Here is a 53703-nt window from a genome sequence, read left to right on the forward strand (position 1 = left end):
GAATTCTTTGCCTTGATTGTGCATTTTATGATAAATGCCGTAGAGATGTTTGGGGCGACCCTGTAAATCAAGAACTTTTATGCCAATTTCTTGCAATTTTTCCCGCAATGTGTTAACAACTGTTTCGATGCGGGCCTCTCGATCGATACGTTTTTCCGATACCAATAACTGTACGGTGCGATAAGCATAGGGTTCGAGGTATTTAAAGCATAAATCCTCTAATTCCCATTTAAATCGCTCAATCCCTAAACAGTTAGCCAGAGGAGCAAAGATTTCTCTAGTTTCGAGGGCGATGCGTTGCTGTTGTTGCGGGTTAAGGTATTCGAGGGTTTGCATATTGTGCAGGCGTTCGGCTAATTTGACCACGATGACGCGGATATCTTTAGCCATCGCCAGGAACATTCGGCGAAAATTCTCCGCTTGCCGTTCAGTTTTGCTATAAAAGTTGAAAAAGTTGTATTTGGAGAGTTTTGTCACCGCTTCCACCAAATTACGCACCTCGAAACCGAATCTAGCCTCGATTTCTTCTGGAGTTACTTCTGTATCTTCCACCACATCGTGCAGGAATCCCGCCGCAATGATAGTGCTACTCCCACCTAAATCTCGCAACAGGCCAGCAACGGCGATGGGATGAGTGATGTAAGGTTTTCCTGACTTACAGTATTGACCTCTGTGCAATTGATAGGCAAAGTTGAAGGCACGACAGATTAGATCATTGTCTTCACTTTTATCTTGCCCAGAATCAGATTGATAAGCACTCAAGCATTCTTGAAGCCAAGCAGGCAATTCTAAAGAGAACAAATCTTTGAATTTTTCTTCTCTGCTTTCACGACTAATTCCCAATTGCCTAAGAACACTTGGGGCTAACTGTCTTAACTCTTCTTCCCTTATTTCTCCCTCGGCTTGCTCTTGCTGAATTTTTTCTTTGAGTTTCTGTTCATCTCCATAAAAAATTTCTGATAAAACTTTTGAGTTGTCAGTTAAGTATTGATATTCTTCGTGATAATTTGTTCTCTCAAGGGGTTCGGCTAATAGTTCTACTGTATTAGTAACTTGGATTTGCTCTGAAAGTCCTAAGATATGATTTTCTTCAGATAAACTTGACTCTAATAAGTGAGTCATTTCTTGAACAACTAAATCAGGATTTAGATAAGCCTGAGCGATCCACCGTTGGGTTTGAATGATTTGTGGGCGTAGCTTTAATCCAGACTTGCGAGCCAAATAAAACTCTAAAAATTTCGCCAAAGTGAACGGACGTTCCCAACCAAACTGATTCTCCAACTCCACCAACAAAACTTCCCGTATGGCTGGCTCAACCTCATACAAACCCTCATCAACCGGACGGCAAAGAGGCGACAGCAGCAAATCCACCTCAGCTACCCAAGGAATCCCTTCCCCTTCCAAAAAATTCAGGTGAATTAAATTGACCAACTCTGGAGATAAAATTAAAGGCAAAGCTGCATGGCAAGCTAACTTTAAATGCCTCAGACCAAACCGCCGTTCAAACGCCAAAACTTCCCGCACCGCCAACTCAGTGGGCAGCCAATTTTCCCGCACCAAACTAGGAGAAGTAATAATCTCTTCCAGCGTCTTACTCATTGAGTCCCACTCCTGCCGGAAAAGGATGTCCCCGCAAAATATTCACCGCATCCTCCAACCCCTCTCTTTCCAAGGGAAACATCGGCACCATGTTGGCAATATCTTCAGCAGTTGTCGTCAGCCAGCGATTTTGAGGCATAGGATTGAGCCAAGCGTAGAGGTAAGTGTAGGTGCTGAGGGTTTGGAGGAAAGTTTTAGTATCCGTCACCCGCATACCATCATAGTAACCACGCGCTGCCCCCCCATCGCTGATAATTAGCACACTATTTCCCTTGGCCTTCTCCTGCAAAACCTCCTCCAAAGGCCAAGCATTAGTCAAAGTAGAGCACTGGTAGAGAAACTGTTCGGGACAGTCATGGAAGTAATAGCAGTCAATTTTTCCCAGCAACCCTCCCCGTGAAATACTTTCGATAGCTGCCTCAATTAGCGGGACGAAGGGAACCATCGAACCCTGCTGGTCCATCAAAACCAACAAACGGGCGAGATTGCGGCGGCGGGGCTGCAATACTGGGCGCAACAACAGGCCAGTGCGACAGATGCTGTCAATCGTACCTTCAACATCCAATTCTTCGGGAACGCCCACTCGCTGGGGGCGGCGCAGTTGCCGCCACACTCCCGCCATATCCCGCCGATTCAGGGGCAATCGGGGCGTTAATTGGTAGTAATGGGGACTTTCAGTAAAATCAGTCTTCAAGACAAAGGACTGCTTGACCGCACTAGCAGGTAGTATTACTTTTTCCGGCTGCGGTTGCTGCACTTCCTGCGGTTGGAGTTGAGGCTGCGGTTCAGGGGAACTGGGGGGAGGCTGAGGGGCTGTGGTTGTCGGTTCGGGAGTTGTCGGTGGCGGCCCGATGCTGGTGGGAGTTCGGGGAATCGGCGTGGTAATAATTTTTAGGTGAGGTTCGACTAATTCGGCAAAGGCAGTATCGAATAATTCTTGGTCTTCCCGCGATTTCGCCCAGAATAAGCGCAACAGTTCCTTAAAACGGTCATTATCTTCTAATCCCATCCCCCCGCGAATGGTTTCAATGGCTTCTAGATAATCCGATACTCCCAACGGGATACCATTGCGGCGCAACCGCTCGAAGACTTGAAAGAGTGAGGTATCTAACTTGGCCATTCTGCACCCTGAGTTTGCGGCGAAATTAGTTCTATCTTATTCTCGATCTTATTAATGACATACTCAAAAAAAGATCTATCTTTTTCATCATAACTAGAGTCAGTTTTACTGAGCAACTCCAAAAAATCAAATAATCCTAGTCTTGTTGAAGAATTAGTTTGAGAATGAACCTTTGTAAGTTGAGCCAAAATACTAATAGAAAACTGATTCAAAGGTTTATCTAATTGAACTAGATTACTAGCATTTTCTAGCCCACAAAGGCTAAGGAAATTTTTGCGCTCCTCGGCAGTTTGAAGAAGTTCACTTCTGGTTAAAATTTGCTTTAGAATTACAATTTCATCAGCATCAAGAAATTTGGCTAAATTCGAGTAATTCTCATGGCTATCTGTAAACTCATTATTGATGAGTTGTTCTTTAGCTCTAGTGATTGAAGAAATTACTGGTTTCTTTCTAATTGCCTCAAAAATAGTTCTAACGATAAATTTTATCTGGCTTTGTTGAGAATCTTGCTCTAAGGGAATGTATTCGGTATTTCCTGAATTATCCCAAAAGAAAAGACCGGGCAATTGGGAATACTCAATAAATCTAGTTCTTTTTAAGACATTTAGGTTTTCTATATAATCATAAGCATCCTCTAAATTATGAAACTGCCCCAAGCTAGGATAAATATCACAATACTCTCCAGAGAGAGTATCTAATGCTCCCCAATTATGCAAAATGTAATTTTCGATATTATCATCTTCTGATGTGTACAAAAAAATCCCATGCAGAGGGACTTCTCTATATCTTTCAAATACGTCACGCCCTTGCCTATTATGATTTTTGAGGCTTGCTCCCATTGTTTTAAATTTTTGAAACAGACGATTAGAACGTATTTCAATTAAGTTAAGCTTGTTTCTTGCAAAAGCATATCCTTCCCAATCTTCACGACCTCTAAAAAGGAAATCAAAGCCATCCAGCCACTTGTTTGTCAGTCGCTGATTATTTTTTAACTTTCCACCTTCAAATTCATTGACCAACTCTAACAATTCATTGTCGTTGAGATGGCGTAAAGAAGTTAGATGTGGATAACGTTTTTCTAGCCAATCTAGAAAGTTAAGCATAGTATAGCCACGAATTGGATTCATAGTATTCCTTCTTCAGGGACTCTGGTTAATCAGTCTTGCTACTATTATCTCTATCTTAGTCATTCTGCGCCCTCAGTTGATTGAGCGCATCCAAATCGCTTTGGGTTTTCACCAGGGTTTCTAATCGGGGTAAATTCACCGGATGGGTGCTTGCCAATTCTTTGGCTGTCAGTTGTTTTACCCGTTCCTGTTCCTCCAATACTGCCACCCAATCCAAAAATTCGCTCGTCCCCGGTATTTTGCGCCAACTCCTCAACTGTCGAAGTTCCCAAAATTTCTTGACAGCAGCTTCAAATAGGGGCGTAAGCTGGGGTTGGAAGTGACTTTGGAGGATATTCCTCAGCGTCGCTTGTTCTGGAAACTCGATGTAGTAATACAAACAACGGCGCAAAAACGGTTTGGGCAGTTCCTTCTCGCGATTGCTGGTGACGATAATCAGGGGCAAAAATGGCCGCCTTTCCTTCCTCATCTTGCCTTTGAGAGCATCAAAGCGCATCTGAGGTACTTCTTTTACCTGAAATTGCAACCGATCTAACTCCAGCAGCAAGTCATTAGGAAAATCGATGTCCGCCTTGTCAATCTCATCAATCAGCACCACCGAGGGGATGTCCTTTTCTGACTGTTCAATCGCCCTTCCCAACTCTCCTAGAGTAACGTACTTTTGCCGCAAGGGAAATTGATTCAGTGAGGGGGATGGCTGGCGATCGCTACTTTTGACTTTCTGTTGCTTACTAAGCTCAGGTTCCGCTCGATTTTCCCATACTTTTTGCTCCTGAATGTCGTACAGCCGCCCCAAGGCATCATAGTCGTAGAGCAAATCCTGCGCCCGACTGGTGGAACGGATGTAGCAGGAATGGAGAGGATAACCTAGTTCATAAGCCACTGCATAGGCGAGTCGCGTCTTGCCACAGCCAGCGTCTCCTTCCAGCAACAGGGGACGGCGCAAATAAAGGGCAGTATTGACGGCATTGGTTAGGGTTTGGGAGGCAACGTAAGGTTCAGGTTCCCGCCAAGCATCAGTAAGCGGTTGGTAGGGACATTTGCCCTCACCCGTGTATTGTCGTTTTTCAAGGTCATCCATACAGTTTAGAACTACCTTGTAGTTCGCGGACGATTTGGTTCATTTCCTGGTAAGTTCCTATTAAATTACCATATTGGCTTTCCAATCGCTTTAGGTAGTTTTCAATTCCCTTCTCCTCAATTCCTAAAATTTGGAGTTGACCGCGAAACCAAGGCAAGAGGTCATCAGGCTCGAACCGTTTGGGAGTTGGTAAAGCAGGAAATCCCGTCAGGATCCGTTTTCCCTGAAGATTTGCCCAAAGAATCACGAAACAACGGCTCTTTCCTGTTAAGTAAGGATCAATAGAGGAATGGGTATCTGTCCAAAAATCTTGGGACAGGGACTTGATAATTTTGGGAGGAATGTCATAATTCCAAATGATCAGCACAAGGTCAGAATTATATTGAATTTTAAATAAATCAGTAAAACATTCAAGTTGATGTTTTTCCAAAAACTTACTTTTAATGTCGGCAGAAGTGGCTATACTATCTCGGTAGAGGCTGATTTCTAATCGTTCATTCTTCCGTCCAGTTTTCTGTTTCAATTCTCGCCGTATGCGTTCGATAATATATTGCTCTAGAATCACAAATTCACCCGCAACAGCAAAGACAAAAGCGCCTTCATATCCCACTTGTTGTCTAAAGTCTCCTATCATTTTGTCTAGATTATAGTTGATAATTAAACCTCTGTCAATTTTGATGCTTTGTTGTACTGAAGTAGTTGATTCTTCGCGTCCTTGAGTGAGTAGGCTAGAGATTTGGCTTCCTTGTGGTTTCTGAGTGCTGGCTTTCTGCTGTTGTTCCCATTTGGTAATGACATAGTTGATGAAATTTTTGTCGTCATTGGATAAGTTTAAATCGATTTGGCTGATATATTCTAATAAAACGACCAATCCTAATCTTTGTGAACTATCAACAGTAATGTAAACTTCTGAGAGTTTTTGGCACAGGATAATTACAAATTGAAAGGGAGGTTTATCTAACGGAATTAGACTACAGTATTTGCCTAGTCCGCAGTTGGTGAACAAGGCGCGGCGAAAGTCCTCATCAACGGTTTGCAGGACTGCATTACTGATGAGAAGTTTCTGAAGTTGGTTACTTTCTTTGTAGGTTAAAAATTTCACTTTTCGTTATTAGATTTGATTATGAAACGCCTTTTAATTAGCCTCACCAATTAGGGTAAATGCCGTCCAGTTTTTTGGTTCAGGGTATTGAGATTTTGTTGTTTGCATTGCTTTTCGGAGAGCCTTGGCTTTATCTGAATTATTCTCGTGATATTTTTCATAAAACTTATCCATTAATAATGGCGTAGCATTTTCATCTGGTACTTGCCATAAGGAGACAATAATACTAGGAACCCCAGCAGCCATCCAGGAACGGGATAAACCAATAACTCCATCCCCAGAAATTTTTCCTTGCCCTGTATCACAAGCACTCAAAACAACTAATTCTGCATTAATTTGGTAGCCTAAGTTTAGAATTTTTTCTGCCGTTAAAAGTCCATCGTATTCATTGCTAGGAGCTAGTGCAATCGCCCCTTGTAAAGGATTTCGGTCATCAAACTTGCCATGAGTAGCCAGATGAATCAACCGTGCTTGAGATAATTTCTGTCTAATGTTTTTCTCAGTTGCTTCTTGACCAATAATCGCCTGAGTTTTTAGCCGTTTGGCAACAGCTTTTGCTTCCTCTTCTGACCCCTTAATCGGTTTAAAGTCTCCGGGCATCGGACTAGGATTGCCCACCACAAGAACTTCTTGTGCCTTTCCTGGAACTTGCTGTCGTCGCTTATGAGTTGACTCCAAAACTTGAATTGCGGGAGATGTAAGGATAGTGTATTTGTCTATTAGATATTGCCCCTGCTGGTCTTGGAGCGCAGGAAACGGCAAGAGAAACAGTTCTTGGTGAGGAATGAAGATAATATGGGCTTCTGGGTTGGTAGGCAACAATTGAGCAATAGGCTTTATTAGGATCTCGTGAAGTTTTTGTAATCTGATGTTGATGGGAGAGGAAGCTCTTTCTAATTCACTAACTAGAAATTCACGAACCGGCGGATTTGCATTTGGCTTCTTATCAACAATTCTAACTGCGACGGAATTGCGTTCAGAATAGACGCTAACCACTTCTCGTAGATAATAAGGAGGATCTGTCTTGAGTCTAACTAAATCACCTGGTTTAAACTCTGGCTCAACAGTGTTCCCACGAGCTTTTCCCCCTACACCCATGAATTCACGAGCTTCAGTTACAATTTGGTTGAGAGAATTACCTGAAAATTTTAAATCAACTGAGCGAAACTCAATTTTACCGTTAGGCTGAACGACCCAGATATAAAGTTCTGATTCTTGGGTTGATTCTTGGGTTTGCAGTTTGTTTGGCTCTATTAACTCATCCCCAACAATCCAATATTCGACCAGTGTAGCGTTTTGTTCCCTGGCAATTTGCTGGATTTGTTTGATTGTTGGTGGATTAGCTGTAATTGGGCGAGTTGATTTGGGAGATACCTGGGTTGCTAGTAGATCGGCAAATGCCCTGGCTCTGGCAATTTCTGATGCTAGTAAAGCTTCTTCTTTAGCGTCCAACTCTACTAGATACGTAATTAGTTTTTGAAGAAAGGGTTGTGCTTTATCTAACGCAACAATCTTATCTGCATCCTTGGTTAATCTTTGTCTCCAATTTTCTACATAATTTGCCAATACTGACCGAATAAGATTTGCTTGCTGTGGGGTAGGAAGAGATAAATATTTTGTCTGATTCATTGCCTGTCGGATTTCCACCGCATTTTCCAAACTGGTTATTAAATCTTCATAATCTTGAAGTTGAAAATGGCAATGAGTAAGATTTCTAATAAGATTTGCTTCGTCTATGAGGTAACCATAAATTGTAGAAATATAGGTTTTCGTATTGCTTCTTTCTTGTTGGTAAAGTGTTAATGCTTCTTCTAAAGGTTTCAAAGCCTGTTCGCATCTACCTTGAAGAACTAAATCTGCTCCTAAATCTTTTAGATACCATTTATCTTCGGCAAGTTCTGTCGCAATAGGGTTTCTATAAGATTCTTTTGTTCGTTCAGCGAGAAAGCTTTTCTTCTCAATTGGGCTGATTTCAGTTTCCAAAATACCTGTTAAAGTTCTACCACCAGAAACTGCTCGAAAAAATCCTTCCCCTTCTTCTTTATCTGAACCTTTCCAAGTAAAATTTAATCTGTTTTGTTGAACTATTCCTTCTATTGTTCCCCCACCATGCCCTGTATAAGTTCCATAAACTTTTTCTCCATCTTGTTGTAGAGTAACTTCTCCGAAAGCTGCCAAAGATTTTTCCTGCCAAACACCTTGAAAACTAGGAGGGAGAGTTTCTATTTCACCTGTAAAGTTTGCTTGATAAGTGCTAGACTGCCATGCTGAACTATTCCCTGTAGCTTTAATTGTTCCTGAAATTTGGTTATTTTGAATTTTAAAAATTAAAGCTCCTTCAATACCAGTAACTACTAAAGGAGAGTTGTTTGATTCGTTTACACGACTAGAGGGAAAAGCCCACCAAGTTAAATCGGGAAATATTCCCGAACTTGGACTTGATTTAAGCTGTAAAGAAACCTGATTGTTATTTACGGTTATTTGGCTTTTCACCGAGGATAAAACCTCTTCGGATATCCAAGAAAGGCTACCATTTCTGTCTCGTGCATCTGTTTCTAAAGTTACTACAAAAGGATTAGGGTTTTTCGTCGAATGATTTGGCTTAATTTTGAGAATTCCAGAAAGAGTTCCAAAAGATTTATCATCTGTTTCTCCTTGAAGAGAAATTTTAAAAACTGAGGGAACTTTTATCCCTTCGATTTCTGTTTTGGGTGGACTATAAGTAGCTTGAACGTTTCCCTGGGATAGTGTTTGAGAAATCCTCGCAATCTTTTGAGAATCCATCGCTGAGACAGTATATATTGCATCTAAAACTGCTTTGTCCCCTTCTAGAAAGATTGTGCCATCTACGGAGGTACTAGAACCTCCCCATTGACGCTCCCCTTGAAATTTCCAGATGTTGTCAACTTTTGAATAGGTACCAAATATCGGATATAAATCGTCGCTGACATTAGCCATTGGAGGGGGAGCAAAAACAAAGGTATTATCGTCAGAAAATATCCAATTTGCGCCTAAAAACATCACTTGTAGCTGTTCTGTTCCCCACCATGCTCCTTGAAGATTCTGAAATTGAGGCTCTTTTGTCCCTGTTAGCGATAGTGTTACTTTCGCTTTTGATAAGTCAGCCTTTATCGTTTTGGTTATCCCCTTTTGTCTAGCAGATGGTACTGGTAACAAACGAGATTGAAAAATCGGCAAACTCTGCTTTTTGATTGGTTTAGTAACAATATTGTTCTCATTTGTTGGATTGGGAGCAGTCGTTTCTGATTTTTTCGTTACTATCTCGCCTGTAAACTTAGCCCGATAGGTGCTGGATTGACCTTCATCTGAAATTCCCGAAGCATTGATTGTTCCAGAAATTTGATTTCCTTGAATCGAAAAAGTAAGTATTCCACTTTTAGCTACAACTCTCAAACGATTAGGTCGATTGGGAATTTCGGTTGAATCTATTTCTATTCTAGGTTGACCAAGCTCTTCATTTCTTTGATTAATTTCTTCATTAATCTGGTTCAGTTCTTCGTCTAACTTTCTAAGCTGATCTACTAGCGAACCCCGTGTAAACCAAGTGAAATCGCTACGGAATCCCTCACTAGGATTGACTTCCATGCGTACCTGACCGTTAGTAACGGTAATTTGGCTATAGTGTTCTTGCCTCTGCGGATGATCTGGTAAATAGGATTGCCAAAATAAACTGCCGATTGTCAGTTCTTCAGGACTCGCCGCATTCATGTAGAGTGATACTAGAAAGGGATTGGGATCTCCAGAAGAAGAAGGTTGAATTTCCAGAGTTCCAGAAAGAGTGCCAAAGGATTGACCATCTGTTTCTCCTTGGAGAGAAATGTTAAAGGTAGAAGGAACTCTTATCCCTTCTATTTCTTTCGTGGGTTGGCTGTTCATCGTATCTATATCTAATTGTTGCGCTATTTTTCGGGCTTGCTGATAAAGTTCATTGGCTTGGGGTTTGTTTCCCGCATCTTCATAGGCTCCAGCTAGATTATTTAAAATGCCATATTGTCCTGGAAGGTTGTTAAGTTCTCGCGCCATAACCAACGCTTGTTGATAAAGATTAATGGCATTTGGCAAATCTTTCGAGTATTTGTAAGCATTTGCTAAGTTATAGCTAAGTAAGAATTCCAGTTCTCGGTTGGCAATTTTTTGAGCAATAACTAAACCTTCCTGATAAGAAGCAATGGCTGGAGGATAGTTTTTCTGCCAATAGTAAGCGAGTCCTTGATTGTTCAAAGCTCTGGCTTCTAAATCGCGGTCTTGAATTTCTTTTGCTACTTTTAAAGTCTGTTGCGCGTAGTCAAGAGCTTTAGAATAGTCTTCTCGTAAATAGTAAAAATTACCGAGATTTTTTAGCACTTGTCCCTCTCCTCTGTGGTCTTGGATTTCTCGGTAAATAGTGAGAGCTTGCTGGAAAAGATTTAAGGTTGCATCGGCTTGATTAGTGTCCATTTTTTCCTGTAGTCTTTCAATCCCTTCCCTCAGCAATTGATCGGCTTCTGTTTTCCGAGCAGCAGGTGTTTGAGCTAAAACTGGTGACATGGAAAAGGACACTACATCATTAATCAAGAAAGGGATCTCCACTGCAATCAGGAAGGTGATAAGTGCGATGAGGCATAGTTTGAAGATTCGCATAGCTATTACTTTATCAACGAGCTTGACTTAAGATCACGCTACGGGAATCACTAAGCCTCGCCGATTAGCGTAATGTTGAATACAATGAGTATAACTTAACAATGTTAGATTTGATTAAGAGACGCGAACCGCTACGCGGTGGCGAAGCCTCCCGCCAGTAGATTGTTTAAGGCGAGAGCATTTTTCCTGAATTTTTGAGTATTTATACTTACTGCAAAAGTGGGATGCTCCCACTTTTGCATTCAATTTTGAGATTCGTCAAGATTATTTAGATGTACAACAGGAAACAATGGGTTCTGAGATTAATTCAGACAAGTTGATTTCCTGTTGACTTAATAAAGCTTCCCAATCAGCAGTAACCTTTTGATCATGAGGTTTATCTTGACGGAGTTCAGCTAATTCAGTTAAAGCTTCATACCACAGGCTATTAGCAGCATAGAAAACATATCTCTCTCTTGGTGTTGTTGCGGCTTTTAACTGATTAACTAAGTTAGCATCTAGACTAACTCTCTTGATCCAACTTTTGACAATTGGTTTGCTACCTGGGGCGTTGCTATTTCCACCATTACAGGTCACAGAGAAGTCTATCCTATATCTTTTGCCAATCTCTAATGCCTTTTTGGGCAGGCGAACACTAACAATCCCTGGCGTATTTGTAACTGAAAAAGTTACCTCATCAATCTTATTTTGCTGTTCATCCCACAGTACCAACTCTGCTGATTTGATGGCATTGGAACCATAAGGAATGTAAAACCAAAAAGTTGGAAATTCTGCTGCGGTTAATCCTAAATAATACTCAGGAACTAAGGCTGTAAGAGGTTTATCTACACTTGGACAATCATCACGGCCTGCTGTCGGTTTTCTACCGCTAGGCGCATCATCGACTGGCGGATTATATTTTAGTGGCACTCCGATTGGACTCGAGTTAGACGAGGCTTGCTTGAGAGTACCTGCTGTGGTTGACTCAGTTCGCAGTGGTAAGGAGTTGCTATTCATGCTATAACCTGTCAAAATAAGCAGAAAGAAAAGTTTTATTGATGAGTTAAGACATGTTATCCAAGTCATGATTAAAATCTGGTTATCTAATGTTATTGCTTATCCAAACTTACTAAGAAACAAAAGTACACCTCCACTTGTAATTATCAATGCCAAAAATGGTCGCACTAATGGAACCCAATAACCATATATCAGCAGCCCCCAACAGGATACTACTAAAATAATAATTGCAATACTGTCACTGAGCAATAACCAAGACCACTTTCCATAAAAAATCCAACCAATTAAGGCTCCTACTAAAATCCAACTCCAAATCCAGATGATTTCTCCCCATTTAGGTAAAAATGACAGAAGAGGACGATTAGCTAGAACTGCACTAATAATCTGACTAACCATTTGTGCTTGAAGTTCTACTGCTGGTATTTCTTTGTATGAATCTTCACTATAGGGTGTATAAGAGTCAAATCTATTATGAGCTTTAGAAGTATAGCCAATGATAATAATTTTGTTTTTAATCGCATCAGATACAACTTTTTCTTCTAACACCGATTCAAAAGTAACTCTTTGAGCAATTCTTTTTTCTTGGGTATAACGGTAGTTTAGTAATAATTGATATCCTCCTAAATCCTCATTTCCGTAAACACCTGTACTACTATTCAACGGTGTGGTGACAAATTCTAATACATTAGTCCACGTTAAGAGTTTTGATTTCCAGGTATTAGCAGTTAACTTTTTCAAGATCGTTTTATCTAATTTCGTGTAACCTTCTAGAGTTGTCTCAGGTTCAATTCCTTGGGTATTTAAATAATAAGCTGCTAGTTGAAAACTGAAAGATAATGGTGTTTGACAAGGAGATGTTGCTTCTGGTTTCATAAATAAAAGATGACGACGAACAACACCATCTGAATCTTCTATTACATCGCTAAAGCCTATGTACTCTTTAGGAACTCCTTGTGGTGGAGGATTCCCTGGGCTATTGGGGTCATTTCCTAATCGATGGTTGCAGGTATAAATTAGATTATGGCGATTCTTTAACTCTTGTTCGCGGAGGATGTTTACCCCAATAACTTTTGGCTGATATTGCTCTAGTTTTTCGATTAACTCAGTCAGTTTATCGTTTGATATTGGATAGCCATATTTTTGCAAGTCATTTTCTGTCGCTTCAACAATCAATAAACGCTGGTCTGGCTTTTCTGGTGGTCTTAGCCGCATTAACCCATCAATCGCTTTTAGCTCCCATTTTTGCAGCAGCCTTACGGGTAATATTGCTTCCAGTATTACTGCTAGAGGGACTACAACCAATAGAAGGACTGTAGTGAGGATATGCACCTTTTTTTTCGTAATCTGGCTCACTGACGAGCACCAAGTCAGTGAGCCGTCTGAGGGTTTGAAGGAGGTTCATTGGCTGCTTTATTAATGTAATCGCAGATATTAACTAATACCTGATTAAGTTCTGCTGGACTCAAGCTATCTAGTGGCTTAGAAATCTCGTGTGCTGCCTGATAAGCTTCAATTTCCGTTTCTTTATACATACAAGCACTTACGCATACCCAAATGATTTTCAGTCCTTCCTGTTCAGCAGCTTTCAGTAACGAAGGTAGTTCATGCTCTGCGATAAAGTCAGATGCTAGGAAATTCGGACTCACCATTAGTACAGCCACTTTTGCCGTTGCTAGAGCATTTTTAATTTCATCTCTCCACTTAGAACCAGCTTTGATTTGGGTATCATCCCAAACCGAAATTTTCCGATTCCGAGTAAGTGGCTTGAGCATAGTTTGGAGTCTTTCCAACCATTCTTGATCTTGGTAACTGTAACTAATAAAAACTTGGTCGTGCTGTTTTGAGGTGTCAGTATTAGATTTTTGTGGGTTCATATTAAATTCTTGCTGCTCAAAGGTTACATGGCTTGATATCGGAGGCGAATTCTCCCACTTATCAATAAGATTGAGAATAAATTGGCGATCGCTGTCAGATAAACTGGAGTCGATCTGGCTAAGGAACTCCAAAAAAATGACTAATCCTAGTTTGTCAGCAATATAAACTGTTGAGAGCGTAGCCAACAGACTAACCGCAAACTTATCTAAAGATTTATCTATCTGAACTAAACTAGAATATTTTTCTAGACCACATAATTTTAAGAAGTTACTGCGGTCATCAGGAGTTAGAAGTTGTGAACTCCTAGTTAAAATTCGCTGAAGTTGGATTTTTTCGTTGTCATTTAAAAATTCCATCGATCACTCTCCCAAGCCAACCATAAGTCGTTTCAATTCTTCCAAAATAGCAAGAATTCGCATCCTACTCATTTTAGCCTCAACTATCCGCCCCAAACGAGACATTGGAGGACTGAGGCAGTTGAGTCCTTCCACTTCCCCTCCATCTTGGCATTCACCCCCAGCAAAAGTCACTATCTGATGACATACAGCGATCGCTCTTACTTAGTCTTACCTGCTTGCTGCTTTTCTAAATGCCTCTCTCCTACTCGATTCTCCCACTTCTGAGCAAACGCCTCTGACATCTCATACAACTTTCTCGCTTGGTCTTCAAAGCTTTTGCCAAGTTCAATCAGTTCAGTCAGCGTTTTTTCATCCGGTAGTTCTTTCATTGCAAATCCTCCAAGCGTCTAATAATGTTTCTACCTCTTATCTTAGTCTCCAATGTCTCGCCCAACAAGGTTGCTAAATCTTCTCCAGCCTCCTGAATGACTTCTGGCGAAATATTTTCTGCCGAAACCTGTCCTACTGTAGTCTGGATGCGCCTTCTGGAATTGTCTACGAAGAACATAGCTGTATTGAAATAGGCAAATAATTGAATTAATAAAGCGTTGTTGGGGAAAAGTAACATAATCTGTCTGAGTTGAGTTAATCCCTCCCTAGCCTCCTGTTCAGTTAGCTCTAGTTCCTGATTCAGTTGCTCAACAAGAGCAGTAATTTCTGATGGAATAGACATTTATCCAATATTCATAATAATCATTAGGAATATAAATAATTAATTATATCACCCTTTCACTTAAATAACCTTTCTAACCCTGCCAATTCCGCCTCCGTCTCTGCATCCACAGTTGGTAAAGGTCGCTGCATAATCGAATAAAGAGAGCGCTTTCCCTCCGTTACCCCTTGCAAGCCAATTTCCCGCAAATAATCCTCAACCTTCAGCACCATCGCACGGCGGTCAGATTTGGTCACATCAGCACTACGATAAATAGCTGCTCTAATCGCAGGCAATAGGGTCTTTTTTACCTCCTGATATTCTCCTTTAAAAACTGCATCTTGAGTCTGATTAACTAACTCTTTAATACTTTGCAATGACTCCCAATCCTGCGCAGTACGCATCTCAATCCGAAAGAGCATATAACTATAGCCTTCTAGGGACTTGCCATCCTTAACAAACACCTTCGTCTGTCCTGGCGAACCCACCTTCAAACTGTCGTTAACTACGCAAAGCGTACTCCCATTAAGTTGATTTTCCTCCGCTAAAATTGCCACAAAATACCCCGCTCTCAGATCATTGTTTCCCCCTCCCCCTTTTTCCGAAAAAGTTTGTTGATACCCCAATTCTAACTGACTATTCCCAATACCGATTAAGTCTTCAATCCCGCGATAAACGGGTTCTGCAATCTTTAACACCGATGAAAATTCTGGCACAGGCAATAACGCAGAAAACCGCCCCATCGTCTTGATAAACTTGCCAATGGGTTCACTCGCTGCCAAAGTAAACAAACCCGCCTGCAACTCCACTAAACCCTCATTGAAGGGAAACAGAGGAGTCAGGGGATAGTTACACTGAATCACCCTATCCAGGTTATCGGCTGCTAATTCCCGTAAATATCCCGGTTCAGCCAGATAGGGGACTGTAACGGGTTTGCCGCCGTAATTGAAGCGAATAGCAGCATGAACCACTGGATAACGCTGTTTAAACCAATCCACATCTCTTGCTAGGCGCATCTCCACCAACCAAAGGCGACAGTAAGCTTTTCCAGCTTTAATTCCCGTCCCATCATAAGCCACATCCACCCGATAATCTGGCAGGAAAAGTGCCTGATATTTCTTCGAGTCACGCCGGAACATTTCTGCAAAATCTTGCCACAAACTCATAAGCGCATTCCTTACCACGATTAAGATAGGTGAGATTCAATTTGAGTCCAGAAGCTACGCAGGGGAAGCCCTGATGTCGTTCCTGGGACGAGAGTTCGCCCCAAGATTCCTGGATGTCCGCGATGAATCGCCACCAATTTCCAGTCCCGATTGAAGATGGGCGCACCAGAGGAACCTTCGTCGGTACTAATATTGTGGTCGATGTAATCTTCTCCCACTTGCACTACGTGTCCCAATTCGGAAACCACAACGTGCTGTACTTGGGGATGGTGGATCAAGCAAATTTCCTGTCCACTATCTAATATAGCATCAGTCGAGATCGCCGTCTGTTGTTTCGGTTCGCCTTTAACGGGGATTAAGGCATAATCTTCTCGACTGGAACGATTTGCACAATTGAGATCCAGTTCAAAGACATCGGAATCTAAAGCGTAACTGTTAGGAGTGGAATTGAAGCGAACCCAAGCTTGTTGCGCCCGACTTTTAGTAAAAATGTGGTCACAGGTGAGTAATATTTTCTTGCCAATTAATACAGAAGTACCAATACCTGTCCCTTTCGGTGATTCGATTCTACCAACCGTACTGCGAGCAGTTAAAGCTTTGAGGTTTTCTTCTCCCCTTTCTACTAATCTGGTAAATAAAGCCACATCTTTATCTGCTAGTTGATAAATTGGCGCTAACTCGCACAGGTGTTTGAGAAAGCGCACCATTGGATGATAGTCTAATCTTTGATTGGAGACGCAATAGGTTTTAAACGCTGCGACTAATGCCTGAGCAAATATATTAGGTTTAGTGTCCTGTCTCAGGTTGCTGATAAATGCCATATCGATACCAGCATTTTCTAGAACTTCTTGGCGATCACTGGCAACATTTACCCTAATAGCAAATAGATTGAGAGCTAAAATCAGGGATGTAACTTCCGTTTGCAGTAAGAAACTTTCTGGATTCATAATAAATTTTTGGGATGAGTTTGAATTAGCTTGAGAACCTAGGGTGAGAGAATCTCAAAAGCTATTGACAATTGGCCAATTTTGTAATCCGCATGGGCATTTCAGGTTATACCAGTCAATCAGAATAGTCACGAAATCGACCCATTTGGCTAATTTTTGCTTAACAATTGAGATGGCCAATTCTCCTCAAATATACCTGAATCGTCCTCTGGGTAAGCGACTCACATAAAGTTCATTTTGTCAAGAATTGTTAAGATACGTTTACACTGCTTGAGAGCCAAGGCTAAGATTCGACTGGTTTTGATTATATTTGCTTGTGTTTTGAATTACTTTTTGTCGTTTTTGTGTTTTGTATTTTTCTATTTGTTCGATAGGTAGAGATAAGGTTTCCTCAATTTCTTGTCTAATATAATTACTAACGTTACGGACACTGGTTAAACACTCCCAGATCCCAGAGGGAGCATCTCATTTATGCAAGTGAGTAATTATACTTATTCCTAAAACTGTTTTCTAGCAAGGCTTTCAAAATAGCTTGACATAAAAACCTGATTTAGGGGTTGCAAAGGTGAGATGCTCCCGCTCCCAGAGTAATTGATTGACATTATAACCCACATTCCGCACCCTAAAGTGCCGGCTCTTCTGTTTCTCAGCAATTCTCAGTTTTAGACACAGCAAACCTTTTAGGGATTTAAAGAACATTTTAAAGTGGGATTTTTGGGGCAACTTTGGGTGTACTATCACGTCAGAAACCCGAAAACTCGTGAAATGAAATTCGCCATCCCATTGAATTTTACCCCGTATTATGGGAACTAACTCCCAAAAGCCTTGCTACAGGGCAAATTTAGAATTGCTGTCTGTTTCTTCAGTTTGTGTTGTACAATGGACTGGGGTTATAAGAGATGAAACCCTTATAGAGAAAGACGTTTGGCGATTTTTATCAAGTATTTTGTCTAGAGCGAACTAATCAATTAAATCTTTTGCCAGATAAGGATTTAGCCGATTTCTGCCCCCTGATCGAATCATACCAAGTAACTAAGAACCGTTAAGAAGGCATAATAAAAATAATGAGAAACGAATAATGGATACTAAAACTAATAAGAATATTGCTCCTAAAATTCGCAAATTGGTTGAGACAGCGAGGGAACTATACCAAACCAAATATGCCCTCAATGTCACAAGGCTCACCAGTCTCAAAAGTCTTTGCCAAGAAAAGGAAGCTGCCGCTAATTTTGCGCTGTACCTAGCTAAATTGGTAGTCAAACAGATGGAATCTAATCAAACTACCAGGTCTTTTCTTGGAGAAGAAGCTTGGACAGAACACTGCCAACTAATTAACCATACTGTTGAAAAAATGGAAGATTACCTAGAATATCCAACTCCAGATAAACGGCAGGATTTGCATAAATTGTTAACCCAACTAGAACAAATTCAAGGTTGGGAAAGACACATAAGATTTGGAACACAAATTCGTGTCATCAATAACAAATATGCCTTAATAATTGAAGATGCCCTGCGCTGTATGACAAGTTCAGATTATCCTTATTGGAGTTACCAAATGGCGAGAGATTATGCTGAACGCTATAACTCAAGCTGTGGCAGTGGACTAACTTCTGAATCCGCTCCTTTAGTCGCAGAAATTGCTGAGTTTTGGTGTCAATATTATTTTGGCAAAACTCTCACAGAGAAATTCCCTGATAAAAGTTGACATCAAAATAGAATAAAATTTAATAATTTTTATCTCCATACTGTTCAGGAGGTTGCCCTACTAATTCAGTAGGATAAGCTCTTGATTTTCTTCATTTAGAGGGGCTACATTTTCCCAGACCATCTCAAATTTCCATTCTTCGATTAAATCATAAATAAAAATTAACTGACTTCTCGATGATAAGGATAAATCTCCTAATTTCTAACTATCATTGTAAGGAGGAATTTCGGTGAAAGGATGGAAAATTTATGTCGTGCAACGGGAGTGTCAAATCAACGAGGTACAGAGGTTTTTGGGATAGGTAAGTCATCTGCACTCCCGATGACAAAGCCCCTCAAAATAACGATTTGTAATTAGTTGAATTATATACCAATTTTCAATCGTCGTGACTAACATCTAAACAGAATATTGACCTTGATTAAAGTTGGCCGTTCTCGATACTTTCTTACGTTTCTGTTAATCTTTCGTCATCGATCGCTGCCTAACGATAAGGTCTTATCCACTGTCCGAGTGATTCTCCCCTCACTTAACGAACCAAGCTGCCGTATCAACAAAAACCTTCGTCACTTGAAATGCCCATGCTGCTCACAAAATTGGCTAATTGTCAATAGCGTTTTGGGTGCGCTTACCCTTAGGTAGGGATAATTACATGGTTTGAACGGAATAAAATTTTAATTTTTCCTCAATCTTTCTGACAATTCGGAGCGCTGTGACTCCCGAAATCTTCAATTATTCTATTAAGTGCTATAATTCTATTGATGAAACAATTTTTGCTGGTAGCTAGTTAAGCTTAGAAGGAGTTGATATTATGTTAGTTAAAGGAATTAAAAAAGGCAAAACTATTGAGTTATTAGAGGAAGTTGATTTTCCTGATAATGAAGAGTTATTAGTGGAAATTAGAGAGGTTAATGATTTTTGGTCAGCCTTGCAAGATTTTAGACAAAGAGTAGATTTGGCAAGTATTGATGATGATAGTTTTGATAATTTACACGACAAGTCAACGGGGAGAAATGTTCGTTTATGACTCTCAAATATTTGCTAGATACTAATATTTTGTCAGAGGCTAAACGACCTCACCCGAATCAGAAGGTCATGACGAAGCTAAGATTATCTAAACGGGAAATAGCCACAGCTACTCTGGTAATCCATGAGCTATTATTTGGTTGTTTTCGACTTCCTCTGTCTAAAAAACGCCAAGACTTAGAGGATTATGTAAATAACGTTATTTTAGCCAATCTACCTTTATTCGATTATGACTTAAAATCAGCCCAATATCACGCACGGGAAAGGTCAAGATTGTCTAAATTCGGTAAGAGTCCTGCTTTTGTCGATGGTCAGATAGCGTCTATTGCTTTTACCAACAATTTGACTTTAGTTACCAATAATGTTGATGATTTTCAAGATTTAGAAGGTTTAGTGATTGAAAATTGGTTTCTCTAATCTGTAATTGTTCCGTGTTAATACTCGATAAATCATTTGCTCCCCCAGAAAGATGATCACTACGTCATCGATCGCTCTCTAAGGATCGGGTTATGTCCATAGTCGGTTTCAATTCTCCCCTCACTTAACGAATCGTTAAGTGAGAACCTCGAAAAATTCGTTAAGTGAGCAGCTCAAACCAAGTTAAGGTTCCGTTAGGGTGGGCTGTTCTCGATACTTTCTAACATTCGTTTGATAGCCCCATCGATGGTTGCCGTACCGACGCGATTTCGGTATCTTAGCAGCCGATCCCAAGTAGCCTGTTCTACCCTGACATACCACTCACAGCCGTTACCCGCCCTATAATTCAGCCCTTCTTTGACTTGAAATTTAGCGGCCACATCGATGGTTTTTGAGGAAAGGAAGTCCGAACCTAACATTTCTGGCGTTGCATAATAGAGATATGAATGGAGGAAATCAAAATGCAATGCCCTGAATGTAAATCTACCCATATCCGTAAAAATGGCATCAATAAACAAGGTAAACAAAATCATATTTATGTAACCTGTGGCCGTCAATTTATTGATAACTATGAAAAACAGAAAGGCTATGACGAAAAAACGAAGCGAGAATGCCTAACTGCCTATGTTAATGGGATGGGATTTAGAGGAATAGAAAGGCTAAAGGGAGTTCATCATACGACCGTAATTAATTGGGTAAAATCTGTGCTTGAATTTTGCCAGGGGTTCCTATGACCCAGAAACAATTCCTGAAGTAGGGGAACTGGATGAATTGGAAACCTTTGTTGGCTCAAAAAAAACAAAATCTGGGTGTGGACAGCCTTTGACCACTTTAAAAAAGGAATTTTAGGTTGGGTAATCGGAGACCATAGTAGCGAAACGTTTCGCCCATTATGGGAATTAGTTAAGTCTTGGGTATGCTATTTTTATGTGAGTGATGGATGGTCAGTTTATCCATGTTTTATAGCAGAGGGCGACCATATAATTAGTAAGACTTATATGACCAGAGTAGAGGGTGAGAACACACGTTTAAGACATTATCTAGCCCGATTGCATCGCCAAACACTCTGCTATTCTAAGTCTACAGAAATGTTAGGATACTCTATTCGTTTATTAATTCATTATCTGAAGTTTCAAGAAGTGCCTATTCCTTACTGATTCATAGCTTAATTCAGCAACACCGCAGGGATTTTACGGATTATAATTTATTAAAAGAAAAACTGGATTTCTATATCGGAAAACATTCAGATATAGAAATTATTAGCGGTACGGCGAGAGGAGCGGATCGATTGGGAGAAAGATACGCGGAAGAGAAAGGATTGACCCTAACAAGATTTTCCGCGGATTGGAAAAAGTACGGGAAGCGGGCTGGATATTTAAGAAATGAAGAAATGGCACAATACGCAACTCATGCCGTTATCTTTTGGGACGGGAAATCGAAAGGAACGGCTCACATGATCGAATTATGCAAGACATACGGAATAAATTATCGAGTAATCAAATTTTAGAAACGGAAAAAGAGGCTCATAAGAGTCTCTTTTTTACTTTCAAGATCACTGAGAAAACGAGGAAAAACTCATGACCATTCACCATTTACCCTTACTGACCAAAACGGCACAACACACGCTAATCCGAGAAATTCAAACCCTAGTGCTACCGGAATCGCCCCTATTCACACCCACCATGAAATCGGGAGCGAAATTTCACTATCAGATGACTTGCTGTGGAGAGACGGGCTGGATTAGCGATACCCTTGGATACCGCTACACTACCCTTCATCCCATCACTGGAAAACCCTGGGCATCCCTGACCCCCAGCCTCTTAACCCTGATAGACTACCTCAAATTACAGGGATATATCCCGGCTAATTATCAAGCTCAAACTTGCCTGATCAATAAATACCTACCGGGCAACAAATTAGGATTGCATCAGGATAATAGTGAACGGAATTTGACCGCGCCGATCATCTCGATTTCTTTAGGCGCATCGGGAATCTTTCAACTAGGCGGACTGAATCGCCACGATCCGATCGAGGAAATTACCCTACAGCCGGGAGATATTTTCATCATGGGAGAGGACGATCGACTCCGCTTTCACGGCTTTAAGGGCATTCTAAACGGCAAAAAACGGGTTAATTTAACCATCCGACAAGTTTATTGAAAATAACGGGCGATCATCTTGACGAATCGAGTCACGATCGCCTGTTCCATTTGATTTCTCACCGTATCGGCTCGTTCGTCGGGCGGGGGTTCCCACTTTTGTCCTCTATCCCCCGCCCGTTCCGCGAATGACCCCCACCTCTCCTCACTCGCGCCCACCCACCCACCCGAAACGGGAAAAAAGAAAACGAGACAAGAACAATAGCGACGCTAGGGGTGAAAATCTAGGGTTAAATTATCATGAATGAGCCAATAACCACGATTCCAACCTCTGACGTTGAAAATAAAGAAATTCTGAGCGAGTACGCCGATATTCGCTGGCAGATCGCCGCGTTCAACGCCAAGCTGAAGGAGATCGAACCGATGGCGATCGAACAGGCGATGTCCATCATCGACGACGGCGCGACCGCGAACGGTAAACGGGTGGTGTACCGCACCGATACCGTCGATATCGTTCTCCAACTGCGCTCTTGCAAACCGAAACCCGAAAATAACGCCGACCTCGAATCGCTGAAAGAATCGATCGAGATGGAAGCGGAGAAAGCGTGTCATCGGAACCGAAAGCAGATCGCCGATATAGAACGTAAAATCGTCGTTTTACAGTCCCGTCTCGCGATCTTGCAACAAACGGACGAGGGACGGGCGTATCAGGCCGAGTACGCGGAACGGGAACGACAACTCACCACTCTCGAACCGATTCTCAGTGTCAAGCTGAAGTAATCGAGCGGGCAAGCTCCTCGCTCGCACTGAAACCGCCCTTGATAGCCCGGTCGAGACACTAGGGGCTGTCATCAGTTAGCTCCAGATCCCTGACTGGGAGCAGGTTTCGACAGATTCGCTATTCAGCGAGGGAATGCCGAAAATCTTTGCTCAGAAAGGGTTTCAGATTTAACTGATGACACGCCCTAACAAATTAGGTCTTTTTCAGAAAGGCAAGCTGGTCTAAGGAAAGGTTGACTGTCGATCGGCCCAAAAAGGCCGATCGATCCAGCGATTTTCCGCGCGGTAGATGAAATCGAGATGGTTCCGATACGTCGCGCGGACAGTTTTCAATCGCTCCCCGTAGACATCGAGCGCGCTGAAATCGCCGGTCAGGGCGGCGTGAACGGCCTCTCCCGCTTTCATCCCCGTATAGAGAGCGTTAAAGATCCCTCGCGAGGAAATCGGATCGAAAGAGAGAGCCGCGTCTCCCGTCGCGAGCCATCGTGACCCGACGACCCGATCTAAATAACCGCCCCCGGCTTCCCTAAAATGAATCGGGACGGAATCCCTCTCGCGACATAGACAGTGACGGATGTATCGGGTGTTATCGAGCTCCGCGTCCCAACAGCCGGGATCTCGTCGGATACGGGTTATCTCTCGCTCGTCCGTGTGAAAAATGACCACGCGAGTTTGACCGGGCAACCTCGCGGTATACCACCAGCCATCCGGAACCGCCTCGATCGCCGTCCGGGTCTCGGTATCCTCATCGGACGCGACCAGCCAACGATAGGCCGCGAACAGGGGAATATCTCGATGTCGCGTGGCTCCCAGGCTTTGAGCGATACCGGCCGCGCGACCGGTAGCATCGATCAACCATTGACAGACCACCTCCCGCTCTTTGAGACGAACCCGCCAAGTCTCACCCGTCCCGGTCACGCTTTTCACCCGATCCTTCCACGAAACCGCTCCCGCCGACCGAGCGGCTGCCTGAAGCTCCCCGTCAAACCGGACTCGATCCAAATGCCAGCCCGAACCGTTGGGATCGTGGATGAAATCATTCACGACCGGCCGCTCGGCACCCCAGAGCGAAATATTTCCATAACAGGGTAGATGCGAACCCGATTCCAAAACGGTCAGCGCGTCCAAATTCTGTAAGATCGGCCGCGCCGCGCCGGGTAAGGATTCACCGACCTTGGGGAGATCCGGACGGCTATCGTCGATCAGGAGTACCCGTCGCCCGGCTCTGGCGAGAACGCGGGCGGCGACCGCTCCCGCCGGGCCTGCACCCGCTATCAAGACATCCCACATCGGCTTATCCGAACGTGATCCGTCGGAACTCTTCCCACTGCTCGATACTGTCCCAACCCGCTTGCTGGATAGCTTCGGGCAGTGTTGACGATTTCTCCGCGAGTTTCGCGGTCAATATCGCGCGCGTCTCTTCGAGCCGTTCGTCTGTCAGCGATTCCACGAATATCACCGGGGGGAAATCCGGATCGTTCTCTATCCCCGGCCGCGGTTCGATGATTCCCATCTTGCTGAACTCGCTGACCATCTGTAGCATTTGTTCCGGAGCGTTTCCCTTTAACGCCCGCAACCAGCTATCGCGCGTGTAATAGGCCGCTAGTCTCTGTTCTCGCGGTAAAGTCTTATCGATCACGATCTCGTAATTCTCTCGCGTGAGAACTTGGTTAGGGACACGGGCGGGCCAGAAGGTAGGAATATAGGGATCGTAGTCCAGATCGTAGCCCGAACGACAGAAAGCGGTATCTCCTTGCCAGGGCAGAGCCATCCATCGGGTTAGTCCGCCCGGCCCTTGGGACGAAAGCAGCCCGCCCACTTTGAGGGCGATTTCCGGGGTTAGTGTTTTTCCGTAGTCCGGTTCGGGGTCATCGGGCGGGCGGTGGCGTACTCGGAAGGGCGCGCTGTAGAGGGTACTGTGGCGCATCGGCCAAGTCACCTCGCAACCGGGATGAAAAGCGTCCGCTAGGCAAAAATGCAAGGCCGCCCGATCGAGCGTGGCGGGCTGTTCCGCGAGGGGGACTTTCTCGATACTGTCCGGTTCTTCGAGTTCCGGATTCCAATCGTTGACGAAATCGCCTTTCACCCATAACTCCAGCAAGTGCATCCGGGCCTTCGATAACGCCAGATTCGCTCGGGGTGAGTCCGCGGGCCCGCTACCGTAAGAATCGCCGTAGATCCACGGCCACGGGGAGCGATCGCCACTGGTCGTATTCGCCGGACGAAAGGTATTAAAGATAATCCGCCGTAATTCACCGTAGGGATCGTTGTTCGGCTCCGGCACGCGGGCTAGTTTGGCGATCGTTTCCGGGTTCGTGAAATCCATCGGGCCGCCCGTACCGAACTGCGTGGCGAATCCTTTGTTGACCCACTGCAAATTCGACAGACGCGACAGGACGGGCCAGATATCGCGGGTAAAAGAAGCTCGATCGGGTACGGGTAGCCAGCCACACTCGACGTAAGTATCGACGAGTAAGTCGTAAAGGGTACGCCAACCGATAATATCGGGCGCGTAGTTCGGCGGGCCGACGATTACCCAGCCTGGCTCGACGGGAATCTCCCGTCCGGCGATCTTGACCGATACCGTGACCGGCCCGTCGGAAATATCGTCGAACCAACCGTCCGCGTTGTTAAAGCTGTTGGGATTGTCGGGATTGTAGATCGGTTTTCCCTCGGGGGAACCGGAGTGACCATACCCTCCCAATACGATTAGATGTCCCTTGTCATCGGTTCGTAACTCGCCTAGGGGTACGGTAACTCCCATAAACTGACCGTTATCGAACCGATACGCCTCCCCCGCAGTATTTTTGCCTTTTATCGTCCGCGGACCGGGATCGATCGCCAGAGTCGAGCGATATTCCTTTTTCACGTCGGGATTGCGACGGGGAATCTCCAGACCTTCGGCTTCGGGAATATCGAGGGCGACTTGAAACTGATACCACTGGGCTTTGCGATTGGCCAGATGAACCGTCCACTCGATAGCGGCACTGTCGCTGTCGATTTCTCCCACCACTTCCCCGGCGGCATTGTAACCGTAAACTCGGAATCGGGCGGCCTGACGCTTGAGCGCGCCTCGCGCGTCCCGAAGCTCCTCCGCGGGAGGTCGGATGACTTCCGGCCCGATATAGTAACCATCTTCCTCGGTGCTATTGCCCACTCGCGCGACCCCGATCGCCGGATGGACGGCCGCTCGAACGATATAGCTATCCTTGCCCTCGGGCCACGCGGTACTCGGTCGAACTTCTTGCGGTTCCCCGACCGATTCCCCGTTGACATCGCGCCGGAGTTTCGCCGAAGCTTGATAGACGATTTTCCGAGCTTCCGCGATACTGCCGACGGGTCGATGCTCGGGCAGAACGCGCCACGGATTAAACGATAGGGTCTCCCCGTAGGCGGATTGGCCGCGGGCATCGATATCCTGTGCCGGCAGGATTAAGGTCGCGACGTGGAGGGGAGGGGAGTCCGTTTCGCTCCAGCGAACCGTGGCGCGGTCGATCGGCATGGTTTCCGGATCGATTTGCCACTGAACGAGAAATTTCAACCGGGCCTCACCCCCGCGCAGTCGTTGTGCCAGATCGACGCGGAGATAATCGGGATCGTCGTAATCGGGAGCCGGCCCCGGAGGAACGATTTCCGGCTCTAATTTATATTTACAGAAATCTCGTTCTCCCCAACAGAATGGCATAGCACTCCAGAGATCGGTTTCTAGAACCGAAGGTACGATCTTTTCCATTTCATCCAGAATCTCTCGCGTTCTAGGATGCTCGTTCAACCATTCGTTAGCAACGTCGGAACCGGTTAACGATGCCTTGGTAAACTCGCACATCTCGCGAGCGTTATCCACGAAGAAGACATCGATGTTTTGCAAGAGCAGATCCATCGTGGGAGCGTGTTCATCGGGCGGGAGATCTTTGATTCCCGGAACGTCAAACACTTTAATCCCGATACCCACGGTACTTTTTAGATCGGGGCGACCATCCGGTAGATCGCTCGCGTAACGTACCCAAACCGGGTAAGAGCGGGGTTCGCGAAAGAGACCGACCCTTGCCCGTTCGGGTAAGTGGGGAACGATTTCCAAACGTCCGTGAGCGATACCGTGCAAGCGCAGGAAAACCGGACGACGGGCCGGGCATTGTCCTCGCTCGATTCTTCCCCTCTGTACCATCTCGACGAACATGGTTTCCAAGCAACCGATCGGGTCGGATTGACAATCACAGGTGGGAGGGGTGCTGGTACTTCTCGGGACAGGGTTCGGGGGATAACGCATATTGAGACCTAGTATTTGTGTCCGTACAACTCAAGTAATTTCTACCTCGAAGTCGTCAGCTTCACGCTATCGAGTGGGTAGGAACGTTCGACAAATCTTCAAAACTCGGAGCGAACCGATCGAGCGTGGATACGAGCTGACAGAAAAGTTTGCATTTCTTACTTCACTCCGGTTCGTATCTCTGCCAAAACGCAAGGAAATCGGTAGATTTCCCGCTTCTGATTCGGAAGAAAAAAGGGTTTACCCGATCGATAGTAAGAGCTTTTCGCCGCTTGTTGTCGATCGAGGGGTCGCGAGTAACAGGATGTTACACTCGCACAAACCTATCCCAAAAGAATCGCGATGCCGATCGAGGGGGTCGCCCTCCGATACGAACAGGGTTAGGGAACAAAATGCTAGGCAACTCGCGATCTGTCAAGGGTGCGGAATTCTAAAAAACGGAAAGACTGAAACTTCATTTTAGATTAACTCGTGACTGGCTCGCTTGAACTTTACGTCGATCATTTTACCCGATTGGCAATTTAAAGGTTAATCGCATTATCGCTCAGATTGACCCGATCGTTGTCGTAGCCGCTTAAATAAAGAGGTTTTGATAACCAAATTAAAGCAGCTCTAAAGAGTTTTGAGTTAAAAGTTAAACTTCAAGTTTTCATTTAGGACGAATGTACTGGTTAACTAATTTTTTTGGGAAAATTAGTTAACCGAGCATTATAACATATAATTAATTTGCAAGAGTTCTACTGCATCTTCTACCTGATATTTGGTATTGTTTCCTGGTTTTCTGTCATCGGGTAAGTCATGTAATTCTTGAACTAAAAATTGTATTAATTCAGGAATTTCTAAAGTCACAGCCGAATTGCTGCGTCGCTATACCAGCCAATGACATCATATCGTAGGTCTTTGGGCGGGGTTGTGTTGGTGGTGAAGTCCCCATCATGAAAACCGAACACACTACGACAGTTAGGATAAAAACCAGCAAAGGCAATTTTTTCGTTGTCTAGGTTGTCAACTTTGGCGAAGGGTCTAATAGCAGACAATTCCTTAATATATTGGGAATTTGTTGGCCTTGAGCGCCATGCTCCCAATTCTAATTTACGCCCCAGAAAACGATAGGGTTGATACTCATTGGTAGCTGGATAATAGAGGATATTAATTGTATAGTCATTTCAATTAAGATTGAGAATATCAATCCCAGAGTTCATAAGGATTTTGTCGGTCTAGACTGTATCATACTTATCTGAAATGACTATATCTTCTGGTGTAGCACCTTCAGGATACAGATAATCACTTTCTACAACCCATTTTTTTTCTACTAGATTGCCCCGACGTCTTATAATTAACCAGCGATTAGGTACAAGGGGAAAGGTGATGCCTTGTTCTCCATCTCTCGCTATACCGTTAGTCAGCGCATCCGGCAAAGACCAGTGTAGGTGAATGCCTGCTTTTAAGGTCAATTGGGGTTGTGTAAAGGGAACCGTTAATACGGTTTCGCTAATATAAGCCCTACCGCGATTTACTAATTGGCTATTTTTATAGTAGGGGAGCTTACTATAATCAGTCATTTCCTCCAGTACATTTGTCTTGGTGGGGAGGTAGAGGGCATCAAGGTAAACTGGGACTAGAAGTGTGGTCATAACTATAGTATGTAGGGATGAATGAAGCAGAAACCTAAATCGTCAGTTTTGGGAATTTTCGCTGTTCCACTGGAGAGAGGTTGGCAAATGCGCCCAACTCACTTGCAGAAGCTTTAAGATTCGTTTTTTTCTTTACTTTGTTGAATAGTACGCATACTTGATTTATTTTTCAACACTTTTGGTATTCTTTTTTGTAAATTTTTATCATTTTTTTTGTTATTTTTTGTTATTTTTTGTTACGATATCGTTCTAACTTTTAGGATTAAGGTAACAAGAAACAGAGTAAAGTCAATATTTACAGGAAGTTCTAACAAGCCAAAATCTAATCAGGATTTGAGGATTTTCAGTCTCAATCCAAAATCTAAAATCCAAAATCGAAAAACATTTCAAGTTTGTCGATGCTTTAAATTCTGCTGCTAGAAAAGCATCTGCTGAATGAGCAAACAGGCGCTCATGAAAAAGGGAGAATAATAATGATAATATCCACTAGAAACCCAATCATCGGCTATTTGGTAGCGGCATAAATCCAACCGATGCCCAAAATGCCGATGTCTGGTTAATATGTCCAATTTTGTTTCGTCTGTAGGGTGTAGGTTCCGTCGCGCACCTTGACCCGATGGGGGATCAGCTTCAGGTCTCGGAAGATATTAGCTTGGTGTTGTAGGGCCACCAGAGAGCGATCATCGATCGGGATAATGGCACGTTCAGAGGCCCTCTGTTCGAGATTGGTGATGATCGCCGGATCGATCTCGTGGTGAGCTGCCAAGCGTCTCGTCGCCTCTAACTCCTGTTGTTTCGCCCAGGCACCCGCCTCGTTCACCTCTTCTAAAATCACCTTCAGTACATCGGGATAATCCCGCACCAATTCGGGAACCGCATAATAATAGGTCGGCACTTCTAGAGAGGCGTTTTCCCCGAAGATGCTCTCCAAATCGGCCAAAGATCTTCCCGGATAGGTGCGCGTCTCCGTGGGGGAATAGGGAACCCAGACCACCCAAGCGTCGATCTCACCGCGACGAAAAAGCGCCAGTGCTTCCGGTTGGGTTGCATACACCGGTTCGATATCGCTTAATTCTAGATTCACTCTCATCAGGGCGCGGATGAGGACATAATGGGCGCTCGAACCTCGATCGAAGGCGATTCTTTTTCCTTTTAAATCCGCCAAAGTCTCTATTGGCGAATCCTCTGGCACGAGAATCGCCTGACCTTTCGGGGCCGTATATTTTTCCTTGGCTACCCGGACGAAGACGTGTTCGGCCGCTTGGGAGAAAATACTCGCCGTACCGCCACCACCGCAGAAGTCGATCGTTCCGTTGCTCAAGGCCTCGATCAGAGAGGAAGCGGCCAGAAAACTCGTCCACGTTACCGTCACCCCAAAGGGTTTTAAGCGTCTTTCCAGAAAGGCCTGGGCGCGGAGAACTTCCAGATTAGTCATGCCCTCGGGATAGCCGATCTTGAGAGTTCCTAACCGCCGCGCTTGTTTGGCGAGGGGAGTGATATCGGAGGGGGTCGAGCGCTTGAACCAGCGATCGATCGCGATACAGAAGAGAATTCCAGCGATAAATAATCCCACGGTTTCCAATAGCCGGGGAGTCGTATTTCGGGGGAATTTAAAGCTATCGACGAGGTTCAGAATCAGGTTATCGGATCGAGAATTTTGACCGACGGCGATCTCGCGTAGCGAGCGCTTTGCGTTCGTGTCGGAAAATCCAGCCAGGAGAAAGCTCCCCACCAGACTGGTCAAAAAAAGCAGCGCGGGAAGAACTCCCCGGCAATTTCGCCACGGTTTCCAGAGACACTTGATCGAACGGTGGAGCATGGGATTTCTCGCAGAAAACAAGATTTATTATCGGGAAAGGAGACAAGAGAGAAGGGTTTCCCAACTCGATCCCTTCGACTTGGCTCAGGGCAAGCGGGAGAGGCTCCATTAGTTTTATCTACATACTATAGAAATCCACGACTCCTCGATTGTGTAGCAAAGTACATTTATAAATGTATTGAAAATGATATAGTTTCAAAATGAAATTGCGCCCGCATTTGAGAGATCGAGGTAGTATGGATGGATTGGTTGATCGAAATCGTCAAAATCGCGGTGGCCACCGGCATAGCCACCACCTTCGACGACAATATTTATCTAACCGGCTTCTTTAGCGAGGTAAATCGTACCTTTCGCCCGGTTCACGTTGTCGTCGGCGAGCTAGTCGGGTTTACGGCCTTAGTATCGGTGAGCTTGCTGGGGTTTCTCCTCGGCCTAATCATCCCACCGATTTATATCGGTCTTCTCGGAATCTTGCCAATCCTCATCGGTGTGAGAAATTTACTGACGTTAAATCGCGATAACGAGAGGGAAACCACAGATCGCAAGGTTAATTTGCGAAGAAACGCCCAATTTCACGGATTCGCCTCCCGCAGACTATCCCTCGGTCAAGTCTTCAGCGATCGCCAAACCTATAAAGTTTCCGCAGTCACGATATCCAATGGCGGCAATAATCTCGGTATCTATATTCCCCTATTCGCCAATAGTACCGTGGCGCAGTTAGCCGTAATCATCCCGATCTGCTATCTAATCGTTTGTACTTGGTTATTTCTCTCCTATAATCTAACCCGCCAACCGGGGATCGCGGTTGTCCTCAGCCGTTATGCGAGTAAGCTTTTCCCCTTTGTGCTGATGTGGTTGGGCCTACGGATTATTCTCGATAACGGCTCCTATCGCCTGTTGATTCCCATCGGCTAAATTAGACCCCCCGTAAACGCCAATCTCCAGATCCCACGGGAGTCAAAATTCAGGAAGAGAGAATAAAAAATTAGTTGGTTTAGAGCAACCTTATCGAGAAAATCCCGATGAATGTATCACTGTTGCCAATTCGATCGCTGTTTCGTCGCTTTCGTTCCTTATCGGGGAGGAGCTTCCTTTCCTTCCTGTTAGTGGGACTGTTGGCAAGTCTTGCCCTCGCCTCCTGCGGGGGGATCGGCTCGAAACCAGAGGTGAAATTAAATCTCGTTTCCTTTTCGGTCACGAAAGCCGCTCACGACCAGATTATCCCGAAATTCGTCGAGAAATGGCAAAAAGAGCGGAACCAAAAAGTCATTTTCGAGCGCAGTTACGGCGGCTCCCTGGCCCAGGCCGATGACGTGATTGCTGGGAAACAAGAGGCGGACGTGGTACATCTCGCCCTACCTCTAGACGTGACGCGCATCGCCGACGCGGGGTTAATCCATCGCAGTTGGGAAGATCGGGTTCCGAGAAGGGGAGTGGTGAGTCAATCGGTTGCGGCGATTGTGACACGGGCGGGAAATCCGAAAAATATCCAATCCTGGGCGGATCTGGCTAGAGAGGACGTTACAGTTCTATCCGCCGATCCGAAAACTTCCGGGATCGCTATTTGGCAGTTATTAGCCCTCTGGGGTTCGGTGACGCAAACGGGGGGCGAACCGCAACAGGCATGGGATTTTGTCCGCCAAGTCTATGAAAAGATTCCCACCCTATCTAGAGATGCGCGGGAAGCCAGCAATGCCTTTTTCCAAGAGGGAAAGGGGGACGTTTTAGTCACCTACGAAAACGAGGTAATTCTAGAGGGCAGAAATCAACCCGACATCAGTTACTTCGTCCCTTCGGTCAATATCTCGATCGATAATCCCGTGGCGGTGGTAGATAGAAATGTCGATAAACACGGCACGCGAGAGGTGGCCGAGGCCTTTGTGGATTTCCTCTATTCCGAGCCGGCACAAGAGGAATTCGCCAAATTGGGCTATCGATCGGTCAATCCCTTTATCACGATCGCCACCGAAGCCAAATTACCTCCCGTGGAAACGCTGTTTAGCTCCCAAGATTTAGGGGGTTGGCCTTTGATCAGTAACGATTTTTTAGCGAAGGGAGCTATTTTCGACCAAATCAGAGGGAATTCTCCCAACTAAAAGCCCTCACCGATACTGTTATCAATCTCTCTTCAATTCTATGAAACAATTCCGTCTTTTTTATCTAATTCCCCTCTTACTGATAGGCCACTGGATGACCGGTTGTGCCGACAGATCGGAAGGCGGGGAACAACAGGTCAGCTTGGACGGGGGGGCCGTGGGCTTCGCCCTAGCGCTCGCCGTTGCCGAAGAATACCAAAAAGTCGATCCCAAGGCCCGCGTCGGGGTGGCCTTTAGCGGTACAGGTGGGGGATTTACCCGACTCTGTAACGGTAGCATCGATATTGGGGTCGCTTCCCGTGTCATCCGGGAATCGGAATCGAAAGCCTGTAAGAGGGCGGGAATCGAGTACATCGAGCTACCCATGGCGCTGGACGGTCTGGCGTTGGTAGCGAACAAAAACAATAAGTTTCTCAAGTGCCTAACTCGAAAAGAGTTAAAGACACTCTGGGAGGCAGAAGCCGAAGGAAAAATCGTTACTTGGGATCAAGTTAATCCTAAATTTCCCAGAGAGAGAATTCTGTTATTTGCGCCTCCTGTGGACGCGGGAACGACCGATTATTTCACCCAATCGATCACCAAGAGAAGAGGGAATATTCGGAGCGATTATACGCCCAGCTTTAACCAAAATACTCTGATTCAGGGAGTCATCGGCAATGCCAACGGATTCGCCTTCGCGGGGATCGCTTTCGTAATGCAAAATCAAGACAAGGTAAACGTGGTCGGGCTAGAAAATCTCGAGGGCAAAGAGTGTGTTAAGCCCATTCCTTTGGAGAACGTCAAGCGCAATACCTATAGTCCCCTGACTCGTCCCCTCTTCATTTACGTTAGCAAGAAGGCACTGGATAGCAAACCTTCCGTTGAACGTTTCGTGCGTTTCTTTGTGGATAATTCGTGGAAATACGTGGACAGTGTAGGCTATGTGTCGTTACCCGATCTCGCCTACGTGAAAACTCGGGAACGATTCGAGAAACGACAAACGGGATCAACCTTTATAAATGCCAAGCCAGGTGAACCGATTATCAACTTTTTCTAAGGAGGAAATAGTAAACTCTTGACATCCTCGCCGCCCTAAAAGTGCGGCGATTCCTAAACCTCACGATTTAAGTTTCTGCTTCCACCACCGTCGCATACCACAGTTAAAAAACCATGTACTGTCTTACACAAGCCGAGTTTTCAAGGTGCTGCGCCGTCCACTTGGTTTTCGAGACTGGCCTCTTAATTCTAACGTAAAGCCGCCGTAGAACGGCGGGGTTTCAGACCCAAAATTTCCTATGACCACTACCGGTTCTTTTGATGACTCTTTGTTCGCAAGAGGGGATTCTCTTCTCAAGCGAGCCTCCGATGATGTTCCCGAGAAAATTATCGGAACGATTTTGTTCGCCTGCGCCCTTGTATCTGTAGTCACAACCTTCGGCATCGTCGCTATTATTTTCAAGGAAACTGTCGCTTTTTTCCAGGAAGTAAGTTTCGGGCAGTTCTTCTTGGATACCCAATGGACTCCCCTTTTTAATCCTCCCCGTTTCGGGATCTGGCCGTTGATTAACGGAACCGTTTTAACCACGGTCATCTCAATGGTGGTCGCAGTTCCGTTGGGATTGTCTTCAGCGATTTATCTGGCCGAGTACGCAACCCCGAAAGCAGCTTCTATTCTGCGTCCGGCCGTGGAAATTTTGGCGGGAATTCCCACCGTAGTTTACGGTTACTTCGCACTGATCTTTCTCACACCCTTACTACGGAATTTTTTACCCGTAGAGGTTTTTAACGCTCTGAGCGCGGGATTGATGATGGGAATCATGATCACCCCGACCGTCGGTTCGATCAGTCTAGACGCGATTAAATCGGTTCCCCGTTCCCTGCGCGAGGGTTCCTACGCCCTAGGAATTACCAAGCTGGAAACAATTTTCAAGGTGGTTTTGCCGGCCGCCCTATCGGGGATTATGGCTTCGATTATTTTGGGGGTTTCCCGTGCGGTGGGAGAAACCATGACCGTCCTGATCGCGGCGGGTGCTCAACCTCGTCTAACTTTCAATCCACTGGAATCGATCGCCACCATGACCGCTTTTATGGCCCAGGTTTCTAGTGGAGATGCCCCGAGAGGGAGTTTCAATTTTAAATCCATCTATGCGGTCGGTGCGGTGCTTTTCCTGATCACTCTGGCACTCAACATCGGCAGTTATTGGATTTCTAATCGCTTTAAGGAAAAATACGACTAATTATCATGGTTAAATCTTCTCCTGCTAGGGATACGGCCGTCTTTAACGATCGACTCGAAAGCCGAGAAACCATCGGCAAAATCTACGAGTATATTTTCTTGATCGGATTACTCATCGGTCTATTCGTTCTCGCTCTACTGTTGCTCAATGTCTTTCATGACGGACTGGCCCGCCTACTCACCCCCGGTTTTCTCACGGAAACCCCCTCCCGTTTTCCCGATCGCGGGGGAATTCGCCCCGCGATTATCGGTAGCCTCTATTTGGGAGTAATCGTGATCTTGGTAGCGGTGCCCATCGGGGTGGGCGCTGCCCTATACCTAGAAGAATACGCCCCGAAAAACTGGTGGACGGCGCTGATCGAGGTGAATATCGGCAATCTGGCCGGGGTTCCCTCGATCGTTTACGGTTTACTCGGTTTAGGGGTCTTCGTCTATTTACTGAATTTCGGTTCTACCCTACTTTCCGGGGCCTTAACTCTATCTCTACTATCGCTGCCAGTCATTATCGTTGCGGCGCGGGAGGCGATCCGGGCGGTTCCCGATTCCCTCCGCCAAGCTTCCTACGGTCTAGGCAGCACCAAATGGCAGACGCTCCAACACCATGTTTTACCCTACGCGGTGCCGGGGATTCTCACGGGGGTAATTATCTCCGTGTCGCGGGCGATCGGGGACGCGGCCTCGCTAGTGGTGGTGGGAGCGGTGAGTTTTCTGACCTTCGATCCTGGTTTATTCGAGCGATTTATGGTACTGCCCATTCAGATTTTTAGTTATGTCTCCCGTCCTGAACCTGGTTTCGCCAATGCCGCCGCTGCAACGATTATCGTTCTGATCCTTTTGATCATGGCGCTGAACGCCATCGCCATCTATCTACGTCAACGCTATTCGACACCGAATTAGGGAAGGCAGCAGGCAGCAGGCGGGAGGTTAGATAAGTCTATTTAACTTATTAATTGCCCACTCCTCTACTCCCCACTGCTCCCGAAACACATCTTTAACCATACTCAGGAGAATTTTTGCCATGACTACCCACCTTAACCCAGATCACAGTGTTTTCGAGGCGGAAGGAGTGAAAGTTTTTTATAATGGATTTCTCGCTCTTCTGGACGTTCATATTAAAATTCCCGCGCAAAAAATCATCGCCTTTATCGGGCCGTCCGGTTGCGGGAAAAGTACCCTCTTGCGCTGCTTTAACCGAATGAATGATCTGATCCCCGGCGCCAAGGTGGAGGGAAAACTACTTTACCGAAATCAGAATATTTACGATTCGCAGGTCAATGCGGTCAAGTTAAGGCGACAGGTGGGGATGGTTTTCCAACGTCCCAACCCTTTTCCCAAGAGCATTTACGAGAATATCGCCTACGCGCCCCGAACCAACGGTTATCAGGGAAATCTTGATGAATTGGTCGAGTATTCCCTGCGGCAGGCGGCGATCTGGGAGGAAGTAAAGGACAAACTGAAAGAAAAAGGAACGGCACTATCGGGGGGACAACAACAGCGTCTCTGTATCGCCCGTGCGATTGCGATGAAGCCGGATGTTTTATTGATGGATGAACCCTGTTCGGCCCTCGATCCCATCTCTACCCGTCAGGTGGAGGAATTGTGCCTACAACTGAAGGAAAGTTACACGATCATCACCGTCACCCACAATATGCAGCAGGCATCGCGGATCGCCGACTGGACGGCATTTTTTAACACCGAAACCGATCGGTCCGGGAAACGCCGGGGAAAATTAGTCGAATTTAGCCCCACGGAAGTTATGTTCGGCAATCCGCAAACCGACGAGGCCCGGGAGTATATTACCGGGCGATTTGGGTAATTGAAACAGAAAAAAAGCCGATAGTCTGTTTTTCAAAACCGTGCGCGGTTTTATGCCGAGACACCCATTGCTATGAATAGAAAGGACTGGATTTTCGCTATTTTGTTGGTTTTTGTCCCGATCTCGATCGCCTGGAATTTCCTGCGTTGGGACGTGACGATCGTTTTCCTGAGTGCCTGTCTAGCGATTGTTCCCCTGGCCGCTTACATGGGAAAGGCAACCGAGGAAATCGCCGTCGTGGTCGGTCCCAATCTCGGCGGTTTACTGAACGCCACCTTCGGCAACGCCACCGAATTAATTCTCGCCTACGCCGCCCTGGAAGAGGGTTTGATCGAGGTGGTGAAAGCGACGATTACCGGTTCGATTATCGGGAATCTGCTGCTGGTAACGGGCTTATCGATGTTTTTCGGCGGCTTACGCTATAAAGAACAGAAATTCCAGCCCGTGACCGCCCGTTTAAATTCCTCGTCGATGAATCTCGCCGTGGCAGCGATCCTCCTACCCACGACCGTTCAATACACCTCCGCCGCAATCGAGGAGAGCGTCCTACAGCGTCTCTCGGTAACGGTGGCGGCGGTATTAATTTTTGTGTATTGCCTGAGTCTGCTTTTTTCGATGAAGACCCATACCTATCTTTACGAGGTGGGGGACGCAGATCTCGATCAAGAGTCGGGGGAAGCGGTAAGCGTAAAAAAGCCGAATCTCTGGCTCTGGGTGGGGATATTACTGCTGGTGACCATCGGGGTGGCGGTCGAATCGGAATTATTAGTTAATACCCTAGAGGAAGCCACGCATAAATTAGGATTAACGACCCTTTTCACGGGGGTGATCCTGCTGCCAATTATCGGCAACGCGGCCGAACACGCCACCGCGGTTAGGGTCGCCTTAAAAGACAAAATGGATCTGGCGGTTTCTGTCACCGTCGGTTCAAGTCTGCAAATCGCACTTTTTGTCGCACCGGTTCTCGTAATCGCGGGTTATTTCATCGGTCAGCCGATGGCTCTCGATTTTGATCCGTTTGAATTGGTCGCCGTCGCCGTCGCGGTGTGGCTGACTAACTCGATCAGTAACGACGGTCGCTCGAACTGGCTAGAGGGTATATTACTCGTCGCCACCTACGCAGTGATCACCCTTGCTTTCTTTTTCCATCCCGCACCGGGATAAAGCGATCGGTCGTGGGAAATACAGTTTCTCGATCGGGATAGGTAGTAAAATTCTCCCGTTCCAGAACCTTTGAAGGAAAAGCCGAACAAGGTTTAACGAACGGACGAACCCGACGGCCATCTTAAGGAAAAAAACCATGATCGAGATTGTGATCGCGATATCTACCGGTGTAGCGGCATTCGTCGCCACCAACCTCGACGATATATTGATCCTGACGATTCTCTTCAGCCAAACGGGGAAACTCTTCCGTCGTCGCGATATCGTCATCGGTCAGTATATCGGCTTTAGTCTGCTTGTTATTGCCAGTTTAGCGGGATTTTTCGGGTGCTTTCTCATCCCTACCCCCTGGATTCGCTATCTAGGCCTCGTTCCTGTGATTCTCGGCATCGTTTCCCTTCTCAAAGAAGAGGAGAAGGAGGAAGAGCCGGAGAATGTCGAATTGGACTTAGAGGGTGCGAAACATTCCCCCTTCGGTGGTTGGTTTGACCCGCGCACCTATAGCGTGGCTGCGTTGACCGTCGCCAACGGCAGCGATAATATCGGCATTTACGTTCCCCTGTTTGCCAGTAGTAGCGTAACAAGTCTGATCGTTATCGTCAGCGTGTTTTTGATTCTGGTGGGGGTTTGGTGTGCGATCGCCTACGGGTTGACCAGTGTGCCGACCATCGCCACTATTCTCACCAGTCAGGGAAGCACCTTCGTTCCCTGTGTGCTGATCGGTTTAGGGATTTTTATCGTCAAAGAAAGTATTCCCCTCGCGTTTTTGGCCTTAGGAATTAGCTATCTCTGGGCGATCATCGGTCGCAGTAAGGGACTGGCAAGAAAATAAAGTACCATTTATTTCCCAGGCAGAATTATCACATTAAATCTGGTTATTAAAAACTGATTATTTATTTCTCCTTTTGCCTTTTGACTGTCCTTATAAGTAGCCTATACTCAACGGATTTAGTATCACATCCCAGGGAGTGATTCCCAGTGGGATCTGGGGTTAGGAGATTTTAACTCACTGAGAACAACGATTTGATGAGTTGCATTCCAGACGTTTTTGACGTTCTGCTAAGATTGTTTTTAAATTCGGTCTTCCGGTTAAGGTTAATCGCCAAGAAGCCCAAATTTCATAGATAATATCCACTAGAAACCCGATAACCGGCCATTTGGTAGCGGCATAAATCCAACCAATGCCCAAAATATCATAGACTTGGCGAAACACTTCCACATTTTGGAGAATAGTACCATCGGCTAGTACAGCATGGATTCGTCCCATGGCTGCCGCGAAGGAAATACCGCCATTTTCCTCCGGATTATAGTTTTCGGCGGCAATATCGACAAAAGCAACTAATCCTCTCCCAGCATCCTGTTTTTGCAGAAAATTGACCTCCCGCAAGCAGAGGGGACATTCTCCATCGTAGAGGAGTTTAATTTTCCAAGAGGGCGATCGAGTAGAATTTTCTAAGGTATCAGCAGATTGAGTCGGTAAAGATGACATGATCTTCTAGGGATTCTCGTTTTAGTGATTAGTGAATGGTTGGGGTTTGACAGCATTTTTCTTTATTCGTGGCAGACATAGCACTCCCCTCTCCCACCCCCTCCTTGAACGAATTCCCAGGGTTTGGGTGTGAGGGCAAGTGACCATCTCTGCCATGACTTTAGAAAAATGCCATGAAATGACTATAATTTTATCCATCGAAAAAAATCTATGATTGAAGACGTAAAAAGTGATTGACTTCATAGATTATCTGGGTTATAGTGTGTGATATAGATCACTTAAGTGTGTGATGCAGATAACTTAGTTGTGTCGCAAAACTCAAGTTTGAATTGTGCTTATGATTCCAATCTTAGGACTATTTTCACACAGATGGGGGAAATACACAGGTAATGGTCGCCCATCAAAGACAGGCAATCGCAAGCGGTACTCGTACTGTGAACCTGTAAATTTCTACTGATGGTGACATAGGTGTGCTGCTGGAGCGCAACAACAAGTTAAGCTTCCATGCTTTCTGTCTTGAATGCCTTATAATCTTTTCTAACTTATTGCCATGAAGTCAACCAATCTTATAACTACCGCCGAGTCATCGCCAGAAAACACCCTTGATGATCAGAAGAAAGTAACTGAGAACGAGCGAATACCAAATAGTACAAACCCGACCAGTAAGATTGATGAGTTGTTAAAGGATGCTGTCGGTGACAAAAATTTAAATTCCCTCTCCCGAAAAGATTTAAATGATCTTTTGAACAAAGTTGATTTTTTAGGTGCAATTGGACTTGATACTGACGGAAAAAAGATACCAAAAAAAGTTGACGACAACCAAAAATCAAGTCTTACCTCAAGTCTTACCTCAAGTCCTACCTCAAGTCTTACCTCAAGTCCTGCCTCAAGTCCTGCCTCAAGTCCTGCCTCAAGTCCTGCCTCAAGTCCTGCCTCAAGTCCTGCCTTAAGTTTTACCTCAAGTGTCTCACTACCAGATTTAGTGGGCAGTTTTGGCACGATTAATTTGCCAAGTACAGTTGACTTCGGCGCTCTGGGGAATGCACAGGTAATTGTCACCAATCAAGGACAGGCGCTCGCCAGTGGACCTAGTACTGTCAAACTCTACATTTCCACTGACGGTCAGATTGACAGTAACGATGCCTTACTCACCAGTGTCAGCACAAACTTGAACCTAAACGCCGGGCAGTCAGTCACCCTAGACTTGCAGTATCAAAACAATACTTCAGTCATCGCTCCGGGGGCCTACTTTCTCATTGCTCAAGTCGATGCAGATAACCAAATTGCCGAACAAGTAGAAACCAATAATGTCACCAGTAAATTAGTATCGGGACTCAATACTAACGCCATCATCGACTGGAATGCGATCGCATTAAATGCGATTCAAGCCGAGGGAAAAGCGGGGCGGGGAGTCGCGCCGACAGTAGGTTCTCGCTTAATGGCGCTGGTTTCTACTGCCGTCTATGATACGGTCAATGCCTTCAACACTTTATATCCCTCCTACGCTGTAAATGTGAACGCACCAGCGAATACCTCGTTGGAGATGGCGGTAGTTGGTGCTGCTTATCGAGTTCTCTCCACTCAATTACCTGGACAAAGTAGCTTGTTCTTACAGCAAGTAGCCAATTCTCGGGCGGAGATTCTGGACAGTGCCATCGCTGAAAGCAGGGGTTTTAATTTTGGCATTTTAGTAGCCAATCAGAGCCTCAATTTACGCGCTAATGATGGTTCTAACGACAATACGCCTTTCACTCCGCTGTCGGGAGCCTATGTCTGGACACCAGAAACCTCGGGCCCGACTGCTGCGGTAGCAGTGGGTGCGAACTGGGGGGGAGTAGATACTTGGACGATTGGCGACATTGACCAGTTTGTCTCGCAAAATCAAATTGATGTAACTCTTGATGGCCGTCCCGACACAAATCCTACATTGTATGCCCAAGAAATTGAAGAAGTCCGGCTCTATGGCGGCTTGAACGACACTACTCTCACGACCACTTTACGCAATGCAGACCAGACAGAAATGGCTGTTTTCTGGGCCTATGACCGGGCTGATACCTTCCGTCCCTACGGTCAATTAAACCAAATTGCTCAAGAAATTGCGGTGCGCGACGGCAATACCTTGCAAAAAGATGCCAGCCTATTTGCCGCGTTAAATACCGCGCTGGCGGATGCGGTAATCGTCGCTTGGAAAGAGAAATACACTGAACTCCAACCTCGCCCTGATGACGTAATTGCCGGAGGATTTGCGGCTAATGACGGGATAGATTCTACGGTGGGCGATCCCGATTGGAAACCCTTGCTGTCACCATTAATGGGGGTTAATTCGCCACCCTTCCCGGATTATATGTCAGGGCATTCCGCCATGGGGGGAGCATTTGCTGGAGTGATGACCAACTATTTTGGTGACGACTATGTGTTTAGTGCTGTCTCCCAAGAACTTGTTGGTGTCGTTCGTACTTTCGATAGTTTCTATGAAGCGGGAATGGAAAATGCCCTCGGCCGTATTTATGGCGGGGTTCACGTCCGTGAGGCTTGTATTGATTCTTTTGAAATGGGGTTAGCTGTTGGCGAGTTTGTCGCGGCAAATTTCTTTCAGCCGATTTAAAATCGGGTTCGTTGTTAAGGCTCCGGCCCGATGATTGACAATGGAACGTTTGTCTCTGGCACTTTTTTAGTCAAAAAAGTGCCAGAACTGTTTTCTAGGAAGGCTTCCAGTAATAAGCTGTTCGTAATTTAAATTGCTTGTTGAGACGAGGCAAGAGGCAAGAGGCAAGAGGCAACAGTAAAGGGATTGAGGTAGATTCGGCTAATCTTAAGAATAAGCACTTTAAATGCGTCTTAGCTTATTCAACCAACCCTAGATAGGGGCTGCTGAAAAAGTTTTTCGTGGGGGCAGGGTGTGGGGTGTGGGGTGTGGGGTGTGGGGTTTTACCGATTTTGAGGTGGTCAGTTACCTAATTTTCAGGGAAAAAGTACCTGAATTTTACCCCCGATCCCTCCAATGGTCGGCACTTTTTGAGGTCAAAAAAGTCTAAAAGCCTTATCCAACAAGGTTTTTAACTGATAACTGATTCAAGGCTGTCTCCTGAATACTGAATACTGAATACTGAGGGTTATTTTATGGCAATTTATCAGATGGGATGGTATCACTCTCTACGGGTTCTCGATCGTTGCGTTTTGAGAAACCCCAAGCAAAGAGGATAGCAATTAAACTGATCATAATCCATTCTGGCGGCACAAAATCGGGACTAATCACCCGCAACAACAATCTTAAACCCACCAAACCGACGGTGACAAAACCAGCATCTTCTAGGTGGGTGTATTCCTCTAACCAGCGAATAAATAAACCCGCCATAAAGCGCAGGGTAACTACTCCGATCGTACCACCAAGCAGGATCAACCAAGTATCATCGGCCACGGCGATGGAGGTGGTGACACTATCGAGGGAAAAAGCTAAATCGGTAACGGCAATGAGGGGGATAGCTTGCCAGAGAGATTGAAACTGGAGACTATGATGGGTGTGGTCTTTGTCTTCAGGGGAGGCAAAGTAATTAAAAACTAACCAGAGCAAATATACTGCTCCCAAAAGTTCAAACTGCCAGTATTTAACCACCCAGGTGGCGGTAAGAATCAAGACCATACGGAGAATATAGGCGAAAACTAAGCCAATATTCAAGGCCTGACGTTGACGCTGATGATCTCCTAATCCCTGTGCTATGGAAGCGAGAGCAATGGCGTTATCTGCTGATAATACCGCTTCTAGGGCAATGAGAACCAACAGAATTAACGGGGTTTTTAGACTAAGGGTTAGAGATGAATCAAGGAGCGAGTCTAACATTGAGGCCGCAGGTAAAAATAAATGTAATCATGGCAATACTTCAGCTTAACGCTTTTACAACTTTCTTTTCTAGGGGAGATAACCGTCATCGGGGTGGGGAGATATGAAGTCTTGTAACGAAATGATGCAGAGGACCCCGATGATGTCGGAAAGTATTGGATGAATATCTTTATGAGGAGATAATCAGCAATGCTTTCTGATACTCAAGTTTTAGTCGCTCTGGTAATTGCTTTAATCCCCGGGATTTTGGCTTTTCGTCTAGCGACGGAACTTTATAAGTAAAGTCGCTTTCAATAAACCCTGATCCCGTCTGACCTAGCTATAGGATAGACCGATTGGGGTTTTTTTGGTTATCGGTCATCAGTTATCAGTGATTAGGTGTAAATTGAAAGTAATTAAGTAGGTAGGCGTTAAAAGTTGTCAGATGCCCCCCTTATCAAGGGGGGATTAAGGGGGGATCCCCACCCCCCTTATCAAGGGGGGATTAAGGGGGGATCCCCACCCCCCTTATCAAGGGGGGATTAAGGGGGGATCCCCACCCCCCTGATCAAGGGGGGATTAAAGGCAAAATCCATTTTTAAATTATAACCAGCTACTTAGCCACCTTTCTGACCGATTTTACTTGTACTCATAAATCTATGACCGCACGAACACGAAACCAAACCGACAAAAAAACACCAAAAAAGCCAAAAAGCGGCAATAAATCCCAAAATTGGCAAATTATCGAGATTTGGCTGCGAATTATTGCCTATAGCGGTCTTTCCATCACGGCAGTTTTTGCGATCGCTCGTTTGCTACCCTACCAACAGATGCAACAGGCAAAACTGGAAGAAGTACGTCTGGCAGTCCAAGAAAAGGAGGAACGCGTCAATCAATTACGCGGTCAATTTACTCGCAGCTTCGATCCTAGTCAAGCGCGGCAAGTCATGGGGGAACAAAGTCCCCGACGGGATCCTAATCAAAGACGCATTTTTTGGGTTTCTCAGTAGAATTTATCGGGATAAATTCGTTTTTGAGCAGATTATTGGGGTATTTTGCCGATGCTAGTTGTTCACAACGAAAAAATTCTCGATTTCATTAAATACCGCTACTCTCTGGAGGATATTCAGAGATTATCTGCGTTTTTGTCGGAAAATGATGTCTTGAGTTTTCCCCGGCTAGAAAATGGCTTATTTCCAGCAGCATTAGTCAGTAATGAGACAGAATACACGGGATATGCCAATGTTTGGCTGAGGGATAACGTTTATCTGGCTTATTCTCACTATATTATCGGACAGACAGCGATCGCTGTCAAGAATATTCAGACTTTGATGAACTATTTTCAAAAGTTCCAAAGGCGTTTTATTAATATTATCCAAGGTCGAGTTAATCCTGAAAAGATCATGGAACGTCCTCATATTCGTTTTGAGGGACGTACACTGACGGAAATTGACCAAGTTTGGCAACACGCACAAAATGATGCCCTTGGCTATTTTCTCTGGTTTTATTGTCGTTTAGCACGGGAAAAATATATTCAGCTTTCCCCCCATTGTCTAGAAACAATTGCCCTATTCCCCTTATATTTTCAAGCGATTAGTTATTGGCAGGATGAGGATAGCGGTCACTGGGAAGAAACCCGCAAAATAGAAGCATCTAGCATCGGGGTTGTGGTAGCGGGATTACGCGAATTAAAAAGGTTATTAATCGAGACAGAGATAAATCTCACAGCCGAAAATCGCAGGATTACACCGGCATTTTTAGCGGACTTAATTGAGATAGGAGAACAAGCTTTATACCGTATTTTACCAGCCGAGTGTCTTCTACCAGTAGCGCAGGCAAGAAGTTATGATGCAGCCCTACTTTTTTTGATTTATCCCTTACAAGTGGTGGAGACAAATATCGCCGATCAAATTCTTAATAATGTTATCGTTCACCTTCAGGGAGATTACGGTATTCGTCGCTATTTAGGTGATTCTTTTTGGTGTCGAGACTATCGCTTAATTCCCCCAGAAATCCGCACCACGGTATCGACAGAAAGGGAAAGTTGGTTACAGGAACAAGGGAGAGGATTAAACCTAGGCGAAGAAGCACAATGGTGTATTTTTGATCCGATTATTTCTGCCATTTTTGGACTTAAATTCCAGAGTACAGGTCAGGAAAAATACCTCAACCTACAAACCCATTACTTTAATCGTTCTCTCGGACAAATTACGCGAAAAGATTCCCCCGTGGGTGAGTTTAAATGTCCCGAATTATACTATCTAGAACAGGGAAAATATATTCCTAATGATGCCACTCCTCTCCTTTGGACACAGGCTAATTTACAAATCGCATTGGAACTAATTAAGAAAAGTTTAAGCCAATAGTGTAATTCTATTTGGCTGGTTATAATTCAATTAGAAATGGATTTTAGGTTTGATCCCCCCTGCCCCCCTTGATAAGGGGGGTGCCGATAGGCGGGGGGATCTACCCTTGATAAGGTGGGTGTCTGATAATTTTTAACGACTACCTACTTATTTGACCAGATAAAATTACAACTATATATAAATTCGGGAGTTAAAAAATGCCTAATAACAACAATCAACCCGATATCAATAAAGCGATCGATGTGTGTATGGAGGAGTATAAAACCCTGAGAACGGAAATTTTACAAACCGTGCAAAATCGCAGTAATGTTATTGTCTTTGGGGGTGGTTTAGTTTTGACTTTACTGGGAATTGGGATCAGTCCCATCGCTAATCTTCCCATCATGAAAGAGACAACAACTGTTACTGAAACACCTAATCATAGAGTGGAACACAAACGCACTGATCAAGTAGAAAATAACATAAGAAAAGTGGAAACAACTTGGATCACAGAACCAACAAGTAAAGGGAATTTGGTCATTAAAGAAAAAGACACGGCAACAGAAACAATATCTCCACAAAAATATGATATTCCAATTGAACGGCGAATTCCTTCAGCAATTATTCTGGGAATAATGGTTCCCGCCTCTTGTGGATTGATCATCTTTCTTGTCAATGCAAGTAATCATCAGGTCGTTAGAATTGGTAGATATATTGCCACTAATATTGAGCCTAAAATCAATGATTTATACTTTAATAATTTACCCGTTGCTCAGAAGCCAATTGTTTGGGAAACCTATATGCAAACTTTACGATTTGGACCAGAAGAGGGTACTTGGATTAAAAGTGTTTTTGGTACTATCCAACTCTTGGGATTAGCGGGTGCTGTTTTTGCAGTATTAGACATAATTAGTTACGCATTAGAATCGATAAGTGCTATTCTTATTCCCATGGTAGGAAACGTAATTGGTGCAAATATTATCACTGGGATTATTTTAATTGTTGTAATATCGGTGTTATTATTAATACCAGCAACTAGAAAGATAATTTTACCTATGTACTTCTCAATACTTACTGAAGAAGGTAGTATTGCCGAGTTAAGAGACGGTGAAGGAAGTTTAAAAAAAATCTGGTACAAAGGAATTGAAAAACAAAATGAAGATGTGAAAAGTACACGAATATTTTGGATAAAACCTATAAGATATTTTATTCCTCTGTATCAAATAGTAAAATCAATGATTGATCATAGAGATAATGCTATTATTGAGATAGAAAATGACTCATTAAAATCGAAACTGCAAACTTTAGGTGAAGTTTACCTAGCTGATCAAGTAGAGAATACTAAAGTTTTGATGCAAGCACAAGGAGCAGATAAACAAGACCTTTTAAATGAACTTATCAATAATTTATTTGAACATATTCAAAATCAAGAAGTGAAATCTACACGAATGTATCAAATAGTAGAATCAATGATTGATGATAATGATTGTTTTAAAAATCTTCTTAATAAAATTAAAAATTACAGTAGAAATCCACAATATAATCCACCTTTCTATTTTAACTTAGACAAGGGTGGAGGAAAACGCGTTAACAATATCCCAGAATTACTCGAATTATCTATAGATAATCCCAATAAATTTAAAGAATACATGGAAAAAGGAGATTTTGAGCATTGGCTGGATAATATAGAGATAAGAGAAACAGAACTAGCAAATATAGCTCAGGGGACTCGCGAGAAAAATTTCCCTAACGATGATGAGCGCCTACATTATTTTCTCAGAGAATGCTGTCTAGTCTTGATTGGGAGAAACCCTTAATATTTCCTGACAAAAACTTGATTTGATCGCCGACTACCTGCAAGATAAAGAAAGAGCGTATGAGATAGGGAATTTACAAGAGGGTAAAAATTAAAATCTTTGGCTCTCTTATTCCCCGTATGATGAGTTTAACTTAATATAGGATCGATCGATCTTTGTGTCCTTTGTGTCTTTGTGGTTCGCTCCACTCCCCCGCCAGCCCAACTGTATCTTAGAATATATTTTACCCACCAAACTCAAGAGAGCCAATCTTTCTGATTTCAAGCTACCAACGACCGGCGCTAGTCACTGATAACTGAAACCTGAAAACTGATAACTGATAACTGATAACTGAAATGACTCGATCCTATTTTGCTACTACCGCGAGGGGACTAGAAGAAATTGCCGCTAGGGAATTAGAATTCCTAGGGGCCAAAGAAGTGAAACCCGTATTCACCGGAGTCCATTTTCAGGGGGATATCTCCCTACTCTATCGAGTCAATCTTTGGTCAAGAATTATTTTTCGGGTTTTGGTTCCCATTGCCGAAATTCCCTGTGGGGATGGGAAGGAACTGTATGATGGCATTCAAGCCATTGATTGGCGCGATTATCTCACCAGTGAGGAAACTTTAGCGGTACAATGTACGGGAACGAACGATCGCCTCAATCACACCCATTACACCGCCTTAAGCATCAAAAACGCTATTATCGACCAACAGCGTCAACAGGGGAATCCCCGTTCTTTTGTGGATACAGAAAATCCCGACCTGCAAATTAACGCTCATATCGAGAAAAATCGCTGTGTGCTTAGTTTAGATAGTTCTGGCCACAGTTTGCATCGTCGCGGGTATCATCGGGCCATGGGAGTCGCACCTCTGAAAGAAAGTCTCGCCGCTGCTTTGGTAGAATTATCGGCATGGCAGGATGATATGGCGCTTTTAGACCCTTTCTGTGGTTCGGGAACTATTGTCATCGAAGCGACGTTAAAAGCTTTAAATATTGCCCCCGGTTTATCCCGTTCCCAGTTCGGATTCCAGAAATGGCCAGACTATCAACCGGATTTATGGCAATCTTTGGTTAAGGAAGCTAAAGAAAAACAAAAATCTCAGCTAAATGCGCCAATTTATGCTAGTGATGCCGATTATGAGGTTCTACATCAGGCCGAGGATAATGCCTATTTTTGTCAAGTGCAGGACCACATTAATTTTAGCTTGCAAAGCATCACCGACTTAGAACCGACGAGCGATCGAGGGATTATTCTCTGTAATCCCCCTTACGGCAAAAGATTGGGCAATACCGAAGAATTAGGGACCCTATATAAATCCTTCGGTGATGTCTTAAAACAGAGGTTTAAGGGTTGGACAGCCTATATTTTATCGGGAAACAAAGAACTGACTAAACAAATCGGCCTGCGTTCTTCCCGTCGCACTCCCTTGTATAACGGTTCTTTGCCCTGTACCCTCTTAAAATATGAGTTGTATTAACTACATCAAAACCTTGAGACTGTCAAGGGCTAAATGAACATTCTGACGAACTGAGGCGGCAGAAGTGTGTAGATCCAGACGTTCAGCATCGGTCAAACGCACCTCCAGAATACTTTCCACACCCCGACATCCTAGGCGACAGGGAACCCCCAGATAGACATCCTGTAAACCGTATTCACCCTTGAGATAGGCTGCCGCCGGCAGTAAACGGGATTGATTTCTCAATATCGTCTCGACCATGGTACAGGCAGAGGAAGCAGGGGCGTAATAAGCGCCGCCAGTTTGCAGTAATTTGACGATTTCAGCCCCACCGTTGCGAGTTCTCTCCACTAGACGATTAATCGTCATCTCGTCCATTAATTCGGTAATCGGCACACCACTGACGGTACAGTAACGGGGTAGGGGTAACATTAAATCACCGTGACCACCCAAAACCATAGCATGAACGTCGGCGGTACTAACCCCCAATTCCATGGCGATAAAGGTTTGTAAACGGGAAGAATCGAGGACTCCGGCCATTCCCATCACTCTTTGGGGGGGTAAACCGGTTGCTTGCCAGACTAGATAGGTCATCACATCAAGGGGATTAGTGATGACGATAAAAATGGCCTCTGGAGAATACTTGAGGCATTTAGTGGCGGCCTCGACGACAATTTTGGCATTGACATTCATGAGATCATCGCGACTCATGCCCGGTTTTCTGGCTAATCCAGCCGTAATCACGACAATATTCGAGCCTGCCGTGTCTTCATAGTTATTAGTGCCGATAATCTCGCTGTCGTGCAGTTCTATGCCCTGAGCTTCCATCAAATCTAGGGCAATACCCTGGGGCAAACCATTGACGATATCGAGGAGAACCACATCGGCGAGGTTTTTTTCGGCGATGCGTTGGGCCAAGGTGCGTCCGACGTTACCGGCACCAATAACCGAGACTCGGGGCGATTGGCAGGGGATGAGTGTATCGTAGAAGTCAACCATGATTTATGGATGAGGCAATATCCTCATCAGACGGGTTCCAGTTGTTCGAGCTTTAGCCACACACTGGGGGTAGGAACATAGAATTTAATCAAAGCGTAATCATCTTTTACATCCAAGACTTCTGCTGTCGAGTTGAACATATAACTGGGTAAACGGCGATCGCTGGCTAGGGCTTCGAGGCTATTTTCTAGGTTTCCCGTCACCACGCGGACTAAAGCTCCTTTCTTAATTGTAGCTGCCATGTTTTTCTCGTTAAATTTGCTGGGGGTTTCTCCCATAAATTGTTACATATTCGGGCAGACCTCTGACAAGGGCTTTTTCAGTCATCAGTGAACTGATAACCGATACCAAAGGCCGAATCTAAAACCTAATTGGTTAAGCTAAAAGCTTTGATGTACTTAGTTTTTGCCCTTCTTTTTAGGTAGGAGAATTGCCAGATTCTTTCTTTTGCATGAGTGCCTGTCGCCCCTTGCCTTCAGAAACTGATAACTAATTCAAGGCTGATGGCTTTTTGGCTTAAGATAAAGTTTAGCCCTCGATCGAGTTCTCGTGTTTTCATGGTTTTACAACTGCGCGTCTACGTTCCCGAACACCCTCTGGTTAAGCATTGGCTGGCGATCGCCCGCGATCAAAATACCCCCCCGGTACTGTTTAAAACAGCGATGACGGAACTAGGGCGCTGGTTAACCTACGAAGCGGCGCGGCAATGGCTGCCGACCCTGGAAACTAGCGTTAAAACCCCTCTAGCGGAATGTCCCGCTACTTTTATCGATCCTAGCGTACCGATCGCCGTAGTCCCGATTTTACGCGCAGGATTAGCCCTGTTGGAAGGGGCGCAAAGTCTTTTACCCCTAGCTAGTACCTATCATCTCGGTTTAGCCAGAAATGAGGAAACCCTAGAGGCGAGTTGTTATTTAAATAAATTACCGGCTAGTTTTGATCCGGCCACGAGAGTGTTAATTCTCGAACCGATGTTAGCCACGGGGGGATCAATTTCAACGGCAATGGCAGAAATTACCAGCAGAGGCGTTGATCCTGCCCTAATTCGCCTGATTTCCGTGGTGGCTGCCCCGCCGGCTTTACAGAAATTGAGTCAAAATTATCCCAGCTTGAACATCTATACGGCTATTATCGATGAAGGACTAAATAGCCGCGGTTACATCGTGCCGGGGTTGGGCGATGCCGGCGATCGAGCTTTTGGAACCTATTAGGAGAAAAACGGATTATGAGTCAGCGAGATGGGTTTGCGGGCGGTTTTTTAGCCGGTGCGATTGTCGGTGGTTTAGTGGGCGGTGTTTTGGGGACAGTGTTGGCTAATCGCAGCCGCCGCGGTTTAGCAGCTGGTGATAATCAGTCCTTTGTGGAGGGTATCCGCCATGGGCGCTTGACTCCCGAGGAAGGCATGGAAATGGCCCGCCGCAGTTTAGAAGATAAAATTGCCCAGTTAAATCTAGCGATCGATGATGTGCGTCAACAGTTAGGATCGGTACAGGAAAACGGCAGCGATCGTTAAATAGGGCCTGCTGAATAAATCTAAAAACCTTGCTGGATAAGACTTTTAGCCTTTTTTGAAATCCAAAAGTACCAGATATGGGAGTGATCAGGGGGAAATTCAGCTACTTTTTCCCTGAAAATCGGTAAAACCCCACACCCCACACCCTACACCCTACACCCTGCCCCTAGGAAAAACTTTTTCAGCAGACCCTAAATAGGGCCTGCTGAATAAATCTAAAAACCTTTTTGGATAAGCTCTGCTCGCGCATTTAAATTAAATTGCTTGTTGAGATGAGGCAAGAGGCAAGGGGCAAGATTTTCCGTTAGAATTAGCAGTAATCAAACACCACGCTTGCAGGAGCTATTATGTGACAGTTGAGGGTGCGGAATGTGGGTTCCAATATCCGTATGAGGCGAAAGTCTCATGTAAGGTTCCGAATGGGAGGGGATGGGGGCGATTCTATTCTCGACCCCTAATAATTTCCCTGTTATTATCATTTTTATCTAGCCGACGGCTGACGGCTGACCGCTTCAAGATCACTGATCACTAAAATCACCGCGACGTTGGATCAGGTCTGAGGGGCTAAGATTGGAGACGAAATTGCGAAAAGCTTGACGTTCCTCTTCATCCGCGTCACGATCAACAGGAATAGAAGCGGAAGCGATCACTTCTTCCATTACCCAGACGGGACTGTTGGTACGCAGGGCAATAGCGATCGCATCACTGGGACGACAATCGATTTCTTTTTTGACTTCGCCGCGCTGGAGACAGAGAACAGCATAAAAAGTATTATCTTGGAGAGAATGGATGATAATTTTTTCTAAATCCATGTCCCAAGCTTTAAAAATATTAACGATCAAATCGTGGGTGAGAGGACGAGGGGGTTTTTGTTGTTCGAGGACGGTCATAATGGCCTTAGCCTGATCTTGTCCGATGTAGATAGGTAGGGCGCGACGCTCAGAACCATCCTTCAGCAGTACAATGGGACTGCGAGTGATAGCGTCTAGGGCAATTCCAGCGACTTTCATTTCGATCATGACTATGGCTTCTCCAAGATAGAGATTCAGCTAGGGAAGGAGTGGGAAAGCAACCTGAGTAATATAGTGCTTCGTTACACTCACAGTATGCCCTAAGATGGGGGAGATTAGCCTCATCTTTAACGAAAAAAATACATCACCTGCCCTCAGTAGATAGGAGTCAGGAGTCAGGATACCCCGATCCAATCTTGCTGCTTTTTGCTCCCCACTCCCCGCTCCCCAATTCATAATTCATAATTCATAATTCATAATTCATAATTCCCTCTACCCACTCCCTACTCCCACTTCCCAACTAAATTGCTCAATTTGTGCTATGATAACAGTTTTGGGATAAATTTAAATAGGAGCAGACTGTCTGTATGTCTCGTTATAGAGGACCGCGCTTGCGCGTTGTGCGTCGTTTAGGGGAATTACCGGGCCTAACCCGTAAAAATGCCCGTCGTGCCTATGCACCAGGGCAACATGGCCAGGCCCGCAAAAAACGTTCAGAATATGCCATTCGTCTAGAAGAAAAACAAAAACTGCGTTTTAACTACGGTGTCAGCGAGAAACAATTAATTCGCTATGTCCGCAAAGCTCGCCGGGCTACTGGTTCCACCGGTCAGGTGCTGCTGCAACTCTTAGAAATGCGTCTGGATAATACCGTTTTCCGTCTCGGTATGGCCGGGACAATTCCGGGGGCGCGACAATTAGTCAATCACGGTCACGTCACCGTTAACGGTAGAGTTGTGGATATTGCCAGTTATCAGTGCCGTCCGGGTGATGTGATTGGAGTTAGAAATCAAGAGCGTTCCCAGGATCTAGTCAAAAGAAATATGGAATACCCCGGTTTAGCCAACCTGCCGAGTCATTTGGAATTTGACAAAAATACCCTCGTGGGCAAAGTTAATGGCGTTGTGGAAAGAGAATGGATTGCCCTCTCGATTAATGAACTGTTAGTAGTGGAATACTACTCTCGGAAAGTCTAGGAAAAAAGCCTTTTCCAGATACCTTGAGGACGCAATTGGCAGCGTCCTTATTTTATTGGTTAAATTTAGGTTGACAAATAGCAAAAATACGATGCTAGAAACAAAATTAGAAAATAAATCTCTCTTCCGAAAAAATTAACCAGACTGATAACTCAGTGCAGGTGTGGCCAATAATTCAATGATACCATCTGGGATTAACTACAGAAACCAAAAACCTACCTAAAGCTTTTTAAAGTTACTCATTTTTATAGCTATAAGTAGTCGTGCAAAATTAATTTCCTAGTCGAGACAGGAGACAGGAGACGGGAGACGGGAAACAGCTATTAGGGATCGGATTTGAGTTTTCAGTTCACTGTTTCCTCACACCAGAAGTCTGACGGAGTAGTGGCTTAGATGTGTAATTAATTTTACTTAGGTACTTATCCTTGACAATAATTGGTACTGTTATAGCGTTTTCAAATAAGACATGAAAAAGCATCGTAATTGTGGAGATTAGGAAAAGTAAATAGTTTAAGGTTGATTAAAAGATTAAATATCTTCTTCATAATCCCAAAATTTT

At 44.8% G+C, this 53703-nt stretch carries 49 protein-coding genes and 2 pseudogenes; 25 read left to right on the top strand and 26 right to left on the bottom strand.

Going from position 1 to position 53703, the window contains the following annotated elements; genetic code table 11:
• The 13 genes from LW728_RS11340 to LW728_RS11400 form a co-directional block, all read right to left on the bottom strand.
• Positions 1-1599 (bottom strand): HD domain-containing protein (locus tag LW728_RS11340; protein ID WP_287766713.1); only part of this gene is annotated, 1599 nt, incomplete at its 3' end.
• Positions 1592-2719: a hypothetical protein gene (locus tag LW728_RS11345; RefSeq protein WP_287766715.1), complete on the bottom strand. Its 1128-nt coding sequence runs from the start codon at positions 2717-2719 to the stop codon at positions 1592-1594. The genes LW728_RS11340 and LW728_RS11345, both read right to left, overlap by 8 nt.
• Positions 2707-3846 (bottom strand): hypothetical protein, encoded by a 1140-nt coding sequence (locus tag LW728_RS11350; RefSeq protein WP_130758525.1) that lies wholly within the window; start codon positions 3844-3846, stop codon positions 2707-2709. Before LW728_RS11350 ends, LW728_RS11345 begins: the two co-directional genes overlap by 13 nt.
• A gap of 55 nt (positions 3847-3901) precedes the next feature.
• On the bottom strand, positions 3902-4927 hold the full coding sequence (locus LW728_RS11355; protein ID WP_287766717.1) for an AAA family ATPase: 1026 nt from the start codon (positions 4925-4927) through the stop codon (positions 3902-3904).
• A complete protein-coding gene (locus LW728_RS11360) occupies positions 4920-6029 on the bottom strand; it encodes a hypothetical protein (protein WP_287766719.1) in 1110 nt (369 codons plus the stop codon). The genes LW728_RS11355 and LW728_RS11360 overlap by 8 nt, the downstream gene beginning before the upstream one ends.
• Before the next feature lie 33 nt (positions 6030-6062).
• On the bottom strand, positions 6063-10670 hold the full coding sequence (locus LW728_RS11365; RefSeq protein WP_287766721.1) for a CHAT domain-containing protein: 4608 nt from the start codon (positions 10668-10670) through the stop codon (positions 6063-6065).
• Between the two features lie 264 nt (positions 10671-10934).
• Positions 10935-11579: a DUF928 domain-containing protein gene (locus LW728_RS11370; protein ID WP_287766723.1), complete on the bottom strand. Its 645-nt coding sequence runs from the start codon at positions 11577-11579 to the stop codon at positions 10935-10937.
• Positions 11580-11765: 186 nt separating this feature from the next.
• Positions 11766-12968 carry a CHASE2 domain-containing protein gene (locus tag LW728_RS11375; protein ID WP_176721691.1) on the bottom strand — a complete coding sequence of 401 codons (1203 nt, stop codon included), beginning with the start codon at positions 12966-12968 and terminating at the stop codon, positions 11766-11768.
• 65 nt (positions 12969-13033) lie between these two features.
• Positions 13034-13897 carry a toll/interleukin-1 receptor domain-containing protein gene (locus tag LW728_RS11380; protein WP_123230295.1) on the bottom strand — a complete coding sequence of 288 codons (864 nt, stop codon included), beginning with the start codon at positions 13895-13897 and terminating at the stop codon, positions 13034-13036.
• Between the two features lie 200 nt (positions 13898-14097).
• Complete coding sequence (locus LW728_RS11385) at positions 14098-14268, bottom strand: hypothetical protein (protein ID WP_002731718.1); 171 nt, start codon at positions 14266-14268, stop codon at positions 14098-14100.
• Positions 14265-14612: a hypothetical protein gene (locus tag LW728_RS11390; RefSeq protein WP_002734085.1), complete on the bottom strand. Its 348-nt coding sequence runs from the start codon at positions 14610-14612 to the stop codon at positions 14265-14267. Before LW728_RS11390 ends, LW728_RS11385 begins: the two co-directional genes overlap by 4 nt.
• Before the next feature lie 56 nt (positions 14613-14668).
• Positions 14669-15757, bottom strand: a complete 1089-nt coding sequence (locus LW728_RS11395; protein ID WP_287766726.1) for a hypothetical protein — start codon at positions 15755-15757, stop codon at positions 14669-14671.
• 20 nt (positions 15758-15777) lie between these two features.
• Positions 15778-16704 carry a trypsin-like peptidase domain-containing protein gene (locus LW728_RS11400; RefSeq protein WP_287766727.1) on the bottom strand — a complete coding sequence of 309 codons (927 nt, stop codon included), beginning with the start codon at positions 16702-16704 and terminating at the stop codon, positions 15778-15780.
• Positions 16705-17554: 850 nt separating this feature from the next.
• On the opposite strand from LW728_RS11400, the pseudogene LW728_RS11405 reads away from it, so the two are divergent.
• From LW728_RS11405 to LW728_RS11420, 4 genes and pseudogenes are all read left to right on the top strand, one after another.
• Positions 17555-17750: pseudogene (locus LW728_RS11405) on the top strand (hypothetical protein).
• 32 nt (positions 17751-17782) lie between these two features.
• Positions 17783-18409, top strand: a complete 627-nt coding sequence (locus LW728_RS11410; RefSeq protein ID WP_002803496.1) for a hypothetical protein — start codon at positions 17783-17785, stop codon at positions 18407-18409.
• A gap of 808 nt (positions 18410-19217) precedes the next feature.
• Positions 19218-19433 carry a hypothetical protein gene (locus LW728_RS11415; protein ID WP_287766728.1) on the top strand — a complete coding sequence of 72 codons (216 nt, stop codon included), beginning with the start codon at positions 19218-19220 and terminating at the stop codon, positions 19431-19433.
• Positions 19430-19849 (top strand): type II toxin-antitoxin system VapC family toxin, encoded by a 420-nt coding sequence (locus LW728_RS11420; RefSeq protein WP_103672762.1) that lies wholly within the window; start codon positions 19430-19432, stop codon positions 19847-19849. Before LW728_RS11415 ends, LW728_RS11420 begins: the two co-directional genes overlap by 4 nt.
• A gap of 194 nt (positions 19850-20043) precedes the next feature.
• Here the strand turns inward: LW728_RS11420 and LW728_RS11425 are convergent, their stop codons facing one another.
• Positions 20044-20268 (bottom strand): hypothetical protein, encoded by a 225-nt coding sequence (locus tag LW728_RS11425; protein ID WP_287664303.1) that lies wholly within the window; start codon positions 20266-20268, stop codon positions 20044-20046.
• 42 nt (positions 20269-20310) lie between these two features.
• On the opposite strand from LW728_RS11425, the pseudogene LW728_RS11430 reads away from it, so the two are divergent.
• The 4 genes and pseudogenes from LW728_RS11430 to LW728_RS11440 all read left to right on the top strand — a co-directional run bounded on the left by LW728_RS11430 (position 20311) and on the right by LW728_RS11440 (position 22727).
• Positions 20311-21006 (top strand): annotated as a pseudogene (locus tag LW728_RS11430) (IS1 family transposase).
• A gap of 11 nt (positions 21007-21017) precedes the next feature.
• On the top strand, positions 21018-21356 hold the full coding sequence (locus LW728_RS23205) for a DUF2493 domain-containing protein (protein WP_353736969.1): 339 nt from the start codon (positions 21018-21020) through the stop codon (positions 21354-21356).
• A gap of 70 nt (positions 21357-21426) precedes the next feature.
• Complete coding sequence (locus LW728_RS11435) at positions 21427-22008, top strand: alpha-ketoglutarate-dependent dioxygenase AlkB (protein ID WP_002803489.1); 582 nt, start codon at positions 21427-21429, stop codon at positions 22006-22008.
• A gap of 239 nt (positions 22009-22247) precedes the next feature.
• Positions 22248-22727 carry a hypothetical protein gene (locus LW728_RS11440; protein WP_002803488.1) on the top strand — a complete coding sequence of 160 codons (480 nt, stop codon included), beginning with the start codon at positions 22248-22250 and terminating at the stop codon, positions 22725-22727.
• Positions 22728-22949: 222 nt separating this feature from the next.
• Here LW728_RS11440 and LW728_RS11445 read toward each other — a convergent pair whose 3' ends face one another.
• The 6 genes from LW728_RS11445 to LW728_RS11470 form a co-directional block, all read right to left on the bottom strand.
• Positions 22950-24017 carry an NAD(P)/FAD-dependent oxidoreductase gene (locus tag LW728_RS11445; RefSeq protein WP_287668761.1) on the bottom strand — a complete coding sequence of 356 codons (1068 nt, stop codon included), beginning with the start codon at positions 24015-24017 and terminating at the stop codon, positions 22950-22952.
• Between the two features lie 4 nt (positions 24018-24021).
• Positions 24022-26904 carry a LodA/GoxA family CTQ-dependent oxidase gene (locus tag LW728_RS11450; protein ID WP_287668764.1) on the bottom strand — a complete coding sequence of 961 codons (2883 nt, stop codon included), beginning with the start codon at positions 26902-26904 and terminating at the stop codon, positions 24022-24024.
• A gap of 798 nt (positions 26905-27702) precedes the next feature.
• On the bottom strand, positions 27703-27843 hold the full coding sequence (locus LW728_RS11455) for a hypothetical protein (protein ID WP_287766738.1): 141 nt from the start codon (positions 27841-27843) through the stop codon (positions 27703-27705).
• The gene (locus tag LW728_RS11460; protein WP_287766729.1) at positions 27840-28031 is read right to left on the bottom strand and encodes a hypothetical protein; all 192 of its coding nucleotides are present in this window, start codon (positions 28029-28031) and stop codon (positions 27840-27842) included. Before LW728_RS11460 ends, LW728_RS11455 begins: the two co-directional genes overlap by 4 nt.
• Before the next feature lie 180 nt (positions 28032-28211).
• Positions 28212-28628 carry a hypothetical protein gene (locus LW728_RS11465; RefSeq protein ID WP_287665503.1) on the bottom strand — a complete coding sequence of 139 codons (417 nt, stop codon included), beginning with the start codon at positions 28626-28628 and terminating at the stop codon, positions 28212-28214.
• Positions 28629-29184: 556 nt separating this feature from the next.
• On the bottom strand, positions 29185-30447 hold the full coding sequence (locus LW728_RS11470; RefSeq protein WP_287665505.1) for a sulfonate ABC transporter substrate-binding protein: 1263 nt from the start codon (positions 30445-30447) through the stop codon (positions 29185-29187).
• Between the two features lie 240 nt (positions 30448-30687).
• Here LW728_RS11470 and LW728_RS11475 point away from each other — a divergent pair, with 240 nt between their 5' ends.
• The 8 genes from LW728_RS11475 to LW728_RS11510 all read left to right on the top strand — a co-directional run bounded on the left by LW728_RS11475 (position 30688) and on the right by LW728_RS11510 (position 38567).
• Complete coding sequence (locus LW728_RS11475; protein WP_002803522.1) at positions 30688-31362, top strand: cadmium resistance transporter; 675 nt, start codon at positions 30688-30690, stop codon at positions 31360-31362.
• Positions 31363-31469: 107 nt separating this feature from the next.
• The gene (locus tag LW728_RS11480) at positions 31470-32543 is read left to right on the top strand and encodes a sulfate ABC transporter substrate-binding protein (RefSeq protein ID WP_287766730.1); all 1074 of its coding nucleotides are present in this window, start codon (positions 31470-31472) and stop codon (positions 32541-32543) included.
• Between the two features lie 40 nt (positions 32544-32583).
• Positions 32584-33579 (top strand): PstS family phosphate ABC transporter substrate-binding protein, encoded by a 996-nt coding sequence (locus tag LW728_RS11485; protein WP_272083397.1) that lies wholly within the window; start codon positions 32584-32586, stop codon positions 33577-33579.
• A 238-nt stretch (positions 33580-33817) separates the two neighbouring features.
• A complete protein-coding gene (gene pstC / locus LW728_RS11490; protein ID WP_002803518.1) occupies positions 33818-34759 on the top strand; it encodes a phosphate ABC transporter permease subunit PstC in 942 nt (313 codons plus the stop codon).
• A gap of 5 nt (positions 34760-34764) precedes the next feature.
• Positions 34765-35655: a phosphate ABC transporter permease PstA gene (gene pstA, locus LW728_RS11495; protein WP_287664586.1), complete on the top strand. Its 891-nt coding sequence runs from the start codon at positions 34765-34767 to the stop codon at positions 35653-35655.
• A gap of 121 nt (positions 35656-35776) precedes the next feature.
• Positions 35777-36574 carry a phosphate ABC transporter ATP-binding protein PstB gene (pstB, locus tag LW728_RS11500; RefSeq protein ID WP_002803515.1) on the top strand — a complete coding sequence of 266 codons (798 nt, stop codon included), beginning with the start codon at positions 35777-35779 and terminating at the stop codon, positions 36572-36574.
• Between the two features lie 72 nt (positions 36575-36646).
• Positions 36647-37738, top strand: a complete 1092-nt coding sequence (cax, locus tag LW728_RS11505) for a calcium/proton exchanger (RefSeq protein WP_287664583.1) — start codon at positions 36647-36649, stop codon at positions 37736-37738.
• A 136-nt stretch (positions 37739-37874) separates the two neighbouring features.
• Positions 37875-38567: a cadmium resistance transporter gene (locus LW728_RS11510; RefSeq protein WP_287766731.1), complete on the top strand. Its 693-nt coding sequence runs from the start codon at positions 37875-37877 to the stop codon at positions 38565-38567.
• 174 nt (positions 38568-38741) lie between these two features.
• Here the strand turns inward: LW728_RS11510 and LW728_RS11515 are convergent, their stop codons facing one another.
• Complete coding sequence (locus tag LW728_RS11515; RefSeq protein ID WP_287664577.1) at positions 38742-39224, bottom strand: thiol-disulfide oxidoreductase DCC family protein; 483 nt, start codon at positions 39222-39224, stop codon at positions 38742-38744.
• Positions 39225-39833: 609 nt separating this feature from the next.
• Entirely contained in the window at positions 39834-40223 is a 390-nt protein-coding gene (locus tag LW728_RS11520) for a hypothetical protein (RefSeq protein WP_287766732.1), read from the bottom strand.
• 7 nt (positions 40224-40230) lie between these two features.
• On the opposite strand from LW728_RS11520, the gene LW728_RS11525 reads away from it, so the two are divergent.
• The gene (locus LW728_RS11525; protein WP_287766733.1) at positions 40231-41829 is read left to right on the top strand and encodes a vanadium-dependent haloperoxidase; all 1599 of its coding nucleotides are present in this window, start codon (positions 40231-40233) and stop codon (positions 41827-41829) included.
• Between the two features lie 513 nt (positions 41830-42342).
• On the opposite strand, the gene LW728_RS11530 is transcribed toward LW728_RS11525, so the two are convergent.
• Positions 42343-43062, bottom strand: a complete 720-nt coding sequence (locus tag LW728_RS11530) for a TerC family protein (protein ID WP_002803652.1) — start codon at positions 43060-43062, stop codon at positions 42343-42345.
• Between the two features lie 189 nt (positions 43063-43251).
• Here LW728_RS11530 and psaM point away from each other — a divergent pair, with 189 nt between their 5' ends.
• The 5 genes from psaM to LW728_RS11555 all read left to right on the top strand — a co-directional run bounded on the left by psaM (position 43252) and on the right by LW728_RS11555 (position 48666).
• Positions 43252-43344: a photosystem I reaction center subunit XII gene (gene psaM / locus LW728_RS11535; protein ID WP_012264462.1), complete on the top strand. Its 93-nt coding sequence runs from the start codon at positions 43252-43254 to the stop codon at positions 43342-43344.
• Between the two features lie 356 nt (positions 43345-43700).
• Entirely contained in the window at positions 43701-44051 is a 351-nt protein-coding gene (locus LW728_RS11540) for a slr1601 family putative cell division protein (protein ID WP_002803650.1), read from the top strand.
• Positions 44052-44102: 51 nt separating this feature from the next.
• On the top strand, positions 44103-45407 hold the full coding sequence (locus LW728_RS11545) for a glycoside hydrolase family 15 protein (protein ID WP_287766735.1): 1305 nt from the start codon (positions 44103-44105) through the stop codon (positions 45405-45407).
• Between the two features lie 197 nt (positions 45408-45604).
• Positions 45605-47203: a hypothetical protein gene (locus LW728_RS11550; protein WP_287766736.1), complete on the top strand. Its 1599-nt coding sequence runs from the start codon at positions 45605-45607 to the stop codon at positions 47201-47203.
• Between the two features lie 335 nt (positions 47204-47538).
• Positions 47539-48666, top strand: coding sequence for a THUMP domain-containing class I SAM-dependent RNA methyltransferase (locus tag LW728_RS11555; RefSeq protein WP_287766737.1), 1128 nt, complete (start codon positions 47539-47541; stop codon positions 48664-48666).
• Here the strand turns inward: LW728_RS11555 and mdh are convergent, their stop codons facing one another.
• Together mdh and LW728_RS11565 are read right to left on the bottom strand one after the other, a co-directional pair.
• The gene (mdh, locus tag LW728_RS11560) at positions 48667-49644 is read right to left on the bottom strand and encodes a malate dehydrogenase (protein WP_002803506.1); all 978 of its coding nucleotides are present in this window, start codon (positions 49642-49644) and stop codon (positions 48667-48669) included.
• Between the two features lie 26 nt (positions 49645-49670).
• Positions 49671-49886, bottom strand: coding sequence for an NAD(P)H-quinone oxidoreductase subunit O (locus tag LW728_RS11565; protein WP_002758722.1), 216 nt, complete (start codon positions 49884-49886; stop codon positions 49671-49673).
• Positions 49887-50201: 315 nt separating this feature from the next.
• On the opposite strand from LW728_RS11565, the gene upp reads away from it, so the two are divergent.
• Positions 50202-50855, top strand: a complete 654-nt coding sequence (upp, locus tag LW728_RS11570) for a uracil phosphoribosyltransferase (RefSeq protein ID WP_046663119.1) — start codon at positions 50202-50204, stop codon at positions 50853-50855.
• A 14-nt stretch (positions 50856-50869) separates the two neighbouring features.
• Positions 50870-51157, top strand: a complete 288-nt coding sequence (locus LW728_RS11575; RefSeq protein WP_002803502.1) for a ssl2009 family thylakoid membrane protein — start codon at positions 50870-50872, stop codon at positions 51155-51157.
• Positions 51158-51675: 518 nt separating this feature from the next.
• Here the strand turns inward: LW728_RS11575 and LW728_RS11580 are convergent.
• Positions 51676-52176 carry a bifunctional nuclease family protein gene (locus LW728_RS11580; protein ID WP_002803501.1) on the bottom strand — a complete coding sequence of 167 codons (501 nt, stop codon included), beginning with the start codon at positions 52174-52176 and terminating at the stop codon, positions 51676-51678.
• Between the two features lie 359 nt (positions 52177-52535).
• Between LW728_RS11580 and rpsD the strand changes: the two genes are divergently transcribed.
• Positions 52536-53144: a 30S ribosomal protein S4 gene (gene rpsD, locus LW728_RS11585; RefSeq protein WP_002798058.1), complete on the top strand. Its 609-nt coding sequence runs from the start codon at positions 52536-52538 to the stop codon at positions 53142-53144.
• Positions 53145-53703 lie beyond the last annotated feature (559 nt).

This window comes from Microcystis sp. 49638_E5 (assembly GCF_021300285.1).
GTDB classification, from domain to species: Bacteria; Cyanobacteriota; Cyanobacteriia; order Cyanobacteriales; family Microcystaceae; genus Microcystis; species Microcystis aeruginosa_C.

Bases quoted from the DNA above. Each gene is read 5' to 3' on its own strand.
- pstC (WP_002803518.1), top strand. From the start codon at position 33,818: ATGACCACTACCGGTTCTTTTGATGACTCTTTGTTCGCAAGAGGGGAT.
- cax (WP_287664583.1), top strand. From the start codon at position 36,647: ATGAATAGAAAGGACTGGATTTTCGCTATTTTGTTGGTTTTTGTCCCG.
- LW728_RS11420 (WP_103672762.1), top strand. From the start codon at position 19,430: ATGACTCTCAAATATTTGCTAGATACTAATATTTTGTCAGAGGCTAAA.
- LW728_RS11390 (WP_002734085.1), bottom strand. From the start codon at position 14,612: ATGTCTATTCCATCAGAAATTACTGCTCTTGTTGAGCAACTGAATCAG.
- LW728_RS11450 (WP_287668764.1), bottom strand. From the start codon at position 26,904: ATGTTCGTCGAGATGGTACAGAGGGGAAGAATCGAGCGAGGACAATGC.
- LW728_RS11510 (WP_287766731.1), top strand. From the start codon at position 37,875: ATGATCGAGATTGTGATCGCGATATCTACCGGTGTAGCGGCATTCGTC.
- LW728_RS11565 (WP_002758722.1), bottom strand. From the start codon at position 49,886: ATGGCAGCTACAATTAAGAAAGGAGCTTTAGTCCGCGTGGTGACGGGA.
- LW728_RS11480 (WP_287766730.1), top strand. From the start codon at position 31,470: ATGAATGTATCACTGTTGCCAATTCGATCGCTGTTTCGTCGCTTTCGT.
- LW728_RS11395 (WP_287766726.1), bottom strand. From the start codon at position 15,757: ATGAGTTTGTGGCAAGATTTTGCAGAAATGTTCCGGCGTGACTCGAAG.
- LW728_RS11580 (WP_002803501.1), bottom strand. From the start codon at position 52,176: ATGATCGAAATGAAAGTCGCTGGAATTGCCCTAGACGCTATCACTCGC.
- LW728_RS11355 (WP_287766717.1), bottom strand. From the start codon at position 4,927: ATGGATGACCTTGAAAAACGACAATACACGGGTGAGGGCAAATGTCCC.
- pstA (WP_287664586.1), top strand. From the start codon at position 34,765: ATGGTTAAATCTTCTCCTGCTAGGGATACGGCCGTCTTTAACGATCGA.
- LW728_RS11410 (WP_002803496.1), top strand. From the start codon at position 17,783: ATGGATACTAAAACTAATAAGAATATTGCTCCTAAAATTCGCAAATTG.
- pstB (WP_002803515.1), top strand. From the start codon at position 35,777: ATGACTACCCACCTTAACCCAGATCACAGTGTTTTCGAGGCGGAAGGA.
- upp (WP_046663119.1), top strand. From the start codon at position 50,202: ATGGTTTTACAACTGCGCGTCTACGTTCCCGAACACCCTCTGGTTAAG.
- LW728_RS11540 (WP_002803650.1), top strand. From the start codon at position 43,701: ATGACCGCACGAACACGAAACCAAACCGACAAAAAAACACCAAAAAAG.
- LW728_RS11470 (WP_287665505.1), bottom strand. From the start codon at position 30,447: ATGCTCCACCGTTCGATCAAGTGTCTCTGGAAACCGTGGCGAAATTGC.
- LW728_RS11425 (WP_287664303.1), bottom strand. From the start codon at position 20,268: ATGTTAGGTTCGGACTTCCTTTCCTCAAAAACCATCGATGTGGCCGCT.
- LW728_RS11380 (WP_123230295.1), bottom strand. From the start codon at position 13,897: ATGGAATTTTTAAATGACAACGAAAAAATCCAACTTCAGCGAATTTTA.
- LW728_RS11465 (WP_287665503.1), bottom strand. From the start codon at position 28,628: ATGACCACACTTCTAGTCCCAGTTTACCTTGATGCCCTCTACCTCCCC.
- LW728_RS11365 (WP_287766721.1), bottom strand. From the start codon at position 10,670: ATGCGAATCTTCAAACTATGCCTCATCGCACTTATCACCTTCCTGATT.
- mdh (WP_002803506.1), bottom strand. From the start codon at position 49,644: ATGGTTGACTTCTACGATACACTCATCCCCTGCCAATCGCCCCGAGTC.
- psaM (WP_012264462.1), top strand. From the start codon at position 43,252: ATGCTTTCTGATACTCAAGTTTTAGTCGCTCTGGTAATTGCTTTAATC.
- LW728_RS11555 (WP_287766737.1), top strand. From the start codon at position 47,539: ATGACTCGATCCTATTTTGCTACTACCGCGAGGGGACTAGAAGAAATT.
- LW728_RS11385 (WP_002731718.1), bottom strand. From the start codon at position 14,268: ATGAAAGAACTACCGGATGAAAAAACGCTGACTGAACTGATTGAACTT.
- LW728_RS11550 (WP_287766736.1), top strand. From the start codon at position 45,605: ATGCCTAATAACAACAATCAACCCGATATCAATAAAGCGATCGATGTG.
- LW728_RS11485 (WP_272083397.1), top strand. From the start codon at position 32,584: ATGAAACAATTCCGTCTTTTTTATCTAATTCCCCTCTTACTGATAGGC.
- LW728_RS11545 (WP_287766735.1), top strand. From the start codon at position 44,103: ATGCTAGTTGTTCACAACGAAAAAATTCTCGATTTCATTAAATACCGC.
- LW728_RS11575 (WP_002803502.1), top strand. From the start codon at position 50,870: ATGAGTCAGCGAGATGGGTTTGCGGGCGGTTTTTTAGCCGGTGCGATT.
- LW728_RS11345 (WP_287766715.1), bottom strand. From the start codon at position 2,719: ATGGCCAAGTTAGATACCTCACTCTTTCAAGTCTTCGAGCGGTTGCGC.
- LW728_RS11515 (WP_287664577.1), bottom strand. From the start codon at position 39,224: ATGTCATCTTTACCGACTCAATCTGCTGATACCTTAGAAAATTCTACT.
- rpsD (WP_002798058.1), top strand. From the start codon at position 52,536: ATGTCTCGTTATAGAGGACCGCGCTTGCGCGTTGTGCGTCGTTTAGGG.
- LW728_RS11415 (WP_287766728.1), top strand. From the start codon at position 19,218: ATGTTAGTTAAAGGAATTAAAAAAGGCAAAACTATTGAGTTATTAGAG.
- LW728_RS11435 (WP_002803489.1), top strand. From the start codon at position 21,427: ATGACCATTCACCATTTACCCTTACTGACCAAAACGGCACAACACACG.
- LW728_RS11400 (WP_287766727.1), bottom strand. From the start codon at position 16,704: ATGAATCCAGAAAGTTTCTTACTGCAAACGGAAGTTACATCCCTGATT.
- LW728_RS11440 (WP_002803488.1), top strand. From the start codon at position 22,248: ATGAATGAGCCAATAACCACGATTCCAACCTCTGACGTTGAAAATAAA.
- LW728_RS11475 (WP_002803522.1), top strand. From the start codon at position 30,688: ATGGATTGGTTGATCGAAATCGTCAAAATCGCGGTGGCCACCGGCATA.
- LW728_RS11445 (WP_287668761.1), bottom strand. From the start codon at position 24,017: ATGTGGGATGTCTTGATAGCGGGTGCAGGCCCGGCGGGAGCGGTCGCC.
- LW728_RS11350 (WP_130758525.1), bottom strand. From the start codon at position 3,846: ATGAATCCAATTCGTGGCTATACTATGCTTAACTTTCTAGATTGGCTA.
- LW728_RS11530 (WP_002803652.1), bottom strand. From the start codon at position 43,062: ATGTTAGACTCGCTCCTTGATTCATCTCTAACCCTTAGTCTAAAAACC.